The following is a 57,671-nucleotide window of genomic DNA, read 5'->3' as shown; positions in this document are numbered from 1 at the left end:
AAAGAAAACTTACCGTAGCTAAAGCGAGAAAAGTGTTAACTCAAGAAGAAGCTCAAAAGTTAGTAGATATGGATGAGGTAGGCCAAGAAGCGGTAGAAAAGGTAGAGCAGTCGGGAATGATCTTTATTGATGAAATTGATAAAGTGGCTGCAAAGGGAGAAAACCAGGCAAATGTTTCCAGGGAGGGCGTACAGCGAGATATCCTTCCAATTATTGAAGGGTCAACGATTGTCACTAAATATGGACCAGTCTCAACCGATCATATTTTGTTCATCGCAGCCGGAGCCTTTCATATGGCAAAACCTTCAGATTTGATTCCGGAACTTCAAGGCCGCTTCCCGATCCGGGTGGAATTGCAGAAGTTAACAGTAGAAGATTTCCGAAATATTTTAGTAGAGCCTTCCAATGCGTTATTAAAACAATATAAGGCACTTCTTGAAACAGAAGGTATAAAGGTTGAATTTTCTGACGATGCTATAACTAGACTGGCTGAAATAGCTTACGAGGTAAACCAGGAGACAGATAACATTGGAGCTCGCCGTCTGCATACAATCTTAGAAAAATTACTGGAAGACTTATCCTTTGAAGCACCTGATGTCACTCTTGAAATGATTGAAATAACCCCTCAATATGTAGAGAGCAAACTATCTACAATTGTTAAAAATAAAGACTTAAGCAGATTTATACTTTAAGATTTGTAAGGAGGAAGAACAATGGAATTATTAAACCGTGCAAGAAGAATTAACGCAATGCTGCAGAAAACAACAGGGAAATCGGTGGACTTTAATGATATGTCTGCTACTTTAAGAGATGTCATTGGGGCTAATACATTTGTATTAAGCCGTAGAGGTAAGTTGCTGGGTTTTGCAATTAAGCAGGAAATTGAAAACGAAAGAATGAAGGCTATGCTTTCAGAGAGACGTTTCCCCCAGGAATACACTCAAAATTTATTTAATATTCAAGAGACAACTCCGAATCTTGATATCGATAGTGAGTACACGGCTTTTCCTGTAGAGAACAGAGAGCTGTTTGAAGAGGGTTTAACAACCATTGTCCCTATAATCGGCGGAGGCCAGCGATTAGGCACATTAATCCTCAGCCGTTTAAATGAAAGCTTTAACGAAGATGATCTTCTTTTAGCTGAGTACGGTGCGACAGTTGTAGGTATGGAAATACTACATGAAAAAACAGAAGAAATTGAGCAGGAAGCTCGTAATAAAGCAGTAGTTCAAATGGCGATTAGTTCATTGTCTTATAGTGAATTAGAAGCGATTGAACATATATTTGAAGAGCTGGAAGGAAACGAAGGACTTCTTGTTGCCAGTAAGATTGCAGATAGAGTAGGTATCACGCGTTCTGTAATTGTAAATGCTCTTCGTAAATTAGAAAGTGCAGGAGTTATAGAATCACGTTCTCTGGGAATGAAAGGTACGTATATTAAAGTATTAAACAGTAATTTTCTTGTAGAATTGCAAAAGTTACGCGCCAATTAATAATAGACTGTGACAACTGGATAAAGCAAAAAAATAATCCGAACTGATTCTCTTAGAGAATCAGTTCGGATTATTTAGGTTTTAAAAAACTATTAAACATTTGGCTATACCTCTGGCAATGTTTCATATTCCTCCCAAAGCAAAGGGAGCTTTTCTGAAGGATATTCAGCGCACTGTCCGACAGGCAGCTTCAAAATTAGGCTATTCTAATGGTCTGTGTTTATACGTATAAAGGTTTATTAATGTACTTATATCCTGTTTTTTTATTTTTGTTAGGTAAGTCCTAAAAAAGTGGGATTAAATGTAAAAATACAGAGAAAAAAGGCTACAATAATCATTCTTTTGTAGCTTTTTTAATATGTTTAAAAATCTAATTTATTTTACTGCATAATTGTGTAATAATGTTCTTTATAGTAGTTTTTTCGACAAATAGAAATAATTACCGACAAAACTAAACTTTGTACCCAGGTCTAAACTATCCTTTATTTTTAAAAAAGACAAATCAACAAACTGAGAATAGATAGGTTGTACAATTTTTATTTAACTAATGTTTCTTCGTTTGTCAAAAGAATTTAGAAGTTACGGAGGGAATGAATTGAATCTATTTAGTGATACATTTACCACGTTGGAGAACTCTTTAAACTTCTCTACCAAAAAAAATGCAGCCATTTCCGATAACATAGCAAACGTGGACACTCCTGGCTATAAATCTAAAGATGTTGTTTTTAAGGAAATATTAGCTGGGGAAATGAACGGATTGCAAGCGAATCGAACCAATGAAAAACATCTACCGTTTAGTACTGCTGATAACAGTCAAGTTAAAATGATTCGTAAGGAAGGTACTACATACAATCACAACGGAAACAATGTCGACATCGATAAAGAGATGAACGACCTCGCAAAAAATCAAATTCAATACCAAGCTCTCGTGGATCGATTAAGCGGCAAATTCAACAGTCTGGAAAGTGTAATTAAGGGAGGGAACTAAGCATGAGTATTTTTAATTCCATGAATGCCAGTGCCAGTGGATTAACAGCACAACGCCTTCGCATGGACACGGCTTCATCAAATATGGCAAATGCAGACTCTACTCGCGCTACAGTTAATGAAAATGGGGAGTGGGAACCTTACCGAAGAAAAATGGTTGAATTTCAACCAAAAGACCAGTCCTTTAGCTCGTTCTTAGAAAAAGCCCAGGCTGGCTCTTCTTCTACTGGTGAAAATGGGGTAAAAGCTACTGAAATACTCGATGATGAGGAGCCATTTAAGCAAGCTTATAATCCAAATCATCCAGATGCTAATGAGGAAGGCTATGTACAAATGCCGAATGTAGATCCGTTGAAAGAAACCGTAGATATGATGAGTGCCACCAGATCTTATGAAGCAAATGTAACGTCTATGAATGCTTCAAAAGGCATGCTGATGAAGGCACTCGAAATTGGTAAATAATTAGGAGGCAGACAGATGATAAATACCACTCCAATATCCAATAAGCAAATGCAGACTTTGGAGCAGACTTTGGATCAGACGGCAACAAAGTTAAACAGTCCTGCAGAGGCGCATTCTCAATTTGCAGATCATTTAAAAACAGCAGTAGAAAATGTAAACAACGCTAACAAAGCCTCTGATAATATGACTAAGGCTTTAGCGAATGGTGAAGTTGAAGATTTACATGAGGTAATGATTGCATCTGAAAAAGCCAGCATTACCACTCAAACTTCCATTGAAATACGAAATAAGGTAGTCGATGCTTACAAGGAAATTATGAGAATGCAAGTATAACGTCACTATTGATTTAGTTGCTATACATGTTCTCGAATATTGTGCTTTTTGTGGGGGCAATTATGAAAGAAAAATTTAAAATTTATAAAAGTAAAGCAACTTCGTTTTGGGATGAACGAAGTAATAAACAAAAAGGTCTGATCATAGGGACTGTTTCAGCGTTTATATTATTAGTTTCAATCGCGAGCATTTTCGCCACCAATTCCAATATGGTTCCTTTGTATCGTGATTTATCTCTGCAGGAGGTCGGACAGGTAAAGGAAGAATTGGATGCTAGAGGGATCGCTTATGAGTTGGATTCCGGTGGTACTACTGTTCATGTTCCTGAAGCCCAGGCTGAGTCGTTAATCGTTGATTTAGCGGCTGCTGGTATTCCAGACAGTGGGAATATTGATTATGGTTTTTTTAGTGATAATGTTTCCTGGGGTATGACAGATAATGAATTTGACGTTATTAAGGTAGATGCCATGCAATCGGAACTTGCTAGTTTAATGACAGGGATTTCTGGCATTGAAGGGGCAGACGTAATGATTAACGTTCCTGAAGAAGAAGTATTTGTTTCAGACACAAATCAAGCAGCTTCTGCTTCCATTGTTTTGAATGTAGAGCCTGGCCATGATATTCAAAACGATCAAGTTGAAACCCTATATAACTTAGCTTCAAAGTCCGTTCCTAACCTTTCTAAAGATGATATCGTCATTATGGATCAAAATTTCAACTATTTTGACATAAATAATTCAGAAAATGCAAATAGTTCAGACGCTTATACATATCAGCAAGGCGTAAAAGAAGATATAGAGAGAGATATTCAGCAGCGTTTACAAAAAATGCTCGGCACGATGGTCGGCCAGGACAAGGTCGTAGCTTCTGTAACTGCTGACATTGATTTTACACAAGAAAACCGCACGGAAGATTTGGTGGAGCCTGTCGATGAGGAAACTATGGAAGGTCTTCCTGTAAGTGTTGAGCGAATTGAAGAAGCTTACGAGGGAGGGACTCCTGTAGGGGGTACCTCTGGTACAGGTGAAGAAGATGTACCTGGGTATGAAGCTGAAGACGGGGAAGGCAGTGGAGACTATGAAATGTCTAAAGAAACCGTCAACAATGAGTTTAACCGAATGCAGCGCAACATTCAGGAAAGCCCTTTTAAAGTCAGAGATCTTGGGATACAAGTAGCAATAGATTCTACAAAAGGGGAAAACGAACAAGGTGAAATTGAAATGCTGTCCCAGCAAGAACAAAACACTGTTGAAGAAAGTATACAGTCGATGGTTGATTCAATGATTACAACATCTATTGATGGAAGCTATGAGCAAGAAATTGATACAGCGGATAAAGCTTCTATCGTATTTCAAGAGTTTGAAGGAAAGACTCAAAGGACTCCTTCATCTGAAGGAATCCCTCTATGGGTTTATCTAACAGGCGGGATATTACTACTTTTGATCGTCTTTTTAGGATGGAGACTGTTGAAACGCAGAAAAGTAGAGGAAGAAGAGACGATTTTTGAAGAAATCATTGAAGAAAAACCTAAAGCTGTACCCGAGATTGAGGAAAAAGAGGATGATTCAACGGTTAGAAGAAAACAGCTTGAACGCATGGCGAAAGAGAAACCAGAAGACTTCGCGAAATTACTGCGTTCATGGATCGCTGAAGATTAAGGAGGGACCTAAATGGCCTATCAACAAGCAAGGTTATCAGGAAAGCAGAAGGCAGCCCTTCTGCTCATCTCTCTCGGCCCTGATGTAGCCGCTCAAGTTTATAAACATTTAACAGAAGAAGAAATGGAACAATTAACATTAGAGATATCGTCGGTCCAGAAAGTAGAAGCTAAGCAAAAGGAAGAAATTCTTGAACAATTTCATCAAATAGCGCTTGCGCAGGACTATATTTCTCAAGGCGGAATAGGGTATGCCAAAACAGTACTGGAGAAGGCATTAGGAGAGGAAGAAGCTTCCAATATTATCGGAAGACTAACTTCTTCATTACAAGTGAAGCCGTTTGATTTTGCCCGTAAAGCGGACCCTAATCAAATCTTAAATTTCATACAAAACGAACATCCTCAGACTATCGCACTTGTCCTTTCTTATCTGGATGCAGCTCAGTCTGGACAGATTCTCTCAGAGCTGCCCCAAGAGTTACAGGCGGATATTGCAAGACGTATTGCTACAATGGATTCGACTTCACCAGAGATCATTAGTCAGGTGGAAAGAATTCTAGAGAAAAAGCTTTCTACAACAGTCACGCAAGATTATACAGATACGGGTGGCATTCAGGCAGTTGTTGAGGTTTTAAACGGAGTGGACAGGAGTACAGAGCGTACGATTTTAGATGCATTAGAGATTCAAGACCCAGAATTGGCAGAGGAAATTAAGAAACGAATGTTTGTATTTGAAGACATCGTTACGTTGGATAACCGAGCCATACAAAGGGTGATAAGAGAAGTGGATAATGATGATCTTCGTCTGTCACTGAAAGTCTCCAGTGATGAAGTGAAAGACTTAGTATTTAATAATATGTCCGAGAGAATGTCTGAAACGTTTAAAGAAGAAATGGAAATTATGGGGCCTGTACGCCTGCGTGATGTAGAAGAAGCGCAGACAAGAGTTGTCGGCAGTATTAGAAGATTAGAGGACGTAGGAGAAATTGTAATTGCCAGGGGTGGAGGTGAGGACATTATTGTTTAAGAAGAACCTTCACGAAAAACGACTCATTCAAATTAAGCCTCTACACGTGCAAAAAGAAAAAGACGAGGTTTTAAAAAAGCATCAAGAATATAGTGCCAATGAGCTGCTGCTAGAAGCTGAAGCTACATTAAAAGCTGCTGAAGAAAAATCAAATGATATCTTACAACAAGCCAGAAAAGAGATTGAACAGGAAAAAGAATCATGGAATAAGGAAAAAGAAAGACTAATCAAAGAAGCAGAAGAAAATGGGTTTCAAGCTGGATATAAAAGCGGCGAAGAACTAGGCGCCCATACATACAGTCAAAAAATTGATGAAGTGAACGAACTGATCAAATTAGCCAACGATAATTATTTACAAAAAGTAAGTTCGAGTGAAGAAGCAATTGTAGAGATTGCAGCGGCCTGTGCTGAAAAAATACTTGGTAAGGAATTACAAATGAATGAAGCCAGCTTTATCCATGTAGTGAAAAAGGCGGTTGAGGATGTTAAGAACCAACCGGAGATTAAAGTATATGTCCACCCGGATGATTATCCAACCATTCATGCTCAAAAAGCAGAATTAGAAGCGATCATGGAGTTCCAATCGTCGCTTCATATCATTATAAAGGAAACGGTAGAGAAGCATGGCTGTATCATTGAATCTTCTTTTGGTCAAATAGATGCCGGACTCGGATCTCAGCTCACAGAGTTAAGACGGAAGCTGGACCAAATCGTTCAAGAGGAGAAAGCAGATGAATAAAGAGCTTTTATTACAAGCCATTCAAAAGGCTGATCCATATAAAAGATTTGGGAAAATTTCAAGGGTCATTGGTCTGATGGTGGAGTCGAAAGGACCGGAAGCAAGCATAGGAGACGTTTGTTATATCCACACGCCTTCTTCCCCGCGTGCCAAGAAAATAGCGGCAGAAGTTATCGGCTTTCAAGAAGAGAAGCTCTTGCTTATGCCATATTCCGAGTTAACGGATATTGGACCAGGCAGTTTAGTAGAAGCGACCAAAGAACCGCTTCAAATAAAAGCCGGTATGGGATTAATTGGGCAGGTGATTAACCCAATGGGGCAATTATTGAGCGAGGATGACCTCCCAAAAGGATTGAAAACGTATCCGACAGAGCAGTCCCCGCCTAACCCCTTAACGCGGCCTCCCATTTCAAAACCTATACAAGTAGGTGTTAGAGCAATTGATACGCTGTTAACTATAGGAGAGGGACAACGAATAGGTATATTTGCCGGAAGCGGTGTGGGAAAGAGTACGCTGTTAGGAATGATGTCACGCAATAGTTCAGCGGATATTAATGTTATTGCACTCATTGGTGAGCGCGGACGTGAAGTCAGAGAATTTATTGAAAACGATCTCGGGAAAGAGGGGTTGAAACGTTCGATTGTCGTCGTTGCTACCTCGGATCAGCCTGCTCTTATGAGAGTAAAAGGAGCCTATACAGCTACAGCTATTAGTGAGTATTTTAGAGAACGCGGCTATAACGTGAACTTATTAATGGATTCTATTACAAGATTTGCGATGGCACAGCGTGAGATTGGCTTAGCTGCTGGTGAGCCTCCAACGACAAAAGGCTATACACCCTCTGTATTTGCTGCACTGCCTAAGCTTTTGGAGCGAACAGGTAAGAGTCATCTTGGTTCTATAACTGCCTATTACACAGTACTTGTAGATGGTGATGATTTAAATGAACCAATATCCGATACCGTACGAGGCATATTAGACGGTCATATTGTGTTAGATCGTAAATTAGCTGAACAGGGGCAGTTTCCTGCTATTAATATTTTAAAGTCCATTAGCCGGGTTATGAACCAGGTAGTAGATGATAAGCACAAAAAGTCTGCTGACCGATTGAGACAGTTACTAGCTACATATGAAGATAATAGCGAACTTATTCAAATCGGAGCTTACAAGCGAGGCAGCAGCAGAGAGGTTGATGAGGCAATTCACTATCATCCCGCAATTATTAAGTTTTTAAAACAAGACGTCAATGAAAAGTCTACTTTTCAAGAGTCCGTTATAACGTTATCCCAGTTATTAGCTTAGGAGGTTAACTAGTGACAACCCTACAAACCTTTTATAAGATCAAAGATTTACAAGAACGTGAAAAAAAAGAAAAGCAGAAAAACTACCAAGAGCAAGTGGATCATTTTCAAACAGTAGCCACTGATTTATATGATCTATTAAAAAGAAAAGAAACAGCAGAAGATCAATTCAATGAGCAGTTAAAATTGCAAACCGTAAAGGCTCAGACTTTCATTCAACACGAGCATTTTATAGATCAGCTGGACAAGCAGATAAATAAGCTTCAACCCTTGGTACAGCAAGCTAGAAATGATATGGAAAATGCTCATGATCATCTCTCTTCCGCGCATATTGAAGTAAAGAAATTCGACAGTTTAATAGATAGGCGTCTCCAGAGACACAAAGATTGGTTGAAAGGTGAAGAGAACAAATCTATGGATGAATTATCTACAAGACAGTTTCTAAACTATAAAAACAGGTGATCGTATGGCGAAGAAAAAAGAAAACAATCATAACCCCGTGCAATGGTTTTTTCTTGTTATCGTTGTTCCGACGGTTTTTGCGTTAACCCTGCTCCTCGTAGTTCTTATATTTATGGGGGTGAATGTATTTCAGAAAGCAGAAGATGTGGCTAGTAAAACCCCCCTATTGTCTCAATGGGTTTCAACGACAGAAGAGAAAGATGCCCGGCGGGAGACTGATCGATTAGAAGCTGTCATCTCTGAAAACGATTCGGAAATTGAGCAGTTAGAGTCTGAAAATAATGATAAAAAGGCTACGATTGAGGAATTAAATCAAACCATTGAGAAGCTGGAAGCTAGATTAGATTCGGCGGCGGAAGACGCGAGTGAAGAAAATACTGACCGAGTTGCAGAAATGGCCAGGTCTTTTCAAGAAATGGATGAAGAGGAAGCCGCTCCTATCATAGAAAACATGGACGAGACGTTAGCGATAGAATTACTTGAAAAGATCAAAAGCGATCAGCGTGGAGCTATTCTAGGTGTGATGGATGCTGAAACGGCTGCTGAGCTGACAGGCTTAATCACGGGCTCCCGTTAATGACTTTTGTTTGTAAAGATTGAAAGGAGGTGAAATGAACGTGGAAATGATGGCACAGTTGTTTTCATCCATGCCTAAAGAAATGCCGGATTTCTCAACGAATGGAAAAACAAAGCAAAAGGACGACCACCGTGCGTTTATGGAGACACTGGAAGGCTTGTTAAAAGAGGAGACCACACAGCCGTTCAATTTAAGAACCTTATTATCTCAAATTAAAACGAAGCTGGAGCAGGCAGGTGTGACGATCGAAGGAAAAGAGATGGAAGTATCCTCGGAGGAAGTCGATAAGATCATTGAAGGAATAAGTGAAGCAAATTTAGCGACCTGGGTGGAAGCAGGAATGCCCGAAGAGGTTCAATCATTGTTTCAAATGGAAGAGAGTGAGTTTCTAGAATTAAATCAAACCAGTCAAACAAATTTTATAAGTGCTCTTCAACACGTAACTGAGCAGCTGGATAAAAAATCACCCAATAAGAAAGATAGCTTTATTTTTAATATGAGGGTCTCTTCAATAAATATGAGTCAACAAGCTGGGCAAACGGTAAATTCGCAAGCAGCGCTCGAAGACCAGGCTGAAATTCTATGGAATAATTTTGATCGCCTGTCCACTCAGCTTTTAAATGCATCGTCTGACAAGAACGCTGCCAAGCCGGATGTTGTGGATCAAAGAGCAATGATGCAATTAACTCAGCTGTTAGAGCAAGTGACTAAGCTGAACAAACAAGTGAAGGATCAAAGCTCTTTTCAAGAAACCTTGACGAAATTTAGCAAACAAGGGACTAGTGAACAACAACAGCTTTTTGCACACTTAGTGAAAAACTTTTCCGATCGTAATTCTATGCCTTACCAGCAGCATTCGACTGTACGAAGTAAAGATGTTGCGAAGTGGGCAGCACAATTTCTTTCGAACACAGCGGTGAGTGAAACTGTAAATTATTCCAATGGAGCAGGGATACATACATCGATGAGTAAATTAGAACAATATGCGATTCATGTCAACCAAACTAATTCTCAGTCCGCTATGCAGCAGCAGTTTATGGAGCAGTTTGAGCAATTGATCAAGTCCAGCCGCTTGTTCCAAAACGGAAGCGGGCAATCGGAAATGAACATTCGTTTAAAACCTCATCAATTAGGTGAGATGAATGTAAAGGTCTTGCACATGAATGGTGAGATGGCCGTGAAAATAACGGTTTCTACCTCTGCCGCTAAAGACATGTTAGAGAGTAACATGAATCAACTTCGTCATTTGTTTTCTCCTCAACAAGTTGTTATCGAGAAATCTGACTTAAATACAGGTGAACAGATGCTGTCTCAGGAAGAAAAAAGTGCTGACGGTTTCAAAGAACAGTCATCTTCCCAAAATCAAAATGATGAGGAATCTGAGGGAACAGATGATGAAAGAGAAGAATTGTCTTTTAAAGAACTGTTAGTAAACGAGAAAGTGTAGGTGATGAGCATGACAAGTATTGATCCTTCTTACTACTTGAATAATCAGCCTTCTAAGAAAGCGGGAAGTGATGAATTAGGTAAAGATGACTTTCTGAAAATATTGATGGCCCAGCTGCAAAACCAGGACCCCTTAGATCCTATGGAAGATAAAGAGTTTGTTTCACAAATGGCTCAGTTCTCAAGTTTAGAACAAATGACAAATATGTCTTCAACAATGGAGAAATTTATGGAAAGTCAAAGTTCCATCCCTGTCATCCAATATAGCGGGTTGATCGGTAAAGAAGTAACTTATCCAATATACGATGAGAAGACAGAAACAGTAGACGGTTATAAAGATGGAAAAGTAAACTCTGTCAGTCAAGAAGATGGAGCTGCTTTCTTACTATTAGAAGACGGAGAGAAAGTATCTGTCAATGAAATTACGAAAGTGACCGAAGCAAAAGAATAGAAAGTAGGAATGGTTATGGATCCACGGATACACCAGCTTCATCAACCGTTACCTGTTACCCAGACGAAGAAGGCTTCAAAACAACCTAACGTCTCATTTAAGCAAGCATTAGATGAAGCAAGCGGTCTGCAGATAAGCAAGCATGCAAAAAACGGATGAATGAACGCGACATAACAATTAACGACAGGCAATGGAGCCAGATTACCAACAAAATTAATGAAGCGAAATCCAAAGGTGTAACGGATTCTTTAGTTGTATTAAAAGATTCAGCGCTCGTAGTAAGTAATAAGAATAACACGGTAATCACAGCGCTCAATAAAGATGAATCTAATGATCACATTTTCACGAATATTAATGGAACAATTATTTTAGACCAATAGGCCGGACCCATCGAAGGGAAGCCTTAACAGCTTACCGACCGACAGAGGTAAGTTTAAATAAAAATGGAGGAGAGATCGTGTAATGCTACGTTCAATGTATTCAGGAATTTCTGGAATGAAGGGTTTCCAAACTTCACTCGATACTATCGGTAACAATATTGCCAATGTCAACACAAGTGGATTTAAAAAAGGAAGAGTTTCGTTTCAGGATATGATGAGTCAATCTGTAGCGGGTGCTCAAGGGGCGGTTGAAGGCGCGGGAGGAAATGTACGCGGGGGGATTAACCCTTCACAAGTTGGTTTGGGTTCTCAGATGGGATCAATCGACAGTATTCATACACAAGGAAACAGGCAGACGACCGATCGTCCACTGGATTTAGCGATAGAAGGTGATGGGATGTTTGTACTTGCGGAGGGTCGTGATGGAGAGACGATAAATACAGATGAGACATTTGGTGCAGAAGGGTTAGCTAACTTAAACACAAGCTTTACTAGGGCGGGTAACTTTTATTTAGATGAAGAAGGAGCCATTGTTAATGCCGACGGGAAATATCTTGTTGGAGAATCCTATAATACCGAGGCAGATCCTGCTACGGCTTCAGGAGAAGCAGGAGTCATAACCATCCCGGAAAACGCCCAAAGTTTTAACATTCAATCAGATGGCACCGTTGGTTATGTTGATGAAGGAGGTAACCCTCAAACAGCTGGACAAATTCGGTTAGCAAACTTCTCTAACCCTGAAGGCTTAGAAAAAGTAGGGGGAAGCACGTATCGAAATACGGATAATGCAGGTTTGTTTGTTGGGCCAGGTGGTGAAGAAGGTGTGCTGACAAACTTAAACGATCTCCAGCCAGCCGGACAAAATGGTACAGGAGAAATGGTATCAGGTTCTCTGGAAATGTCGAACGTGGATTTAGCTGAAGCATTTACTGAAATGATTACTGCTCAGCGCGGCTTCCAGGCGAACACAAGAATTATTACAACCTCAGATGAAATTTTACAGGAACTTACGAACTTAAAACGATAATAAAGGAGGGAGGAGGGCTCTAATAACGAGCCCCTCCACACTCAAATGATTTCATTAACGAGGTTGAACGGTGATGCTTTTTGGTTTAATCCGATCTACATAGAAAAAATTCAATGTAACCCGGACACGACGATTACAACAACACAAGGGAAAAGCTTTGTCGTTAAAGAGTCTGAGGCTATAGTCATAAAGAACATGAAACGCTTCTACAGAGAAATTGGTTTAGTGAGAATCGTGCACAAGGCTGGTGAAGAGGAATGAAAAATAAAGTATTTAAAACGATGCTTATTGTACTCGGCTCCATTACCGTTATCGGCGTAGTTGCCCTCGTTTTTGTATTAAACTTATCTGAAACTGAAGCTGATGGAGAGCGAAGCATTGATGACATACGTGAAGCCTCATTAATTACAGAAGATATCACGACTGATATTCAAGGCGGAGATTTCGTGCGCATCAGCTTTCGAATCGTCACAGATGGGGAAGATGCGTTACATGAATTGGAAAAACGCGATTTTCAAATGCAGAATATACTCATTAAAGAACTGGCCACGATGGAAGAAGAAGACTTTACAGCTGACCTGACGGCCTTAGAAGAAGAGTTAAAGCTGAAGCTTAATGAACTCATGAATGACGGGCAAGTGACAGAAGTATATACCGTAGATAAAGTCCTTCAATAGAATTGTGGAAGGTTATGGACAGGTGGAGGTGAGTTTTTTGGCAGAGGAAGTACTTTCGCAATCAGAAATAGATTCATTGCTTTCCGCTCTATCGACAGGAGAAATGGACGCGGATGAGCTAAAAGCCGAGGATCATGAGAAGAAAGTAAGAGTCTACGATTTTAAAAGAGCTCTGCGGTTTTCAAAGGATCAAATTAGAAGTTTATCAAGAATTCATGAAAATTTTGCACGTTTATTAACCACTTATTTCTCAGGACACCTTAGAACGTATGTCAATATTAGTGTTGCTTCAGTTGATCAGCTTCCTTATGAAGAGTTTATCCGGTCAATACCGACTATGACGATCCTAAATATTTTCAGTGTTCCCCCGCTCGATGGTCGGATTCTTCTCGAAACCAACCCGAATATCGCTTACGCCATGCTTGATCGAGTATTAGGTGGAAAAGGAAGCAGCGTGAACAAGGTGGAGAACTTAACAGAGATTGAAACGACGATTATGACACAGCTTTTTGAGAATTCTTTAGAAAACTATCAAGAGGCTTGGGGTTCCATTATTGATATAGATCCTGTGTTAGAAGAGTTAGAGGTTAATCCGCAGTTTCTTCAAATGGTATCTCCGAATGAAACAGTCGTAGTTGTTTCATTAAATACATCTATTGGGGAAGCGAGCGGTATGATTAATATTTGTATTCCTCATGTGGTATTAGAACCAATTATTCCAAAGTTGTCTGTTCATTATTGGATGCAGAACCAGCAGCCTAAAGAGAGTAACCCGTTGGAACTCGAAGCCTTATCCAAAACAGTAAAGCAGGCTGAAGTAGATGTACGGGCCATATTAGGGGAGTCGGATCTCTCAATCGAAGAATTTTTGAAGTTAGATCAGAATGATGTCATTCGTCTCGATCAGTCGATTGATCATCCTATGAAACTAAGAATTGATGAGGAAGAAAAATTTTATGTTCAGCCAGGTAAATTAAAAAATAAGCTGGCCGTTCAAGTATTAAACGAGTACCAGGGGGGTGCCGAGTATGATGAGTGATGACATGCTGTCACAAGATGAAATTGATGCATTACTAAATGGCAGTACAGATGAGAGTGAGGGAGACGGCAGGTCCTCTCAACGAAAGAATGTAGAAGAATACATTTCGGGTTTGGAAGAAGATGCGCTGGGCGAAATTGGGAATATTTCGTTTGGCAGTTCAGCTACTGCCCTGTCGTCTTTACTTAATCAGAAGGTTGAGATTACAACGCCAGCGATTTCAACAATAAGGCGATCTGAGTTAAGCGATGAGTTTCCTAAGCCCCATGTAGCTATAAACGTGAACTATACCGATGGATTTTCTGGAGAGAATATGCTGGTCATTAAAAACCCGGATGCTGCGATTATTGCTGATTTAATGTTAGGCGGCGACGGAACAGCACCTTCTGAAGAGTTGAATGAAATACATTTAAGTGCTGTCCAGGAAGCGATGAATCAAATGATGGGATCAGCAGCTACAAGCATGTCAACCGTATTTAAGAAAAAAGTAGATATTTCACCACCTGCTATTACGGTATTGGATTTAGAAGAGAACAAAGGTACAGAGAAAATACCTAATGATGAAGTTCTTATCAAAGTATCTTTTGCATTGAAAGTCGGAACCTTGATTGATTCAAACATTATGCAGCTTCTGCCGGTCGAATTTGCTAAAGGTTTAGTAGACGAACTTCTTGATCCTCCTGAGGAAGAAGCTGGCCAGGAACCAGTTAAAGAAGCGGCAGAGCATAAGCCTGAGGCTGCACCGCAACAGCAGCAGGCAACAGAAGAAAAGCCTCCCGTCGAATCAAAAGACCCGCAATTACTGGGTGGAACCGGCGGACAGCATTTAAATAATTCTACAGTGCAGTCTGCACAGTTTTCTAATTTCGAGCATGTGCAGTTAAATGATACCGAGCAGAGAAACCTGGACATGTTAATGGACATTCCATTAAAAGTAACCGTCGAGCTGGGACGGACGAAACGAACGATTAAAGAGATATTAGAGCTTTCTTCAGGTTCTGTTGTTGAACTGGATAAACTAGCGGGAGAGCCGGTAGACATTCACGTTAATGACAAACTAATGGCTAAAGGTGAAGTCGTCGTTATCGATGAAAACTTTGGTGTAAGGGTGACAGATATACTAAGCCCTAAAGATCGATTAAAAAAATTAAAATAATATATGTAGGAGGAAATGACAATGTCAGAAAGTATATTAATTGTAGATGATGCAGCATTTATGAGAATGATGGTGAAAGATATTTTAACTAAAAATGGGTATGAGATTGCAGGAGAAGCTGAAGATGGCCAGAAAGCGGTAGAACTTTATAAAGAGCATCAGCCTGATCTAGTGACGATGGATATTACAATGCCCGAAATGGATGGCATTACGGCTTTAAAAGAAATTAAAGCGCAGTACCCAGAAGCGAAAATTATTATGTGTTCGGCCATGGGGCAGCAGGCAATGGTCGTCGACGCCATTCAAGCAGGTGCAAAGGACTTTATTGTTAAGCCTTTTCAAGCTGATCGAGTGATCGAAGCGATTCAAAAAGCGCTCAATTAATCTGTAAGGATAGGATGAACCTCATGAAACGTACGTTTGTTGCGGTAATCACTGCACTACTTTTAAGTATATTTGTAGTTTCCTTTAGTTCACCATCTTTAGCAGCTCCGTCCGTTTCAGAATGTACTGAGAATCCAGACATGGAAGGGTGTGGATCTATTAGCAGCCCGGGAGAAGGTGAAGGAACTTCGGATGAGTCTACTGCTGATTCAGAGGAGTCACCTTCCCTCTTATGGAATATCCTGAAGTTAATTTTCGCTTTGTTTGTTGTATTAGCCCTAATATATGGATTGCTTAAGTTTTTTAATAAACGAAGTAGAGTATTTCAAAAGAATCGGACGATGGAAACATTAGGTGGAATTACATTAGCTCCTAATCGTTCATTACAAGCTGTTAGAATAGGTGAAAAATATTTCGTCGTAGGTGTCGGGGACTCTATAGATCTTATAACAGAAATTACAGATGAAAAGACGATTGACAGCCTGAGCAGCCAAGAAGAAGTTGATTTCATGAATAAAGGTGTCAACCAATTAAAACAGCTTAGCAGGAAAAGAAACTCTGAGTCTACATACAATCAATCTTCGACGGTTCAATTTCAAAAATTGTTCCAGACTCAACTAGAGGAAATGAAAAAGAAAAGGCGCTCCTTTTCGAAAAGAGAGGATGATTCGTCTTGAGTGAATTCGTGGACATCTTCTCCGGATCAGACCCGGAAAATGTGGCAACTTCTGTGAGGCTGCTTCTGCTGCTCACTGTGTTATCTCTTGCGCCGGGGATTTTAATTTTGATGACCAGCTTTACGAGAATACTCATTGTATTATCATTCGTTCGAACATCTTTAGCCACTCAGCAAATGCCTCCGAATCAAGTGTTGGTCGGCATTGCGCTGTTTCTAACCTTCTTTATTATGGCACCCACGTTTCAAGAGGTGAATGACCAGGCACTAACGCCGTTATTTAATGAAGAAATTACATTAGATGAAGCGTATGAAGAAGCTAGTGTTCCCATGAAGGAGTTTATGGCAAAGCATACGAGACAAAAAGATTTAGAGTTATTTATGGGGTACTCCCAAATGGAAGAACCCGAAACAATACAGGATATTCCTTTAACTACGCTCGTTCCTGCTTTTGCCATAAGTGAATTGAAAACAGCGTTTCAAATGGGTTTTATGATATTTGTACCTTTTCTTGTAATTGATATGGCTGTAGCAAGTGTACTTATGTCGATGGGAATGATGATGCTTCCACCAGTCATGATTTCTTTACCATTCAAAATCTTGCTTTTTGTTCTTGTAGACGGGTGGTACCTGATTTCCAAATCATTATTAGAAGGATTTTAAAATTAATGGAGGGTAGTAAATATGACAAGTGAAATGGTCCTTTCGTTCGCAAAGGAAGGCATATATACAGTATTACTCGTGTCTGGCCCTTTATTAATTTTAGCCCTGGCAGTCGGCTTATTGGTAAGTATTTTTCAGGCAACGACACAAATTCAAGAACAGACGCTTGCCTTTATTCCGAAAATAGTAGCCGTATTAGTAGGAATGGTTTTTTTTGGATCGTGGATGCTGACGACTATGGTGGACTTCACCGTACGCGTATTTGAAAACTTGAATATGCTGGTGGGATAACATGCTTGAGTATATAAGTGCGATAAACCTGCCAGCTTTCTTATTAATATTTGTAAGAATTACATCATTTTTTGTTACGCTGCCTATATTTTCTTATCGAAATTTACCAGCTCAGCATAAAGTCGGGTTTAGTTTATTTTTAGCCGCTCTAATGTATTTCACAATTGATGTACCTGACTTAACGATAGACGCTTCTTACTTTATCTTACTTTTTAAAGAAGCGGCCATAGGATTATCCGTAGGTTTACTTGCTTATATCATATTAGCCGCTATTCAAATAGCAGGTGGATTTATTGATTTCCAAATGGGTTTTGCGATAGCAAATGTGATAGATCCGCAGACAGGAGTACAAAGTCCTTTGATTGGTCAATACATGTATACGATTACGCTATTGTTTATCTTAGCCGTGAATGGCCATCATTTAATGATTGATGGTGTATTTTACAGCTATGAATTAATTGCTATAGATCAATTGATTCCCCTGCAAAATGAGAATTGGATATTATACATAATCGAAGCATTTAACCAGATGTTTGTCATAGCTTTCTTAATGGCTGTTCCAATTGTAGGATGTTTATTTCTAGTTGATGTAGCACTTGGGATTATTGCGAGAACAGTACCGCAGCTTAATGTATTTGTCGTTGGGCTTCCTTTAAAGATTTTCGTAGCCTTACTTGTCCTCGTGATTGCGATGACTTTCTATATTATGTTAATTCAAAACCTATTTGGAACGATGCTTGAGACAATGCAAGGGCTGATGCAGCTGTATGGGGGAGAGTAAGCCGTGCGTTTAATAAGACTAAACCTGCAATATTTTGCGGCAGATGAGAAAACGGAAAAAGCGACACCGAAAAAAAGAGATGATACTAGAAAAAAAGGTCAGGTTGCCAAAAGTCAAGATGTCAATACAGGCTTCCTTTTGCTTTTAGTGTTTGGCGGATTGTTCTTGCTGGGCGATTATATGAAAAATACAATGACAGGGATGTATGAGCAGACTTTTCAAGAATATATGAATTGGGATTTAACAATCGATACGGCAGCCACTATCTTTCGTGAAATCACTATAGAGATGGCAAAAGTGATTGCTCCTATTATGGGTATCGCTATTCTTGCGGGAATCACGTCAAATCTTGTGCAAGTGGGCATCCTGTTTACGGCTGAACCGTTAAAATTTGATTTAAAGAAAGTTGATCCAATCAAAGGCGCTAAACGTATTTTTTCTGCCCGTGCTCTCGTAGAACTTGTCAAATCTTTACTTAAAATCTCACTTATTGGAGTGATTACATTCACGATCATTTGGTTGAATAAAGACCAAATGATGCTCATGTCGCAAAAATCTGTAGAAGACGCACTTCTGTTCTTTGGAGAGATCACGATTATTATGGGGCTTGCTTCCGGCCTGGCGTTACTTTTACTTTCAATAATGGATTATACCTATCAACGGTATGATCACGAAAAGAATATACGTATGTCTAAAAAAGATGTAAAAGATGAACATAAAAATATTGAGGGTGACCCGCTCATAAAATCGAAAATCAAGGAAAAACAGCGGCAGATGTCTGCTGCTCGTATGATGAGTGAGGTACCTGAGGCGGACGTCATTATTACGAATCCAACTCACTATGCTATAGCCATTAAGTATAATGAAGAAATATCTGATGCACCGATTGTTGTAGCTAAAGGCGTAGACTTTGTAGCACAAAAAATAAAAGAAATTGCTAAAGCTCATGAGGTGGTTGCGGTAGAAAATCGGCCACTGGCTAGAGCCATGTACCAGGAAGCGGAAATTGATCAACCCATCGATGAACAATTTTTTAAAGCAGTTGCAGAAATATTAGCTTACGTTTATCGATTAGAGAAAAAAGTGTAGTACTAAGGAGTGACCCCGATGTCAGCAAGAGATTTATCAGTATTAATTGGTGTAATTCTAATCATAATCATGCTCGTTATACCACTGCCAGGGTGGCTTCTTAGTTTTTTAATTTTAATCAATATTACGCTCGCTCTGATCGTTATTTTAGTGTCGATGAATATGGAAGAAGCTTTGCAATTTGCTGTTTTTCCTACTTTGCTTTTGTTACTCACTCTCTTTCGACTCGGATTAAATGTTTCTACGACTCGTTCAATTTTATCCGAAGCAGATGCAGGTGGAGTAGTTGAAACATTTGGAACCTTCGTTATTGGAGGCAACCCTTTAGTCGGTTTTGTTGTTTTTATTATATTAGTAATTATCCAATTTTTAGTGATTACTAAAGGGGCTGAGAGAGTATCCGAAGTAGCAGCTCGTTTTACACTTGATGCAATGCCAGGAAAGCAAATGAGTATTGACGCTGACTTAAATGCAGGAATGATTAATGAACATCAAGCAAAAGAGCGAAGAGAAAAAATTGAAAATGAAGCTGACTTCTACGGAGCGATGGATGGGGCAAGTAAATTTGTAAAAGGTGATGCGATTGCAGGCATCATCATCGTGATTATGAACATTATTTTTGGACTGATCATTGGGATGGCTCAGATGGGCATGTCATTTAATGAAGCGATTGATACATATATGAGGCTTACGGTTGGAGATGGTTTAGTGAGTCAAATTCCTGCGCTGTTAATTTCTACAGCCACAGGGATAGTAGTAACAAGAGTAGCTTCTCAAGGAAACCTGGGATCTGATGTTACGAGTCAGCTTTTGAAGTTTCCCAAATTATTATACATTGCCGGGGCAACGATTTTCCTTCTCGGGTTAACACCAATTCCTTTTTTTCTAACGACATTAATTGCTTCAATTCTAATATTCGGTGGGTATTGGCTCTCGAGGGTAGATGAAGAATTAGAACTCGAAGAACCGGAAGAAGCAGATGAGACGGAAAGTGATCAAATGAAAGCACCGGAAAATGTCGTTAACTTAATCAGCATGGATCCTGTTGAATTTGAATTCGGCTATGCTCTTATTCCTATCGCAGATACAAATCAAGGTGGAGATTTACTGGATCGTATTGTTATGATTCGCAGACAGCTTGCGATTGAATTAGGAATCGTCATCCCCGTCGTTAGAATCAGAGACAATATACAACTGGGGCCAAATGATTATCGATTAAAAATTAAAGGCAATGAAGCAGCTAAAGGAGAACTTCTTCTAGACCATTACCTTTCGATGAGTCCCGGAATGGATGACGATGAGATCGAGGGCATCGAAACGACTGAGCCAGCTTTTGGGCTGCCTGCTAAATGGATTACGGAAGACTTAAAAGACGAAGCCGAACTGTCCGGATATACTGTAGTTGATCCTCCTTCTGTAGTCTCCACACATATTACTGAAGTCATTAAGAAACATGCTCACCAATTGCTGGGGCGTCAGGAAACACAACAATTGATAGAGCACTTAAAAGAATCCTATCCAATTCTTGTGGATGAAGTAACGCCTGAACCTTTATCTGTAGGCGACGTTCAAAAGGTGTTGGCCAAATTACTAAAAGAAAACGTGTCGGTTAAAAACTTGCCGGTTATATTCGAAACACTAGCTGATTTTGGCTCAATGACAAATGATACCGATTTACTGGCTGAGTATGCAAGACAAGCATTGGCGACTCAAATAACGAATCAGTATCAAAAAGAGAATCAAAATCTGAAAGTTATTACGGTTTCAGGAAAAGTAGAAAAAATATTGGCTGATCACATTCAACAAACTGAACACGGAAATTTTCTTGCTCTTGACCCGGATATTCAACAAACAGTAATTAAAGCAGTAACTGAGCAGGTGGATCAAGTTTTGCTGCAAGAGGAACATGCTATTATCCTCTGCTCACCAGCTATTCGAATGTACATGAAGCAGCTGCTGGAACGCTATTTCCCTCAAGTAGTAGTTCTTTCTTATAACGAGCTTGATCCTAATGCAGAAGTAGAAAGTGTAGGGGTGGTGAACGTGGCATGAAGGTAAAAAAGTTTCAAGCTCCATCGATGCCGGAAGTAATGAACAAAGTAAAAAAGAATCTGGGAACAGATGCTGTTATTCTTAATTCTAAAGAAATTAAAGTCGGCGGCTTTTTAGGAATGTTTAAAAAGCCGCAGGTCGAAGTGATTGCTGCGATAGATCCCTCCGACGAAAGTGAAAATAGGAGTACAAGGCAAACACAGAAGTCAGCTCCCGCTGTGCACCGTTCAGCTGATCCCTCTTTAGATAATAACGAAGTAATGAAAGAGTTAAAGCAGTTAAAAACTTTAGTCCAGCAGCAGGCCTCTCATGGGGAAAAGCAAACCTCGCTACAGAAGATCGCCGATTACTTAAAGGAACAAGAGCTTGAGCAATCATTTGTCAATGAACGTATTCAATCGATAGTTCTTAGTAGTTATGAGGAAGAGCTCAACGAAAACCAATTAAAAGATCTGGTGAAAAATGATATCTGTCAGGCTTTGCCTCCTGCAGCTTTAGGAAAGCAGGGTTTTACGAAAAAATATATTCACCTCGTCGGCCCCACAGGTGTTGGGAAAACGACGACAATAGCTAAATTAGCATCAGATGCCGTATTAAACCGCAACGAAAGTGTAGCTTTTATTACAACCGATACGTATCGAATGGCTGCAGTGGATCAATTAAAAACATATGCCAAACTATTAGATGTTCCGCTTGAAGTCGCATATACGATTGAAGATTACAGAAAAGCGAGGGAAAGATTAAAAGCCTATGACCTTGTATTTATCGATACAGCAGGTCGTAACTTTAAAGATCCTTTCTATGTAAGTGAATTGACTAAAATGATCGAGTTTAATGAGGATACAGAAACTTATCTGGTTCTCTCACTTACTTCAAAATATGCTGATATGAAAGAAATTTTCGATAGTCTAAACCAAGTACCCATTAACAAACTGATTTTTACAAAGAAAGATGAAACATCGAAAATCGGGGGAGCTCTGAGCCTCTCTATCCTTCATCAAATAGGTATTGCTTATATCACATTCGGCCAGGATGTACCAGATGATATTGAGCATACGAATCCTACTAAACTAGTCGACACGATTATGGGAGACTATTCAAATGAGTGATCAGGCCGAAAATCTTAGAAACCGCTTAAAAAACCTTTCGCAACACGAAGCAGAAGCAAAAACGATAGCTGTTGCAAGCGGTAAAGGCGGGGTTGGGAAATCCAACTTTACGATTAATTTTGCTTTAAAATTAATTCAGAATGGAAAGAAAGTGCTTGTTATAGACTTTGATATCGGCATGGGGAACATTGATATTCTGTTAGGTGTTTCTCCTGCAAAGTCCTTCATCGATTTATTCAATGATTCGACCAGCACGATAGAAGATATTGTTGAGTTAGGACCAAGCGGGCTTTCTTATATATCAGGCGGGTCTGGATTGCGAGAGATTTTTACGTTAAATCATTATGAAATGGATTATTTCTTCCAGCAATTTAACGAGTTGGCAGGTTCCTATGATTTTATCCTGTTTGATATGGGTGCAGGAGTGACGCGGGACAGCTTACATTTTATGGCTTCAGCTGATGAAGTTTTTGTCGTTACAACCCCGGAACCGACCTCTATAACCGATGCTTACGCTGTAATTAAACATTTAAAAAATTGTGCACCTGATCTTCCAATCAGCGTATTAACGAACAGAACTTTCAATCAAGCGTCTGCTGATGAAGCATTTAAGAGACTGAAAAATGCAGCGATGAAGTTTATGGACAAAACAATTACTCACTTAGGCAGCATGCCCGATGACCGTAAAGTAATGAGTAGTGTTCTTGAGCAGGTGCCTTTTGTCATAAAGGAACCAAGGTGCTCAGCTAGTAAAGCGGTACATGAGATTACAGCAGACTATTTAAGTGTTCCATCACATAATCGTAAAATTTCCTTTTTATCTAAGCTTAAAAGCTTTGTAAAAGAAAGGTAGGCTGGAATGGAACCTATTAAAATTTTAATCGTTGATGATTCAGCATTTATGAGAAAGATGCTGAGCGATATTTTAAACCGTGATCGAAGAATCCAGGTGATCGGTACAGCCAGGAATGGTGAAGACGGTTTGCAAAAAGCTTCCAACCTTGAGCCTGATGTCATTACGCTGGATGTTGAAATGCCTAAAATGGATGGATTAACCGCTTTAGTAAACCTTATGAAAATAAAGCCGATCCCTGTAGTAATGGTTTCCAGCCTGACGAGTGAAGGTGCTGACAGCACGATAAAAGCAATGACTCTAGGAGCAGTGGACTTTATTTCTAAGCCCTCTGGATCGATATCTTTAGATATTCATAAAATAGGGCCTTCCATTGTGCGAAAAGTTTTAACAGCAAGTAAAGCAAAACTCCCCAAGGAAAGGCATATGGTTCACAAGCAAATGAGTGTTGAAGCTAAGTTTACAACTACCAAGGCATTTAACACTCCCAACAAAATTGTCGCTATTGGTACATCTACAGGAGGTCCACGTGCTTTGCAGACGGTGCTTGCTTCTCTTCCTGAAGGATTAAATTGGCCTATTGTCGTTGTTCAGCATATGCCTAAAGGGTTTACCAAGTCACTTGCCAGGAGGCTGCACGCGCTTTCAAGGATTACTGTTAAAGAAGCAGAAGATGGAGAAGTATTGCAGAACGGGACCGCTTATATTGCTCCAGGGGATGAACACATAGGGATCGAGCTGAGAAATAATGAACTGGTAGTTGATTTAAAGCGAAGCGAACCTATCATGGGTCATCGTCCATCGGTAAATTATTTATTTCAATCCTTATCTCAACTAAAGATAAGTACGTTAGCCATTATCATGACGGGAATGGGAGCGGACGGGACCGAAGGGCTCATTCAATTGAAGAAAAGGAACACAGATACCTATGTGATTGCTGAAGCTGAAGAAACTTCCATTGTATTTGGGATGCCAAAAGCCGTTATAAAATCAAAGCTTGCCGACGAGGTAATCCCGGTCGATAAAATAAGTGAGCGCATAAGGGATTTATAAGTAGGAGGAAGGTCGATGGAAACAAACCAATATTTAGAACTATTCATTGATGAGAGTAACGAACATTTGCAATCTATTAATGATCGATTGTTAGATTTAGAAAAGAAACCACAAGAGTTATCTATTGTAGGGGAAATTTTCCGTTCCGCTCATACCCTTAAAGGGATGGCTGCGACTATGGGCTATCAAGATTTAGCAAACTTAACGCATAAAATGGAGAATGTACTAGACAGCGTGCGCAATGAAAAAATTTATGTAGATGCTGAAATGCTGGACGTCGTTTTTGATTCAGTAGATGACTTAGAAGCTATGGTATTAGACATTTCTCAAGGAGGAACAGGTGAAAGGGATGTTACTAAAGTGGTTGATCTTCTTCAAGCCATTGAACTCGGAGAAGTGTTGGATAATCAAAAGAAACAACAATCGGTCACGCCAGCAGAAACATCTTTAAAACTTCAAGTGGACGAGTTTACTCGGACCGTCTTAGAACAATCTCAAGAGCAAGGGCTATCAAATTACAAAATCAAAGTTTCACTTCGTAGCGATTGTATGTTGAAGGCTGCTAGAGTTTATATGGTGTTTGAGGCCTTAGAACAAATGGGAGAAGTGGTGCTATCTACACCTGCAGTAGAAGCGTTAGAAAATGAAGAGTTTGATACAGACTTTCTAGTTCTTTATGTAACAGAGGCCCGCCAAAGTGAAATCGAAGCGAAAATCATGAATGTTTCTGAAATAGAAGCTGTACAAATTTCAGAATACCGGGAGGCTGAGGAAATTAACAAAGAAGTAAAAATTATGACTGAAGAACAAGAAAATAACGATGAAAAGAGTGAAAAAGAAACAGCTTCCCCGGCGAAACACGCCAATAAAACAATTCGAGTAAATATTGACCGTTTAGATATTTTAATGAACTTGTTTGAAGAATTAGTGATTGACCGTGGACGTTTAGAGCAAATTTCCAATGAACTCCATCATTCTCAGCTACAAGAGACTGTAGAGAGAATGTCGCGCGTTTCAGGAGACTTGCAGAATATTATTTTAAATATGCGCATGGTGCCAATCGAACAAGTGTTTAACCGCTTTCCGAGAATGGTGCGCCAACTATCCAGAGACTTACATAAAGATATTGATTTACAAATAGTAGGAGAGGATACAGAACTTGATCGAACCGTTATTGATGAAATCGGGGACCCACTTGTTCATTTAATTCGAAATGCTATTGATCATGGGATCGAGGATCCAAAAGAACGTGAAGCAAATGGAAAGCCAGCTGGGGGATGCATTGAATTAAAAGCTTACCATAGTGGTAATCACGTATTTATCGACATCTCTGACGACGGCGCTGGAATTAACCGTGAAAAAGTATTACAAAAAGCATTGAGTCAAAAAGTCGTGACTCATGAACAAGCTGTAAAGCTATCTGACCAAGAAGTCTTTGAGTTAATTATGGCGAGTGGCTTTTCTACTGCAGATACTATATCTGACGTTTCAGGCCGGGGGGTCGGTTTAGACGTAGTGAAAAATACGATTGAATCTCTAGGCGGAAATATTACGATAAATTCACATTTAGGCAGTGGAAGCATTTTCTCTATACAGCTGCCTTTAACTCTCTCCATCATTTCCGTTATGTTAGTTGAAGTTCAAGAAGAAAAATATGCAGTGCCGCTATCTTCCATCATAGAAACCGCCATTGTAAAAAAAGAAAATATCCTCCGCGCTCATAATAAAGAAGTGATTGATTTCAGGGGGAGCATTGTGCCGCTGGTATCCCTAAAGGATGTATTAGATGTACCGGAAGTATTAGAAGAGGGAGATAATTACTCTGTTGTTATTGTAAGGAAAGGGAACAAGCTGGCAGGCCTCGTCGTTGACTCATTTATTGGACAGCAGGAAGTCGTCCTTAAATCGTTAGGAGATTATTTATCAGGAGTGTTTGCAATTTCGGGAGCTACCATTTTAGGGGATGGTCAAGTGGCTTTAATATTAGATTCTAATGCATTAATTAAATAAAAGGAGGGTGTTATAGATGAATAGTCAAACGAGAAAAGTCATTGTTTTTCAGCTGGGGGAAGAGGAATATGCGATTCCTGTTCACCAAGTTGGCTCTATTGAAAGGGTCATGCATATTACTAGAGTTCCGCGTACTGCTCCATTTGTAGAAGGGGTAATTAATCTGCGTGGAGTTGTTACGCCAATTATTGACTTAAGAAAAAGATTCGACTTAGGGACAGCAGAATTCAACGACAGTACGAGGATCATAATTGCTGCCATTGATGACATGGACGTAGGCTTAATCGTAGATGCAGCAAACGACGTGTTGGATTATAATGTCGAAGCGATTGAACCTCCGCCGGAAGTTATTGATACCTTAGATGTTGATTACGTAAGCGGCGTAGTAAAAGTTGAGCAACGATTATTCATTCTTCTCAATCTGAGTAAAGTTCTATCTACGGATGAAATGAAAGAGCTTGAAGAAATTGAAAGCTGAGGAAGTAGGTTTCCATGGGGAACTTTCACATAACCAATTAGATGCCCTTAAGGAAATTGGGAACATTGGGGCAGGACATGCAGCTTCATCACTTTCTGCATTACTAAGTAGAAAAATTAATATGAGGGTGCCTTCTGTTCAAGTTTTGGAGTTTAATGAAGTCATGACTCTGGCAGGAGGAGCAGAAACTGAAGCTGTTGGAATTGGTATAAGGATTGAAGGGGATGTAACGGGCAGCATGTTTTTTATCCTGCACCCGGAGCCAGCCCATATATTTGTTGCACAGCTCTTAGGAAGTAACTACCAGCGTTGTTCAAGTGAATTGCGTGAGTCTGCGCTGCAGGAGCTGGGGAATATTATCACAGGATCCTATTTATCTAGCTTAGCTGATTTTACTAATTTAAACCTTATTCCATCTGTGCCCATTGTCGTCAAGGATATGGTGGGGGCTATCGTAAGTGCAGGCTTAATTGAGCGATCAAAATATAAAGACAATGCGATTGTCATTGAAACGTTACTCGAAGCAAGAGGCCGTCTCAACGAGCAGATAAATGGACATTTCTTTCTATTTCCTGATCCTGATTTTCATGAGAAATTGTTCCCTTCATTGGGAGGTTATCATGATAAGTAAAGCAGGTACGTTAGTGAAAGTAGGGATAGCAGACATGAAATTGGCATCAGGGACGGATCTTCTTAAAACTTCTGGATTAGGATCCTGTATTGGTATTGTATTATTTGATTCCCTGCATTCTATGGCAGGCATGGTTCACATTATGCTTCCTAGTTCAAAGTCAGCCAAAAATCAATATGAAAACCCTGCAAAATTTGCTGATACTGGCATTGAACTAGTGTACAAAGCACTAATAAAGAAAGGTGCCTTTCCTGATAGAATAAAGGCTAAAATCGCAGGCGGTGCACAAATGTTTCAGTTCAACTCCACGAGTGAATTCATGAGGATTGGTCCACGGAACATTCTAGCTGTAAAAGAAAAGCTAAATGACTTAAACATTTGGATTGATGCAGAGGATGTTGGTGGTAAAAGCGGAAGAACGATAGAGTTTGATACGTCTACATGTTTGTTAAAGATCCGGACGGTTCATAAAGGTGAGAAGACAATATGATTGGCTACGGAGGCATTTCTGTTACTGCTGAATTATTTTAGGGAACTACCATAGAAAAAATGATATAGACTCAAGGAACTACACAGACAATATTCTTCGAATGTGAAGACTAAAGAACATTCGCCTGATTAGTCGAAATTTATAACCTATTCCAGTTGCTAATAGTCATTGTCAGATTAAGTCCAGGATGAGGAGGGGTACGATGAGGAGCTCTGTGTCAGCAGAAAAAGAATTGTGGGATCAATGGGTTCATGAAGGAAGCAGTGAGGCAGCTAATGAGTTAGTCCAAGCTTACGACTACTTAGTAAGCTTTCATGTTCAAAGAATTTCAGCTCATTTGCCTAAAAGTGTAAGTAAAGAAGATGTAAGGAGCCTGGGCTTGCTTGGCTTATATGATGCGCTTAGGAAATTTGACATTAGTCGTGATTTGAAATTTGATACTTACGCTTCGTTTCGTATACGGGGCTCCATTATTGATGGGTTACGTAAAGAAGACTGGCTGCCTCGGTCAGTAAGAGACAAATCAAAGAAAATCGAGAGTGCCGCTGAAGAACTAGAGCAGTTTTATAAGAGACCCCCTACTTCAGAAGAAATTTCTCAGAAAACTGGAATGAGCCGATTAGAAGTGGAAGAAGTAACGAAGGATTCTTTATTTGCTAACGTACTTTCTATGGAAGATAAACCTAAAGAAGGGAAAGAGGAGCATAAAGAGGGTATCGGGTACACCATTCCAGATCAAGCTGCTTTGTCTCCGACAGAACAAATCGTCCAAAAGGAGAATTACCAAGAGCTGGCCAAACAAATTGAACAATTAAATGAAAAAGAGCAACTGGTTGTTAGTTTATTTTATACAAAAGAACTTACTCTTACTGAAATTGGGGAAATTTTAGAATTGACAACTTCTAGGATTTCACAAATTCACGCAAAAGCCATTTTCAAACTTCGTCAATCTTTAGAGAATATAGTTAGTTAAGGTAGATGCTAACTAATACATAAAAGGGATGAGCTTTCTTAAAAAGTAAGGTTGATCCTTCCCATTGCTTCAAGGATAAGGGCAAGATGGAGCTGAGGTTCTGACAGTTGAATTTCTATTTAGGAAAGTAAGCAGATTTTAGTAGGTGATAAAAGATATGGTGTATTTTTTATTAGTGATTAGTTTTATAATAAATGGAATTATTATTTTCGCTCTTTTCACTCTATTTACAAGGGTGAAGCGTACAGAAGAAATAGAATTGCGTCAAAAGGAAGTAGCTCGTGAAATTGAAGATCTTTTCTCTTCCTATCTATTAGAAATTAAAGAAGAGAATAAACGGTTAGAAACAAATCTTAGAAGGCCTGACCATACTGCTTTTAAAAGAGAAAACCGGGAGCTGAAGAAAGAATCTTATCTCCCTCCAGAACCTAATCTAGAGACCAATCAATACGAACCATCTTCCCATTCAAGAGTAATTAATCTTTATAAAGAAGGAGAAAGCCCTGGTAATATAGCAAAGCTGCTTAATATAGGTAAAACAGAGACAGAGTTAATAATTAAATTCCATCAAAAAAAATAGTCGTCCTCTCTTGATTGCACTGGGCGTTTATGGTATATTTACTGACGGTGTCAATACACACACCTTTTAATTTCTTTCTCAGGTTGCTCTATTGAATAGAGTTGAGATCGAAAAATGATGAAGGTGGAGGATACTAAAAAACCAATAGGAGGATTTACAAATGTCTGTTATTTCTATGAAACAGCTTTTAGAAGCTGGTGTTCATTTTGGACACCAAACCCGTCGCTGGAACCCGAAGATGAAAAAGTATATCTTCACTGAGCGTAACGGAATTTACATCATCGACCTGCAAAAAACGGTTAAAAAGGTAGATGAAGCATTCAACTACGTACGTCAAGTTGCCGCTGATGGCGGAAATATTCTTTTCGTAGGTACGAAAAAACAAGCACAAGATACTGTTCGTGACGAAGCGGTTCGTTGTGGCATGTACTACATCAACCAACGCTGGTTAGGTGGTACGCTTACGAACTTCCAAACAATCCGTAAGCGTATTAACCGCTTAAAAGATATCGAGCGTATGGAAGAAGATGGTACTTTTGATGTGCTTCCTAAAAAAGAAGTTGTAGACTTATTAAAAGAAAAAGACCGTCTAGTTAAGTTCTTAGGCGGAATTAAAGAGATGACTTCTATTCCAGATGCAATGTTTGTCATTGACCCTCGTAAAGAGCGCATTGCTATTGCAGAAGCTCACAAACTTAATATTCCGGTAGTTGGAATTGTTGATACAAACTGTGACCCAGATGAAATCGACTATGTGATCCCAGCTAACGATGATGCAATTCGTGCGGTTAAATTGCTTACAGCTAAAATGGCAGATGCTGTTCTTGAAGCTAAACAAGGTGAAGAAACTGAAGTAGCTGAAGAAGTAGAAGCTGAAGCAGTAGAATCTGTAGAAGAGTAATTGATGTTCAAGAGGTGATAAGGGGGTATACCTTTTATCACCTTTTTTAAAGCAAGAATATTTAAGGAGGCTATAACAATGGCTATTAACGCTAAAATGGTAAAAGAACTTCGTGAAAAAACTGGCGCAGGCATGATGGACTGCAAAAAAGCATTAACTGAGACTGATGGAGATATGGATAAAGCACTTGAATGGTTACGTGAAAAAGGGATTTCTAAAGCTCAGAAGAAAGCAGACCGCATCGCTGCTGAAGGTGCTGCGTATATCACTGTAGAAGGTAATACAGCTGCATTGCTAGAAGTAAACTGTGAAACAGACTTCGTAACGAAGAACGACCAGTTTCAGACACTTCTTAAAGAATTAGGCAAACATCTTGTAGAACAAAAACCAGCTACAGTTGAAGAAGCTCTAGAACAAAACCTTCACGGGGAAGGAAACAAGGTTAACGATTACATTACAGACATCGTTGCGAAAATTGGGGAAAAAATTTCTCTTCGTCGTTTCGTCATTAAAGAGAAAACAGATAATGATGCATTTGGTGCTTACACTCACATGGGTGGACGTATTGGTGTTCTAACAGTACTTGAAGGATCTACGGACGAAGCTGTAGCGAAAGACGTAGCTATGCACGTAGCAGCAGTTAACCCTCGTTATGTATCTCGAGAAGAGATTCCTGAAGAAGAAGTAAACGCTGAGCGTGAAACGCTTAAGACACAGGCTCTAAACGAAGGAAAGCCTGAAAACATCGTAGAGAAAATGGTAGAAGGACGTTTGAACAAATTCTTCCAAGAAATCTGCTTGCTGGAACAAGACTTTGTTAAAGATCCTGACCAAAAAGTGAAGAAATACGTTTCAGCTGCCGGCGGGGAACTAAACGGATTTGTACGCTTTGAAGTAGGAGAAGGCATGCAGAAACGTGAAGAAAATTTTGCTGATGAAGTAATGAGTCAAGTTAAAAAATAATAGATTTACCAATAGGGGACACGGTGTGTTCCCTATTTTAAAAAAGTGATTCACGCAGCTACATATAAATATAAACGTAGCAAACGATTAAACAGGAATAAATGGAGGTTTCTATGACTACAGCGCGCTATCGACGTATTGTATTAAAACTGAGTGGAGAAGCTCTCAGCGGGGAAAATGGGTTCGGAATAGAGCCTCGTGTTATTAAGTCGATCACTAAACAAGTTAAAGAGGTAGCTGAATTAGGTGTTGAAGTGGCAGTGGTTGTCGGAGGCGGCAATATTTGGCGCGGTAAAGTCGGCAGTGAGATGGGAATGGATCGTGCCAACGCTGATTATATGGGAATGCTTGCAACTGTTATGAACTCACTGGCTTTACAGGATAGCTTGGAGAATATCGGTATACCAACAAGAGTGCAGACCTCTATTGAAATGAGACAAGTGGCTGAACCTTATATTAGAAGAAAAGCGATCCGCCATTTAGAAAAGAAACGTGTCGTCATCTTTGCTGCCGGTACAGGTAACCCTTACTTCTCTACAGATACAACAGCTGCTTTAAGAGCAGCTGAAATTGAAGCGGACGTTATTTTAATGGCAAAAAATAATGTGGACGGCGTTTATTCGGATGACCCTAAATTAAATGAAGATGCGAAAAAGTATGATAAAGTATCTTATTTAGAAGTTCTTAACGAAGGTCTTGGGGTTATGGATTCAACTGCATCTTCATTATGTATGGACAACGACATCGATTTACTGGTATTCTCTATTACAGAAGAAGGTAACATTAAGAAAGCCGTAATGGGCGAAAATATTGGAACGATTGTAAGGGGGAAATAGTCATGTCAGACTCTGTAATTAATGAAACGAAACAACAAATGGAGCAAGCCGTTCAGGCGTTTTCTAGACAATTAGCTACTGTAAGAGCGGGAAGAGCCAACCCATCTTTATTAGATACTGTATACGTCGATTATTATGGTGCAGCAACACCGTTGAACCAGCTGGCTCAAGTATCAGCACCAGAACCACGCTTACTCGTGATTACTCCATATGACAAAACGGCAATTTCTGAAATCGAAAAAGCAATTCAAAAGGCAGATCTCGGATTAGCACCTTCAAGCGACGGAAATGTCGTAAGAATTAATATTCCGGCACTAACGGAAGAGCGCCGTAAAGATTTAGTGAAAGTTGTAGGAAAATATTCTGAAGAAGCAAAAGTGCAAGTACGTAACATTCGTCGTGATGCGAATGATCAACTGAAAAAACTTCAAAAAGACGGAGAGCTGACGGAAGATGATCTTCGTGCATCACAAGATGATGTTCAGAAAGTAACAGACCAAAATATCGCTGAAATCGATAAATTAGCAAAAGCTAAAGAAGCAGAAATGATGGAAGTTTAAGGTCAAATATTTTGGCTGTATGCCTCCTCTACTCTGGCATCGGTCTGATGCGCAATATTTCGTAAGTTTATAAAGCCGCACTGTTGCTGGATGGCAGTGCGGCTTTTGTTTTGCCAAGCAATAGTAAAGCTATAATTTTTATCTTCATAGAATCCTTTTCGCTTTTCTTAAATCCTCTTTAAGAGAATGAGAGCATGTTGTAGGATAATAGTATATAATAATATAATGGAGCCACCGAACTGGAGGATTATTCATGCCAATCAAGTTTCCATTTTCAAAAAATAAAAAAGAAACGATAAATAGAACCCTTGGTTTAGATTATGATCATATTCCAAAACATGTAGCGATCATAATGGATGGAAATGGTCGATGGGCAAAAAATAGAGGAATGCCTCGCATAGCCGGTCACAAAGAGGGAATGGGGGTCGTTAAGAAAATCGTACGTCATGCCTCTGATCTTGGTGTGCAAATCTTAACATTATATGCGTTTTCTACAGAGAACTGGAAACGACCAAAAAACGAAGTGGACTTTCTAATGAAGCTTCCTGTTGATTTTCTAGGTACATACTTACCTGAATTAATCGAAAGAAACGTTCAAGTCCAAACGATAGGTGATGTAAGCCTCCTGCCTGCTCATACGCAAAAAGCAATAAAGGATGCAATTGAGAAAACCTCGGACAATGATGGCCTCATATTAAACTTCGCATTAAATTACGGAAGTCGCTACGAGATGGTACATGCCGTTAAAGAAATTGCGGAAAATGTGGAAAAAGGTCTCGTTTCGGCCTCGGATGTAACCGAAGAAATGTTTACCTCTCACTTGTATACGTCAAAATTGTTAGAACCGGATTTGCTGATTAGAACGAGCGGAGAGCAAAGGCTGAGTAATTTCTTACTATGGCAGCTCGCATACTCAGAGTTTTGGTTCACAGAAGTATTCTGGCCTGACTTTGACGAAAGCCATTTTGAAAAAGCTCTGTATGATTACCAAAATAGGAAGCGTCGTTACGGCGGAATATAAGGTGTGAATATATAATGAAACAAAGAACAATTACAGCAGTCGTTGCAGTACTCATTTTTTTACCTATCGTCATTTTAGGTGGTCTGCCGTTTCAGCTGTTTGTCTATTTAATCGCAAGTATTGCTATTTTTGAGTTAATGCGGATGAAGAAAATAGCCAGATATTCAATTGCCTCTGGGATCACGTTATTGCTCATGTGGTCTTTAATGTATAAAGAAGATATGTTTGGAGGATATAGCCTCCCGATAACGAAAGCAGAGATCACTCTACTAGCTGTTTTAGCCCTGTTAAGCTATACAGTCCTTGTTAAAAATCGCTTTACATTTGATGATGCAGGCTTTTTAATTATTTCTGCTTTTTATGTGGGAATGGGTTTTTATTACTTGATCGAAACGAGAGCTGCTGACTTGGAATATATTTTTTACGCTTTATTTGTGGTTTGGGCTACTGATACAGGAGCTTATTTATTTGGACGTGCTTTTGGAAAAAGGAAGCTATGGCCGCAAATTAGTCCGAAGAAAACGATTGAAGGATCTGTAGGCGGTATTCTGCTAGCGTGCATCGTAGCCTTTATTTATCAGCTTGTCGAACCTGTGCACTCTTCAATGATTGTCGTATTACTCGTTACAGTACTAATCTCAGTAGCTGGTCAAGTAGGAGACTTAGTAGAATCAGCGTTTAAACGCCATTACGCAGTTAAGGATTCCGGTAAGATTTTACCTGGACACGGAGGAGTGCTCGACCGATTCGACAGCTTAATTTTCATGCTGCCGATCTTGCACTTAATTGGATTTATCGCGAGCTGATGAAAAATAAATGTAGAAAGAAGTTGTTATGAGGGGGAATGAGGATGAAGCAAATTGCATTATTAGGGGCAACAGGCTCCATTGGACTTCAGACACTCGATGTACTAAGAACACATAAAGAAGAATTTTCTTTACACGCGATGGCTTTTGGAAGAAATATTAAAGAAGCTGTACCCCTCATTCAGGAGTTTAACCCGGCGATTATAGTTGTTCAAGATGAGAACGCTAAACGCAAACTAGAGCGCGAAATTGACCACTCTACTATTTTAAGTGGGAGTGGAGGTTTAATTGAGGCAAGTGTTGCCGATTCTGTTGATGTAGTAGTCAACGCCGTGATGGGCAGTATTGGTCTTCCAGCAACTCTTAAAGCCATTGAGGCAAAAAAATCCATTGCCATTGCAAACAAGGAAACGCTTGTAACTGCAGGTCATCTAGTTATGGAAGCTGCTCATAAGCATGGCGTGGAGTTACTACCCGTGGACAGTGAGCATTCCGCGATCTATCAGGCTTTAAATGGAGAGAATGCGAAGGACATTCATAAATTAATCATTACAGCTTCAGGCGGAAGTTTTCGAGATAAAAAGCGCGAGGAATTAATCGGGGTCACAGTAAAAGATGCTTTAAACCATCCCAACTGGAGCATGGGCGCTAAAATTACGATTGATTCCGCTTCTATGATGAACAAAGGGTTGGAAGTTATTGAAGCCCACTGGCTGTTTAATGTGCCTTATGATAAAATCCATGTTATTCTTCATAGAGAAAGTGTCATTCATTCGATGGTAGAATTTGTAGATCGCAGTGTGATGGCCCAACTTGGTACCGCAGATATGAAAGTACCTATCCAATACGCACTCACTTACCCGGATCGTTTAGACTTGCCGTTGACTAAACAACTCGACCTGGAGGAAATAGCCACACTACACTTTGAGAAAATGGACATGGATAGGTTTCCATGTTTACGAATGGCATACGAAGCAGGGCGTACAGCTGGTTCGATGACGACAGTTTTAAATGCGGCAAATGAAGAAGCCGTCCAACTGTTTTTAAATAATGACATTTTATTTCTTGAAATTGAGCAGCTAATTGAAAAAGAACTCACGAACCACCAAGTTATTCATACCCCTGACTTATCAACCATACTATCTATAGACAAGACTACTAGGGAAAGTGTCCGTAGCCATTTAAAATAAAAGGAAGGTGCTTCATTTGACTACAGTGATTGCGTTTATACTCATGTTCGGCTTACTCGTGTTTGTGCATGAGTGGGGGCATCTCATTTTTGCCAAAAGGGCAGGGATGCTTGCAAGAGAATTTGCAATCGGTTTTGGGCCGAAAATCTTTGCTTTTACGAGAAACGAAACGCTTTATACCATTCGTTTGCTTCCCATTGGGGGGTATGTAAGAGTAGCCGGTGAAGATCCAGAAATTATTGAATTAAAAGCCGGACATCATATTGGCTTAGAATTTAATGAGACAGGAAAAGTTAGCAAAATTATAGTAAATAATAAGTCTAAGCATCCTCATGCTCGGGTAATAGAAGTGGAGAAAGCTGATTTAGACCATCGACTTGTCATTGAGGGTTACGAAATTGACGAAGAAGAAAAGCTATTCTTTGAAGTAGACCCTAAAGCAATGTTTGTAGTGGATGAGAAAGAAACACAAATTGCTCCATATAATCGGCAATTTGCTTCCAAATCGGTTCCGCAGCGAGCGATGCAGCTTTTTGCCGGCCCGCTGATGAATTTTGTGCTGGCGATTATCCTTTTCATGATCCTGGGTTTTATCCAAGGGGTTCCTGCTGAAAAAGCCTTAATCGGAGAAGTGCAGCAAAATTCACCCGCCGAACAAGCTGGATTGCAATCAGGCGATGAGGTTGTTGCAGTTAATAACGAGAGTGTAAGCACTTGGGAAGAATTCACATCAATTGTTAGAGAATATCCAGAAGAAGAAGTAACGCTTACAGTGGCGAGAAATGGCCAGACAAATGAAATTGCAGTGACGCCGAACAAACTGGAAGAAGGCGATGTAGAAATTGGTCAAGTCGGCGTAGCTCGAGCATTTGAGGATTCATTTGCTAAAAAGCTGACCTTTGGCTTTACTCAAACTTATGAGTGGGGAACGCTTATACTAACAAATCTCGGCATGCTTGTGACGGGTCAATTCTCTCTAGACATGCTTTCAGGACCTGTAGGGATATATGATGCCACAGACCAGGTCGTTCAAACAGGATTAACGAACTTTGTCATGTGGACAGCCATATTGAGTGTAAATTTAGGGATTATTAACTTACTCCCATTACCAGCATTAGACGGTGGACGCTTACTATTTGTTGGATTAGAAGGTGTTCGTGGTAAGCCGATTGATCCACAAAAAGAAGGAATCGTTCATTTTATCGGCTTTGCACTACTGATGTTATTAATGCTGGTGGTAACATGGAACGACATTCAAAGGTTATTCCTTTAAATTAAGGGCTGGGAGCAATGGGAGAGACAGCTCTCAACTTGCTTCCAGCTTCTTTTTTATTTCTATAAAAAAACTGAGGTGGATAAAATGAAACAAAGCCAAATGTTAATACCAACCTTAAAAGAAAACCCTGCAGATGCTGAAATAAAAAGTCATCAGTTGCTTGTCAGAGCAGGATACATAAGGCAGATTGCCTCAGGGGTATACAGCTTTTTACCTCTTGGCAGACGCGTTCTAAGAAAAGTAGAAGAGATTGTGCGTGAAGAGATGGATCGAGCTGGAGCTCATGAATTAATGATGTCTGCATTGCAGCCGGCCGAGCTTTGGAAAGAGAGCGGCAGATGGAATACGTATGGATCTGAACTCATGAGGCTGCACGATCGTCACGAACGTGAATTTGCATTAGGAGCTACGCATGAAGAAGTAATCACCAGCCTTGTACGTGATTCAATTAAAAGCTATAAGCGTTTACCTTTGATGGTTTATCAAATTCAAAATAAGTTCAGAGACGAGAAACGTCCTCGATTTGGCCTGCTTCGTGGAAGAGAATTTCTCATGAAGGATGCTTACTCATTTAACGAATCTTTTGAAAGCCTGGACGAAAGCTACGACCAAATGTTTCATGCCTATTCAAACGTATTCTCCAGATGTGGATTAGACTTCCGCGCAGTTATTGCAGATTCAGGGCAAATGGGAGGTAAAGACACCCATGAATTTATGGTCCTTTCTGAAGTAGGTGAAGATGTTATTGCCTATTCAGATACTTCTGATTACGCAGCGAATATTGAGATGGCTCCGGTCGTAACGACTTATAAAACATCTGATGAAGCGGAAAAAGAGCTTGGAAAGACACAGACTCCTGATCAACGAACGATGCAGGAAGTCGCCGATTACCTGGGGCATGAACTGGCTGAAGGATTAAAATCTATTATGTTTAAGGTAGACGCACAATTTGTTATGGTTGTGACACGCGGGGATCACGAAGTAAATGATATTAAACTAAAAAACTTCTATGATGCTGATATTGTAGAATTAGCCTCAGAAGAAGATACGCGCCAATTATTGGGGACAGGATTTGGCTCACTAGGTCCTGTTAATGTTCCAGAAGACGTAGAGGTTGTAGCCGATTATGCAGTTGAAAAACTGGTCAACGTTACGTGTGGAGCAAATGAAGATGGTTATCATTATGTTAATGTTAAACCCGATCGTGATTTTAAAGTGAAAGCTTATGCAGATTTACGTTTCATTGAAGAAGGAGATCCTTCGCCGGATGGACAAGGCGTCATTAAGTTTGCACGAGGAATTGAGGTAGGGCACGTATTTAAATTAGGTACGTTCTATGCAGAAAATATGAACGCTGCTTATTTGGATGATCAAGGTAAGTCTCAAACCATGGTGATGGGATCTTATGGCATCGGGGTCTCTCGTACATTAGCCGCTATTGTAGAACAATATCATGATGAGCGTGGAATTACTTGGCCTTCTCATATTGCGCCATACCAAGTGCATTTGCTGTCATTAAATCCTAAGAAGGATGAGCAAAAAGAATTGGCTGACGAATTATATGAACAAATGCACTCCAAAGGGATCGAAGTTTTATATGATGATCGTAAAGAAAGAGCAGGGGTAAAGTTTGCGGACAGTGATCTCTTCGGAATCCCGTTGCGTATTACAGTGGGAAAACGTGCAGGAGAAGGGATCGTCGAAGTTAAAGAGCGTCAATCCGGCAAGCAGGATGAACTTGAGCAAACAGCTGTTATTGATTTTATTCGTCAATGGTTTGCCTAAGAATAAATAGGTTATTAAATACCCTTGCTTATGTGAACAGGCAAGGGTATATTTGTACGGGAATGATAATTCCTTAATAAAGATAAATGAAAATTTACTATGAGGATCACTGAATCCGGAGAGGAAGGAACAACATTGGATGTGAGTAATCAAGACAAGATGCACTATTTGCTGGAACAAATCCAATTTCCTCATGATTTAATGCAACCGCACTTTGAAAATAGTAAGCTTGAAAAACTTACGGTCTATAAATCTGAAAAAAAGTGGCACTTTTTATTTCGTTTACAGAAACCACTGCCGCCGTCTGTCTATCAACTTTTCACAAGTAAACTTCGAAGCACATTTCATTCACTCGCTTCAATTGACTGGACCATTGAAGCGGCTGAAAACACAATGACTACAGAAGATGTTTGCGAGTATTGGCAGAACTTTATACAATCATTAACTGATCTGTCTCCTGGCTATAAAGACATGCTACTGGAACAAGTTCCAGAAGTAAACGGAAATAAAATTATGTTAACTTGCAGAAATTTAGCTGAAAGTCATGCGGTTAAGAAAAAACTGGAGACGCCGTTACAAAGTTTCTGCGTTCAATCCGGCCTTCCTTCTTTAATGCTTAACACACGTGTGAAAGAAGAACAGGAAGAACTGAAGAAGTTTCAAGAGGAACGTCAAAAAGAAGATAAACTCCTCGTTCAGAAAGCTGTAAAAGATCAAGAGGAACGAGCAAAAGAGAAAGAAGATCAGAAACCGAGGGGCCCTCTTGAAATTGGTTATAAGATTCAAGATGAGGCAGAGCCGATGGAAACACTTCTTGAGGAAGAACGTCGTAAAACGGTCCAGGGCTATGTATTTGATGTTGAGATTAAGGAACTGCGTTCTGGTCGTCACTTACTTCTTCTAAAAGCAACCGATTATACAGATTCATTTTCCATTAAAATGTTTTCTCGCGGCGACGATCACCCCGAACTGTTTAAGCTAGTTAAAGAGGGCATGTGGATTAAAGCACGCGGAAGTATTCAAACGGATAACTTTACGAGTGAATTAACGATGATGGCCAATGACATTAATGAAGTAAAACCTGAATTAAGAAGAGATGAGGCCCCTGAAGGTCAAAAAAGGATTGAACTTCATGCTCACACCACGATGAGTCAAATGGATGCCCCGGTATCTGCGTCTCGCTTAATTTCCCACGCAGCGAATTGGGGACATGAAGCGATTGCCATTACGGATCATGCAGTAGCACAGGCTTATCCTGAAGCCCATGCAGCAGGCGAGAAAAATGGAGTCAAGATTATTTATGGAATGGAAGCCAATTTGGTGGATGACGGCGTTCCTATCGCTTATGAGGAACAGGATCGCGATTTAGCAAGTGATGTGTATGTGGTTTTCGACGTTGAAACAACTGGTTTATCTGCTGTTTACGATAAAATCATTGAACTTGCCGCTGTTAAAATTAAAGACGGTGAAATTATAGATCGATTTGAATCGTTTGCAAACCCGCACCAGCCTTTATCACAAACGACAACAGATCTTACTGGAATTACAGATGACCATGTAAAAGATGCCCCTGAAATTGAAGAGGTGTTAAAAGACTTTTATCAGTGGATGGATAACGATATTCTGGTAGCTCATAATGCAAGCTTTGATATGGGATTTTTAAATGCCGGATTCCAGCGTATTGATATAGGAAAAGCAGTAAACCCTGTGATTGACACGTTAGAATTAGCCAGGTTTTTAGTTCCAGAATTAAAAAATCACCGTTTAAATACGCTTTGTAAACATTTCGATATAGAGCTCACTCAGCACCACAGAGCAATCTATGACGCGGAAGCGACTGGTTATTTACTATGGAAGCTAGTAAAAAAAGCACTTGAAAGAGGCATAAGCAACCATAAAAATTTAAATGATTACATGGGTGAAGGTAAAGCTTATCAACGCTCACGCCCGTCGCATGTTACCTTGTTAGCTGCAAATACAACGGGTTTAAAGAATATTTACCGGCTCGTATCTGAAGCTCATGTCAATTACTTTTACCGCATCCCTCGAATCCCGCGTTCCCGGCTATCAAAGCTTAGGGAAGGAATTCTAATTGGGTCAGGCTGTGATAAAGGAGAAGTATTTGAAGCAGCTATGCAGAAGTCTGAGGAAGAAGCAGAGAAAGTTGCAGAATTTTACGACTTTATTGAAGTCCAGCCACCAGGTAACTACTATCACTTGCTAGAAAAAGATTTAGTTCAGAATCAAGCTCAAATCTATGATATTTTAAGAAAAGTTGTAAAGATTGGTGAACGGTTAAACAAAACAGTTGTAGCTACTGGCAATGTGCACTATTTAGAGCCTCATGATAAGCAATACAGACAAATACTCATTTCTTCACAAAATGGTAATCCGTTAAATCGACAGACACTGCCTGATGTACATTTTAAAACAACCAATGAAATGATCGAGGAATTTTCCTTTATAGGTGACGAAAAAGCAAAAGAGATCGTGGTCTCTAATACTCACGTTATTAATGATCAAATAGATATTATTACACCTGTTAAAGATGATCTCTATACGCCTAACATTGAAGGGGCAGATCAGGAAATTAGAGAAATGTCCTACAACAAAGCGAAGAGCTTATATGGCGACGAACTTCCTGAACTTGTAGAGAAACGATTAGAGAAAGAACTGGATAGTATCATTGGTCATGGATTTGCTGTTATCTATCTCATCTCACAAAAGCTTGTTACGAAATCACTTGAAGATGGCTATCTGGTCGGTTCTCGTGGTTCAGTAGGGTCTTCATTTGTAGCCACAATGACAGATATTACGGAAGTTAACCCGCTTCCGCCGCATTATGTATGTCCTAACTGCCGTCATCATGAATTTTTTACCGACGGTTCGGTAGGGAGTGGTTTTGACTTACCTGAAAAAGACTGTTCTGAGTGCGGCACCGCTTATAAAAAGGATGGTCAGGATATTCCATTTGAAACTTTCCTTGGTTTTAAAGGAGACAAAGTTCCCGATATTGACTTGAACTTCTCTGGAGAATATCAACCTAAGGCCCATAACTATACAAAAGTATTGTTTGGAGAGGAAAACGTGTATCGTGCGGGGACAATAGGGACCATTGCAGAGAAAACGGCATACGGCTATGTCAAAGGGTATGCAGGCGATCATCAACTGCAGTACAAAAACGCTGAAATTGATCGTCTTGTTCAAGGATGTACAGGGGTTAAACGAACAACAGGACAGCACCCTGGGGGTATAATCGTAGTTCCTGATGATATGGATATTTTTGATTTTTCACCTATCCAGTTCCCTGCAGATGATACGAAATCAGAATGGAAAACGACACACTTTGATTTCCACTCCATTCATGATAACCTGCTGAAACTTGATATACTGGGACACGATGATCCCACAGTGATTCGGATGCTGCAGGACTTAAGCGGAATTGATCAAAAGGAAATACCAGTGGACGATGCAGAAGTAATGAAAATCTTCAGCGGACCTGAAGCTTTAGGAGTAACAGCTGAACAAATTATGTGTAAAACAGGTACACTTGGAGTTCCGGAGTTTGGAACCCGCTTCGTTCGTCAAATGCTTGAAGATACAAAACCTAAAACGTTTGCCGAGCTCGTCATTATCTCAGGTCTTTCTCACGGGACAGATGTATGGCTTGGGAACGCAGAGCAGTTGATTAATGATGGAATCTGTACCTTGCCTGAAGTAATCGGCTGTCGTGATGATATTATGGTTTATCTCATGCACAAAGGTTTAGATCCTTCACTCGCATTTAAAATTATGGAATTTGTAAGAAAAGGGAGAGGCCTTCAAGACGAGTGGATCGAAGAAATGAAGAAACATGGAGTTCCTGATTGGTATATTGATTCTTGTAAGAAGATCAAGTACATGTTCCCGAAAGCTCACGCCGCCGCATACGTTCTTATGGCCGTGCGGATTGCTTACTTTAAAGTGCATTATCCTATTTATTTTTATGCTGCTTACTTTACTGTTCGAGCCAGTGACTTTGAGCTTGAAACGATGATTAAAGGATCCGATGCGATCCGCAAGCGGTTAGAGGAGATTCAAGCTAAAGGGTTAGATGCTACTCCTAAGGAGAAAAACTTAATGACCGTGCTAGAAATCTCATTGGAAATGTGTGAACGAGGTTATGGATTTAAACCCGTAGACCTTTATCAATCAAGTGCGACTGACTTTTTAGTTGATGGCAATCAATTAGTCCCTCCGTTCAATGCTGTAGATGGATTAGGTACAAACGCCGCCATTAACATCGTAAATGCAAGAAAAGAAGGAGAGTTTCTTTCTAAGCAGGACCTTCGCGAGAGAAGTCGTATTTCTAAGACAGTCCTTGAATATTTAGATTCTCAAGGGTGTTTGGAAGGGATGCCAGAAGAGAACCAGCTTTCTCTGTTTTAGGTCGTATTGCATTATAACGGAAACTGTGGTATATTTTTTATGGTGACAAGAGCGATAAGAACGGCCGAAAGAGTGGGGAAACCCACTCTTTCGTATATTTTAGGAGCATGTTCATCAACATTTTCTTGGAAGCCGCTATGATAATTCATAGCGGTTTCATTACGACATATTCAAATCTATGACGGAATGAAGCAAAATATATAGGATATTAGCTCAAGGAGGGATTCCAGTTGAGTCAAAACGTTACAACAGTAACACAAGAATTAGTCGAACCTATATTAGAGCAAATGAATCTTGAATTAGTTGATGTAGAGTATAAAAAAGAGGGAAAGAATTGGTTTTTGCGTGTATTCATCGACAAGCCCGGCGGGGTGGACATTGAGGAATGTGGCCAAGTTTCAGAACATCTTAGTGAAAAGTTAGATGAAACGGATCCCATTGAAGGCGCTTATTTCCTTGAGGTTTCCTCTCCTGGAGCTGAAAGACCTCTTAAAACCCAGGCGGATTTTAATAGGTATGTTGGTGAGCACATCTATGTTAAATTATACGAACCTATGGAGGGCGAGAAAGAATTCGAAGGAACGCTGGTAAGTTTCGAAGATGAGACAGCCGCCATTGAGATTCGCATTAAAGCACGCAAGAAACAATTACAAGTACCGTTCAACAAAATTGCAAAAGCCAACTTGGCGGTAACTTTTAATTAAGGGGGATAAACTGTTGAGTAGTGAACTATTTGATGCCATGAATTATTTAGAAAAGGAAAAAGGCATTGACAAGGACTTGCTGTTAGAGGCTCTAGAAGCAGCTCTTATTTCAGCTTATAAGAAAAATTTCAATTCAGCCACAAATGTTCGAGTAGATATTAATGAAGAAGAAGGCAGCATGAAAGTATTTGCCAGAAAAATCATTGTGGAAGAAGTTATGGATTCGCAGCAAGAGATCTCTTTAGAGGAAGCGAAAGAAAAAGATCCAAACTATGAAGAGGAAGATGTCATAGAGGTGGAAGTTACACCGATGGACTTCGGAAGGATTGCTGCTCAGGCTGCGAAGCAGGTCGTAACGCAGCGCGTGCGCGAAGCTGAACGCGGAATTATTTACGGTGAGTACGTCGATCGTGAAGAAGATGTTATGACGGGCATCATCCAGCGAAAAGACCCTCGTTTTGTTTATGTGAACTTAGGGAAAATTGAAGCCAGGCTTCCTGAAGGCGAACAAATGCCGACAGAAGTATATGAGGTTCATGACCGACTTAAAGTTTTCGTTACTAAAGTCGAAAATAGTAATAAAGGACCGCATATTTATGTTTCCCGGACCCATCCAGGTTTACTGAAACGATTGTTTGAAATGGAAGTTCCTGAAATTTATGATGGTACTGTAGAAGTTCGTTCTGTAGCACGTGAGGCTGGAGATCGTTCAAAAATCTCTGTATTTGCTGAAGATCCTGAAGTGGATCCGGTAGGTTCTTGTGTAGGACAACGCGGTCAGCGTGTACAAGCAATTGTCAACGAGCTGAAAGGGGAAAAGATTGATATTGTTCAATGGTCAGAAGACCCTGTAGAGTATGTATCTAACGCTTTAAGTCCCTCTAAAGTAGTTGAAGTCCTCGTAGATGAAGATGAAAAAGCCACTACTGTTGTCGTTCCTGATTATCAACTTTCACTAGCTATAGGAAAAAGAGGGCAAAATGCTCGCCTGGCTGCAAAACTTACAGGGTGGAAGATTGATATTAAGAGCGAAAGTGAAGCTTTAGAAGAAGGTATTATTACTGAAGAATCTGCTGATAATGATACAGATGTAGAAGATATTACGGAAGATTAAGGAGGGGGAGCGATGGCCCGTTCCAAGAAACAACCGCTACGTAAATGTGTGGTAACTCAAGAGATGAAGCCGAAGAAAGAGTTGATCCGTGTGGTTCGAAACAAAGAAGGAGAAGTTTTTGTTGATCACACAGGAAAACAAAATGGACGAGGTGCTTATGTTTCAAACAGTCTTGATGTCATCGATCAGGCCGAACAAAAGCAGTCCTTGAATCGTCATCTTAACACCCAGGTTGATGCTTCGATCTACCAGGATTTAAGAAAAGCAGCAGAGGAGTCTTCTTCATGAGTTCATACCTTAATCTCTTAGGTATTGCTCTTCGTGCAGGGAAACTGACGCTGGGAGAAGAACATATCGTTAAAGATATACAAAACAAACGAGCCAAGCTTGTATTAATTGCAAACGATACAGGTAAACAAACGAAAAAGAAGCTAACAGATAAATGTAGCTTTTATCATATACCCTGCTATATGGTGGATGATCGTGAAACTCTTTCACATGCCATAGGAAAGTCAGGGAGAGTCGCGATCGCAGTTCTTGACCAAGGATTTGCGAAAAAGTTGCAATCGCTGCTCGATGAATCTATTCGGGGGTGAACGTATGAGTAAAATGCGCGTATATGAATATGCCAAAAAGAACGAACTTTCTAGTAAACAGGTAATTGATAAATTAAAAGAGTTAAATGTTGAGGTTTCCAACCACATGTCAACAGTGGAGAATGACGTGAAAGGTAAATTGGACCAGGCCTTTAGTAAAGGGCAGGCACAATCGAAGCCGGCAAATGATAAACCTGCTGCAAACAAACAGAAAAGCCAGCAGCCTAAAGGGAAGAATAATCAAAAAGGCAACAAGCCAAATAAGAAAAACCAACGTCCTCAACAAAAGCAGCAAGGAGGGCCTAAAAACGATAAGCCTAAACAAAAACAAACACCAGAAAAGATTACGTATACTGGTTCTCTTACAGTAAGTGAACTGGCTCAAAAGTTGAACAAAGATGCGACAGAAATCATCAAGAATCTGATGATGCTTGGTGTAATGGCCACTAAAAATCAGGATCTAGATCCTGATTCAATTGAGTTAATCTGTGCAGAATATAACGTCGAAGCCAAAGAAGAAGTAGTTATAGATGAAACAGACATTGAGAATTTAACGGAAGAAGATGCACCAGAAGATCTACAAGAACGTCCGGCTGTTGTTACAATAATGGGCCACGTAGACCATGGTAAAACTACACTTCTTGATTCCATTCGCCATACAAAGGTAACAGAAGGCGAAGCGGGCGGAATTACACAGCACATCGGTGCCTATCAGGTAGAGGAAAACAATAAAAGGATTACTTTCTTGGATACGCCCGGGCACGCAGCCTTTACGAGCATGCGTTCACGAGGCGCACAAGTTACGGATATCGCTATTCTTGTAGTTGCAGCGGATGACGGGGTTATGCCGCAAACGCGTGAAGCAATTAACCATGCGAAAGCAGCTGAGGTTCCAATTATCGTAGCTGTTAATAAAATGGATAAAGAAGGTGCTAACCCTGACCGTATTATGCAGGAGTTAATGGAATATGAATTGATTTCTGAAGAATACGGTGGAGAGACTATTTTTGTTCAAATGTCTGCTGTGAAGGGCGAAGGAATTGATGATTTACTGGAAATGATTGTATTAGTCTCTGAAATTGAAGAGTTTAAAGCTAATCCAGATCGTCCAGCGTTTGGTACGGTGATTGAAGCAGAGCTTGATAAAGGGCGCGGTCCTGTAGCTACCTTGCTTGTTCAAAACGGTACCCTTAATGTCGGAGATGCCATCGTAGTGGGTAACACGTTCGGCCGTGTTCGTGCTATGGTAAACGATTTAGGCCGCCGCGTTAAAACGGCTGCGCCCTCAACTCCTGTAGAAATTACCGGTTTAAATAATGTTCCTCAAGCCGGGGATCGCTTCCTCGTGTTTGAAGACGAGAAGAAAGCGCGTTCCATTGGAGAAGCACGGGCTCAGAAACAACTTGAGGCAGACCGCAGCTCCACAGCAAGAGTCAGCCTTGATGATTTATTTAGTCAAATTAAAGAAGGTGAAATTAAGGATATTAATCTAATCCTTAAAGGTGATGTTCAAGGATCTGTTGAAGCATTAGCCGGCTCACTCGAAAAGATTGAAGTAGAAGGCGTAAAAGTAAAAATTATACACACAGGTGTCGGTGCGATTACTGAATCTGATATTTCCTTAGCTTCCGCTTCAAATGCGATCGTAATTGGTTTTAATGTCCGGCCAGACGGGAATGCTAGAAAAGCGGCAGAGTCTGAAGACGTTGAAATTCGTCTGCATAACATCATTTACAAAGTGATGGAGGAGATTGAGGCAGCGATGAAGGGAATGCTTGACCCTGAATATGAAGAAAAAATCATTGGTCAAGTTGAAGTACGTGAGATCTTCAAAGTTTCTAAAATCGGTACAATTGCTGGTTCGTACGTAACAGAAGGTAAGATTACGCGTAACTCCGGAATTCGTGTGATTCGTGATGGCGTCGTCATTTACGAGGGTGAAGTGGATGCGCTCAAACGATACAAAGATGATGCAAAAGAAGTAATGCAAGGATATGAATGTGGTATAACTGTGAAGAACTTTAATGATTTAAAAGTAGGCGACATTATCGAGCCATATATTATGGAAGAGATTGAACGCACATGATTTTGAGCGCTGAGGTGGAATGTTTTGTATATGAAGCCCAGTCCTTAAAGCAGAAGCGATCCGTTATTAAAAGAATTCAAACTAGGTTAAGCAACGAGTATAACGTGGCGGTAAGCGAATTAGATTTTCAAGATTTGTGGCAGCGTACGTGTATAGGAATTGTGACGATATCCAGTAGTAAAGTCATTGCTGAACAAACGATGCAGCAAGCTTTAGCCTTGATTGATTCTTTTCCAGAAATAGAACGGACGAACACTTTTACTGAATGGTTGTAATGTTGTGGTTGAAGAGGTGAAAAGATATGAATGATTTACGCGCAAACCGTGTCGGTGAGCAGATGAAGAAAGAATTAACCGATATTATCAGCAAAAAAATTAAAGACCCAAGGGTCGGATTTGTCACGGTTACTGAAGTTAAAGTAACGGGTGACCTGCAGCAGGCTAAAGTTTTCATTTCTGTACTTGGAGACGAAAAGCAAAAGCATGACACCCTTGTTGGGCTTGCGAAGGCAAAAGGTTTTATTCGTTCGGAAATTGGTCAGCGAATTCGATTGAGAAAAACACCGGAAATCACATTTGAATTTGATGAAGCCATTGAACGCGGTAATAGAATTGAAACCATTCTTAAAGATTTAAACGATACTGAAAACTAATTAAGCCTTTAGCTAGACATTAACCATTAAAAATCCGTGCTGTTCTAGCACGGATTTTTTAATGAATGATCTTTCATTGAAGGGGTGGAAACGAATGAACGGAATTTTACCATTGTGGAAAGAAAAAGGGTTTACCTCCCATGATTGTGTCAGTAAAGCTAGAGGGATGCTAAAAACAAAGAAAATCGGTCATACGGGCACTTTAGACCCTGACGTTGAGGGTGTCCTGCCTCTTTGTATTGGCAAAGCAACTAAAATTGTTCCTTTCTTAACGGACACGGAAAAAGTGTACGAAGCTGAAGTCACAGTAGGCAGTGCGACAGAAACAGAAGATGCTTCGGGAAATGTAGTCGATTGTCAACCTGTCACTTCACCACCATCAAAACAAGAAATTGCCAACGTTCTTCAGAAGTTTGAGGGGATGATTACGCAAATCCCGCCTATGTATTCGGCTGTTAAAGTAAAAGGAAAGCGTTTATACGAATACGCTCGCGCTGGGGAACAGGTGGAGCGTCCTGTTCGATCGGTTATCATTCATAAGATCCTGCTTCATGAAAACTCCATTGCTTCCTTAGGTGAAGTATTTACTTTCAAAATTACAGTGACTTGCTCAAAAGGTACGTACATAAGAACGCTTTGCGCAGATATAGGTAAAGTCTTGGGATATCCAGCTCATATGTCTTCTCTTGTTCGTTCAAGAACTGGAGACATAACCAAAGCAGAGTGTTATACACTTGACCAAGTCCAGCAGTTCGTGGACGCTGGCAACCCCGAACAAATTATACTGCCATTGGGCAGAGGACTCACTCATTTAAATGAGATGCAGATCAGTAATGAGCAGCGTTTTGCATTTGAGCATGGCCAAGTTCTTGAAAACCCCAGCGGTGACTTAAAGGAGCCATTTGTTGTAAAATATAAAGACGAGGTTCTGGCTGTTTATCAGCAGCATCCTACTAAACCTGATAAAATAAAACCGATAAGAGTATTTTGATTTAAAGCAGGTGACAATCAATGAAAATAATCCATTTGAGCGAAAAAGATATATCTCAATCTAAACAGGTTTCTCCTTGCGTGCTAGCTGTTGGTTTTTTTGATGGAATTCATAAAGGGCATCAGCGTGTTATCTTTACAGCCAAACGTAAAGCTGAAGAGCTGGGTGTAAAAAGTGCAGTTATGACGTTCGACCCGCACCCTTCTGTGGTATTAAATCATAGTGTGAAACATGCCAAATATATAACGCCGCTGCCCGAAAAAGAGAGGATCTTAAATAACGCCGGCATTGATACATTATTTATCGTACATTTTGATAAATCGCTGGCTTCTCTGTCTCCAGAGCAGTTTGTAGAGAATTTCTTTGTTTCTCAAAATGTTCAGCATGTAGTGGCAGGATTTGACTTCACATTCGGGTTTAAAGGCAAAGGCACAATGAAGCTGCTACCCGAATATGCCAAGTCCCGTTTTACAACGACAACCATTCAGCAGGTTTCTGAAGATGGTGAAAAGGTAAGTTCAACTAGAATTCGAGACCTTCTTGATGAAGGGGAACTTGCACTGGTAAATCGTTTACTGGACCGTCCTTACAGAATAACTGGAGAAGTGGTTACAGGGGACCGCCGCGGCCGGACTATTGGCTATCCTACTGCAAATTTAAGTTTGAACAGTGAATATTACATGCCTAAAGTAGGTGTGTACGCAGTTAAAGTAATCTTAGGCAATCAAGAGTATAAAGGGATGGCTAACTTAGGGTTTAAACCTACATTTAATGATGAAAAAGTTAAGAACCTTGAAGTTCATATCTTCGACTTTAATCATGATGTATATGGACAGGAAATAGCCATCGATTTCTACAACCATATTCGCAGTGAAGTGAAATTCAATGGAATAGAGGAGCTTATTAGACAGCTTAAGGATGATGAAGTAAAGTCTCGTGAATTATTAGCTTCTCTATAAAAAAAGAATGAGGATAGAATAAATGAAGTTTTACTTTACCCTTGCATTTTTGTCATAAAAATTGTACTCTTGAATATGGAACCTTCGCTTGGCGGAACGTATCTCCGACGTCCGCTCGGGGTAAGGGAATTGTAAATATTTATAGGAGGTGTAGCTATAATGGCTATCACACAAGAACGTAAACAAGAACTAATTAATGAGTACAAAACTCACGAGAATGACACAGGATCTGCAGAAGTTCAGATTGCTGTTCTAACGGAACAGATCACGAACTTAAACGATCACTTGCGTACACACAAGCAAGATCACCATTCTCGCCGTGGCTTGCTTAAAATGGTAGGTAGACGCCGTAACTTGCTTAATTACCTACGTAATAAAGACATTACACGTTACCGTGAGTTAATTAAGAGCCTTGGCCTACGTCGCTAATGTAACTAGAAAAAGCGGGAGTTGATCCCGCTTTTTCTGTATGTTTACATAAAATTAAGTGTAAACTGTGAAATAGAAACGACTTTATTAACAGTGAGTGAGAGGAGTTAAATACTTTATGGCAGAAGAGAATCAAGTGTTTTCTATAGAAGTATCAGGACGAACCTTCTCTGTAGAAGTTGGTGAGCTGGCTAAACAAGCCAGCGGCGCAGCCATGATTAAATATGGCGATACGTCCGTTCTTTCTGCAGCTACAGGTTCAAGAGAGCCTAAAGACCTGCCGTTCTTCCCGTTGACGGTCAACTATGAAGAAAGACTATATGCAGTAGGGAAGATACCTGGAGGGTTTATTAAGCGAGAGGGACGCCCAAGTGATAAAGCTGTACTGGCTTCACGTTTGATTGACCGCCCTATTCGTCCATTATTCCCAGATGGGTTTAGAAACGATGTACAAGTGATTAGTACTGTTATGAGTGTGGATCAAGATTGTTCTACTGAAATGGCCGCTATGCTGGGCTCATCCATTGCTTTAGGGATTTCGGATATACCATTTGGAGGACCTATTGCTGGTGTAGTTGTGGGGCGAGTAAACGGAGAATTTATTATTAATCCTACGGTGAAACAGCAAGAAGAGAGTGACATTGATTTAACTGTAGCTGGTACAAAAGATGCCATCAATATGGTTGAAGCAGGAGCACTTGAAGTTTCTGAAGAAGACATGCTTGAAGCAATCATGTTAGGACACGAAGAAATTAAACGTCTTGTCGCTTTCCAAGAAGAAATTATTGAAGCTGTTGGAAAAGTAAAAATGGATGTTCAGCTATTTGACCTTGATCAAGAATTAAAAGACAAGGTTGAAGGAGAAGCTAGACAACCATTAGTTGCAGCGATCAAAACAGAAGAGAAAAAAGCTCGTGAAGAAGCTATTGACGAAGCGAAAAAAGCGATCGTTGAGTCTTACGAAGAGTTAGAAGCGGATGAAGATACGATTAAACAAGTAAAATCTATACTTGATAATATCGTAAAAGAAGAAGTACGCCGTTTAATTACGAAAGATAAAATTCGTCCAGATGGCCGTGGCGTAGATGAAATTCGTCACTTATCTTCAAGAGTCGGAATTTTACCAAGAACTCACGGCTCTGGTTTGTTTACACGTGGACAAACTCAAGCGCTTAGTATTTGTACATTAGGAGCACTTGGCGATGTTCAAATTTTAGATGGATTAGATTTAGAAGAATCTAAACGCTTTATGCACCATTACAATTTCCCTCATTATTCAGTTGGTGAAACTGGACCTATTCGTGGGCCTGGACGTCGCGAGATCGGACATGGTGCTTTAGGGGAACGTGCGCTAGAAGTCGTTATTCCATCTGAAAAGGAATTTCCATATACCATTCGACTTGTATCAGAAGTGTTAGAATCAAATGGTTCCACTTCTCAAGCTAGTATTTGTGCAAGTACATTAGCTATGATGGATGCTGGCGTACCTTTAAAAGCACCTGTAGCAGGAATTGCCATGGGACTTGTTAAGTCTGGAGACGATTACACGATTCTTACTGATATCCAGGGCATGGAAGACTTTTTAGGTGATATGGACTTTAAAGTAGCCGGAACTGAAAAAGGGATTACGGCTCTGCAAATGGATATTAAAATTGAAGGACTTTCACGCCAAATTCTAGAAGAAGCGCTTGAACAAGCGAAGAATGGCCGTATGGAGATATTAAATTCCATGATGGCGACGCTTCCAGAGTCCAGAAGCGAACTTTCTCAATATGCGCCTAAGATCATGACCATGAAGATTAATCCGGATAAAATTCGTGACGTTATCGGACCTAGCGGAAAACAGATTAATCAAATCATTGATGATACGGGTGTAAAGATTGATATCGAACAAGACGGAACAGTTTTCGTGTCTTCAACTGATGCTGAGATGAACAAAGTAGCTATGAAGATTATAGAAGATATCGTTCGTGAGGTAGAAGCAGGAGAAGTTTACGAAGGAACAGTTAAACGCGTAGAGAAATTCGGAGCGTTTGTAGAACTGTTTAAAGGAAAAGAAGGGCTTGTCCATATTTCTGAACTTGCAGAAGAACGTATTGGAAAAGTAGAAGATGTTGTTTCCGTTGGCGATTCAATTAAAGTTAAAGTTAAAGAAATTGATAAGCAAGGAAGAATAAACTTATCAAGAAAAGCAATACTCGTTGATGAGAAAAAAGCAAAAGAAACTAGTGAGTAATAAAAACAGAGACTGGGCAGCCAGTTTCTTTTTTATGCTTTTTAGATAGTAATGGATTTAACGCCCCTAGTATAAGGTCGTCCTTTTATGCATACATTTTACTAAAGGGGTGGGTCAATATGCGTGGATTCATACAATTACTGTCTGCTGTACTGCTTTTATCGATCATACTTACAGTTATAAATTATTCCTCAATTCCAACTTCAACTACATCCTCTTTATATAACACGATTAAAGAAAAGCAAAACGACTATTACATCCCGCCTGAAGATGCTCGAATCGATAAAGTGTGGAAAAAAACACCCGGATTAAATGGAAAAAAAGTAAACGTTGATGAATCCTATCAGAACATGAAAAAGGACGGAAAATTTATAGAGAATAAACTTATATATGAGCCTGTATCCCCAAAGACTTCAATTGATGATTTGCCGCCTTCTCCCATATACCGCGGACATGATCAAAAAGATATGGTCAGTTTTCTTATTAATGTTTCATGGGGAGAGGAATATATTCCCGATATACTTAAAATCCTTAGCGACCATGACGTTAAAGCCAATTTTTTTATTGATGGAGCATTTGCACAACGTCATAAACAGCTTGTAACGATGATAGCGGAGGACGACCATATAATAGGAAGTCACGGGTATAATCATCCTGATTTTTCTAAAATGGATGCCGCCTCTACAGAAGAGAACCTTCAGCGGACGAATAATATTTTAAAAGCCTTTACAGATAATGAAATAGAATGGTTTGCTCCTCCGTCCGGCAGTTTCTCTAACATTACTGTAACTACCGCGGATAAATTAAACCTTGAAACAATCCTGTGGTCCGTCGATACAATTGATTGGAGAAAGCCTACAAAAGAGGTTCTAATTCATAGAGTAACGACAAAAGTTCACAATGGAGCAACCATCTTAATGCACCCAACTGAAGTAACCTTATTAAGTTTAGAGGATCTTATTACACAATTAAAAGAAGATTATAAGATTGTTGATTTCCCTCAATTAATTAGCGAGAAGCGGTAAAGGGGTGGCAAATGGTGAGGTTAAAACAACTGTCTGCAAAGGAAGTCATTGATGTGAAAGAAGGCCGAAAACTAGGGGTGTTAGGCCAAGCAGATTTAAAAATTGATCCAGATAGCGGTGAAATTATATCACTAATAATCTTAAACAAAGGATTGTTTCATTCCAGAGGAGAAACAGTGATTGATTGGAACCATGTAGAGATTATTGGAGAAGATACCATATTAATAAACAATGAGCTGTGACGATGTGTCACAGCTTTTTTTATGCCTTCATAGACTGCTTAAAGTGAGGAGTTTAGAACACACTTACGAAAGTAAATGTGCATACGATACAAGGAGATGAAACCTAATACAAAGGAGACATTGCGGCATGTTAACAGGATTCCATGTTGCCGTTATAGGCGGCGATGCCCGTCAAATTGAGATTATACGAAGATTACATGAGTGGGATGCCCAAGTTTATTTAGCCGGGTTTGATCAATTAAACGGCAGTTTCACTGAGTGCATTGACCTGGACTTTGAGGGTCCTCATGTAGAAATGCTTGATGCTATCATTCTTCCTATCTCAGGTACAGATGAAAACGGCTGTATAGATGGTATTTTTACTAACCGTTCATTATGTTTAGAGGTTGATTGGTTAAATAAAACACCAGCCCATTGTCAAATTTACTCTGGCATAGCAAATGACACGCTTCAAAAAATTGCAGAGGATGCCAAAAGAAAGCTGATTCCCTTAATGAATCGTGACGATGTTGCCATCTATAATTCCATACCTACTGTAGAAGGAACAATCATGATGGCCATTCAACATACCGATTTCACCATTCATGGCTCTAATGTTTCCATCTTAGGTTTAGGGAGAGTGGGGATGAGTTTGGCCAGAGCATTTGATCAGTTAGGCGCTAAGGTTACGGTAGGCGTACGTTCAACAGCAGGAGCTGCACGGGTTCATGAAATGGGCTTAGAATATATGGATATGAAAGACCTTGATAAGTACCAAATGGATTTTGATTATCTCATTAATACAGTACCTGCTCCTGTTGTAGACGCTTCGATTATAAAAAAGCTGCCTTCCCACGCTTTAATCTTAGATCTTGCTTCAAAACCTGGAGGAACGGATTTTCGTTATGCAGAAAAAAGAGGAATTAAAGCTATTTTGTTACCGGGTTTACCGGGACTTGTAGCACCCAAAACAGCAGGAAGAATTGTAGCCAGTGTGATTTGTAAAGAGTTACAGGAAATTGACCGAAAGGTGGAGAAATAATGGCGAGTTTAAAAGGAAAAACGATTGGTTTTGGTTTGACAGGATCCCATTGCACATATCACGAAGTGTTTCCTGTATTAGAGAAAATAAAAGAATTAGGAGCAACGATTGTACCTGTTTTATCTTATACTGTGCAAAAAACGGATACAAGATTCGGTGAAGCAGCCGAACATATTAAAACGATTGAAAAGATTACAGGTGAACCCATCATTATGACTATCCCTGACGCAGAGCCGCTCGGTCCGAAGCGGCCATTAGATTGCATGGTCATTGCACCGATGACCGGTAATTCAACAAGTAAATTTGCGAATGCGCTAACCGATTCTCCTGTCCTTATGGCAGCTAAAGCAACGCTTAGAAACGAAAAACCAGTCGTACTTGCGATCTCTACAAATGATGCGTTAGGATTAAACGGAGTAAATGTTATGAAATTAATGACAGCTAAAAATATTTATTTTGTGCCCTTTGGTCAAGACCACCCTTACAATAAACCAAATTCGTTAGTTGCAGATATGACGCTTATTCCAGAGACGGTAGAAGCTGCTTTAGACGGAAAACAGAAACAACCCGTTTTGATCGAACGCTATCAAGAGTAAATCTACTTTTTCATAACAGTTTCTTGAGCAAGTATGATAGAATAACAAATAGTGACTCTTAACGACAGTTGAAACATTATTTACACGAAAGGGGATATCATTATGACACAATCTAGCCAATATAACATAGCCGTAGTAGGTGCTACAGGAGCGGTGGGACAAAAGATGCTTGAAACTCTTGAGGATCGTAATTTTCCAATTAAAGAGCTTAAGCTTTTATCTTCAAGCCGTTCGGCAGGAAAGAATGTAACTTTTAAAGGTGAAGAATACACAATAGAAGAAGCGACTCCAGAAAGCTTTGAGAATATTGATATTGCTCTTTTTTCAGCAGGTGGATCTGTTTCTAAGAAGCTTGCTCCAGAAGCTGTAAAACGTGGTGCATTAGTGATTGACAACACAAGTGCTTATCGTATGGATGAAAATGTTCCACTCGTTGTGCCTGAAGTGAACGAGGAAGATATTAAAGAACATAAAGGTATTATTGCAAACCCGAATTGCTCTACGATTCAAATGGTAGCAGCCCTTGAACCAATTAAACAAAATTTAGGGCTTAATCGTGTTATTGTTTCTACTTATCAAGCCGTTTCCGGCGCGGGAAATGAAGCAGCAGATGAGCTAAGAGAACAATCCCAAGCCTTTCTAAATGGTGAAGAATTAGAAGCAAATATTCTACCAGTAGGTGGAGATAAGAAACATTATCCAATCGCATTTAATGCGCTTCCGCAAATCGATATGTTCCAAGAAAACGGATATACATTTGAAGAAATGAAGATGATTAATGAGACGAAAAAAATCATGCATGCCCCTGCACTTCCAGTTGCTGCTACTTGTGTACGTCTTCCTTTCTTTACTTCTCACGCAGAAAGTGTGTATGTCGAAGTAAATCAAGAGAATGTTTCTGTTGAGCAGATTAAATCTTTAATGAATGAGGCTGAAGGAATTATCTTAGAAGATGACCCATCTACTCAGTCTTATCCTACACCATTGAGTTCTGCAGGTAAGCGTGATGTTTTTGTAGGGCGTATTCGTAAAGATCTTGATCAAAAAAATGGGTTCCACCTTTGGGTAGTCTCTGATAATTTACTTAAAGGAGCTGCTTGGAATTCTGTGCAAATCGCTGAGCGTGTCATCGCTCGCCAGTGGTTGTAAAAGAGAATATGAGGTGTGAACATGAAAATATTAGTTCAAAAATTTGGCGGGACATCTGTTCGTGATGAAGAAGGTAGATCACGTGCGATTTCCCATATACAAAATGCATTAGAAGAAGGGTATAAGGTAGTTGTTACGGTCTCAGCAATGGGCCGTAAAGGCGATCCTTATGCCACTGATACATTATTAGGTCTTGTGGAGCTTCCTGCATCAAAAATATCTAACCGAGAGCAGGATATGTTAATGTCATGCGGTGAGACAATATCTTCTATTGTTTTTACTCATGAATTACTGTCTGAGGGCATTTCAGCAACTGGCATGACTGGAGCCGCCGCAGGCTTTTTAACAAATGATGATTTTACAAAGGCAAAGATTCTTCGAATGGATACAAGTCGTTTATTAGCTGAACTGGAAACTCATGATGTAGTCGTCGTCGCTGGATTCCAGGGGAAGACGGAATCCGGGGATACAACGACGATCGGACGGGGAGGCAGTGATACAAGTGCTGCTGCTTTAGGAGCTGCATTAAAAGCAGAGTATATTGACATTTTTACTGATGTAGAAGGTATTATGACGGCAGATCCACGTATCGTTGAGTCAGCTAGAGCGTTGCATGCGGTCACTTACAATGAAATTTGTAACTTGGCTTATCAGGGAGCGAAAGTGATTCATCCTCGTGCTGTTGAAATTGCTATGCATGCAAAAGTTCCTATGCGTGTAAGGTCAACTTATTCAGATCAACCAGGTACACTAGTTGCTGCCTCAAGAGAAGGAGAA

The 57,671-nt window shown here is 39.9% G+C and carries 63 protein-coding genes (2 of these 63 cut by a window edge); all 63 read left to right on the top strand.

The window, feature by feature from the left end:
• Positions 1-692, top strand: the 3' end of a protein-coding gene (gene hslU / locus ACGTNH_RS11325; protein ID WP_394586919.1) for an ATP-dependent protease ATPase subunit HslU. The gene continues 709 nt to the left of window position 1, outside the view; only the last 692 of its 1,401 coding nucleotides appear in the window; the start codon falls outside the window, past its left edge; its stop codon occupies positions 690-692.
• Positions 693-713: 21 nt separating this feature from the next.
• Positions 714-1,493, top strand: a complete 780-nt coding sequence (gene codY / locus ACGTNH_RS11320; protein ID WP_394586918.1) for a GTP-sensing pleiotropic transcriptional regulator CodY — start codon at positions 714-716, stop codon at positions 1,491-1,493.
• Positions 1,494-2,088: 595 nt separating this feature from the next.
• Positions 2,089-2,481 carry a flagellar basal body rod protein FlgB gene (flgB, locus tag ACGTNH_RS11315; protein ID WP_394586917.1) on the top strand — a complete coding sequence of 131 codons (393 nt, stop codon included), beginning with the start codon at positions 2,089-2,091 and terminating at the stop codon, positions 2,479-2,481.
• A 2-nt stretch (positions 2,482-2,483) separates the two neighbouring features.
• The gene (flgC, locus tag ACGTNH_RS11310; RefSeq protein ID WP_394586915.1) at positions 2,484-2,942 is read left to right on the top strand and encodes a flagellar basal body rod protein FlgC; all 459 of its coding nucleotides are present in this window, start codon (positions 2,484-2,486) and stop codon (positions 2,940-2,942) included.
• Between the two features lie 48 nt (positions 2,943-2,990).
• Positions 2,991-3,275, top strand: coding sequence for a flagellar hook-basal body complex protein FliE (gene fliE, locus ACGTNH_RS11305; RefSeq protein WP_507161314.1), 285 nt, complete (start codon positions 2,991-2,993; stop codon positions 3,273-3,275).
• A 62-nt stretch (positions 3,276-3,337) separates the two neighbouring features.
• Positions 3,338-4,933, top strand: a complete 1,596-nt coding sequence (gene fliF, locus ACGTNH_RS11300; protein WP_394586913.1) for a flagellar basal-body MS-ring/collar protein FliF — start codon at positions 3,338-3,340, stop codon at positions 4,931-4,933.
• A gap of 12 nt (positions 4,934-4,945) precedes the next feature.
• On the top strand, positions 4,946-5,959 hold the full coding sequence (gene fliG, locus ACGTNH_RS11295) for a flagellar motor switch protein FliG (RefSeq protein ID WP_394586911.1): 1,014 nt from the start codon (positions 4,946-4,948) through the stop codon (positions 5,957-5,959).
• On the top strand, positions 5,952-6,698 hold the full coding sequence (gene fliH, locus ACGTNH_RS11290) for a flagellar assembly protein FliH (RefSeq protein WP_394586909.1): 747 nt from the start codon (positions 5,952-5,954) through the stop codon (positions 6,696-6,698). The genes fliG and fliH overlap by 8 nt, the downstream gene beginning before the upstream one ends.
• Positions 6,691-8,001 carry a flagellar protein export ATPase FliI gene (gene fliI, locus ACGTNH_RS11285; protein WP_394586908.1) on the top strand — a complete coding sequence of 437 codons (1,311 nt, stop codon included), beginning with the start codon at positions 6,691-6,693 and terminating at the stop codon, positions 7,999-8,001. The genes fliH and fliI overlap by 8 nt, the downstream gene beginning before the upstream one ends.
• A gap of 11 nt (positions 8,002-8,012) precedes the next feature.
• Positions 8,013-8,462, top strand: coding sequence for a flagellar export protein FliJ (gene fliJ, locus ACGTNH_RS11280; RefSeq protein WP_394586906.1), 450 nt, complete (start codon positions 8,013-8,015; stop codon positions 8,460-8,462).
• 4 nt (positions 8,463-8,466) lie between these two features.
• A complete protein-coding gene (locus tag ACGTNH_RS11275; protein WP_394586904.1) occupies positions 8,467-9,039 on the top strand; it encodes a MotE family protein in 573 nt (190 codons plus the stop codon).
• Between the two features lie 46 nt (positions 9,040-9,085).
• Entirely contained in the window at positions 9,086-10,486 is a 1,401-nt protein-coding gene (locus tag ACGTNH_RS11270; RefSeq protein ID WP_394587693.1) for a flagellar hook-length control protein FliK, read from the top strand.
• A 9-nt stretch (positions 10,487-10,495) separates the two neighbouring features.
• On the top strand, positions 10,496-10,936 hold the full coding sequence (gene flgD / locus ACGTNH_RS11265) for a flagellar hook assembly protein FlgD (RefSeq protein ID WP_394586903.1): 441 nt from the start codon (positions 10,496-10,498) through the stop codon (positions 10,934-10,936).
• A gap of 15 nt (positions 10,937-10,951) precedes the next feature.
• Positions 10,952-11,095 (top strand): hypothetical protein, encoded by a 144-nt coding sequence (locus ACGTNH_RS11260; RefSeq protein ID WP_394586902.1) that lies wholly within the window; start codon positions 10,952-10,954, stop codon positions 11,093-11,095.
• Positions 11,092-11,316 carry a TIGR02530 family flagellar biosynthesis protein gene (locus ACGTNH_RS11255; RefSeq protein WP_394586901.1) on the top strand — a complete coding sequence of 75 codons (225 nt, stop codon included), beginning with the start codon at positions 11,092-11,094 and terminating at the stop codon, positions 11,314-11,316. Before ACGTNH_RS11260 ends, ACGTNH_RS11255 begins: the two co-directional genes overlap by 4 nt.
• A gap of 82 nt (positions 11,317-11,398) precedes the next feature.
• Positions 11,399-12,343, top strand: a complete 945-nt coding sequence (flgG, locus tag ACGTNH_RS11250; protein WP_394586900.1) for a flagellar basal body rod protein FlgG — start codon at positions 11,399-11,401, stop codon at positions 12,341-12,343.
• Positions 12,344-12,388: 45 nt separating this feature from the next.
• Positions 12,389-12,604 carry a flagellar FlbD family protein gene (locus tag ACGTNH_RS11245; RefSeq protein WP_394586898.1) on the top strand — a complete coding sequence of 72 codons (216 nt, stop codon included), beginning with the start codon at positions 12,389-12,391 and terminating at the stop codon, positions 12,602-12,604.
• Positions 12,601-13,020, top strand: a complete 420-nt coding sequence (fliL, locus tag ACGTNH_RS11240; protein WP_394586896.1) for a flagellar basal body-associated protein FliL — start codon at positions 12,601-12,603, stop codon at positions 13,018-13,020. The genes ACGTNH_RS11245 and fliL overlap by 4 nt, the downstream gene beginning before the upstream one ends.
• Before the next feature lie 37 nt (positions 13,021-13,057).
• Entirely contained in the window at positions 13,058-14,059 is a 1,002-nt protein-coding gene (fliM, locus tag ACGTNH_RS11235; protein ID WP_394586894.1) for a flagellar motor switch protein FliM, read from the top strand.
• Complete coding sequence (gene fliY / locus ACGTNH_RS11230) at positions 14,049-15,215, top strand: flagellar motor switch phosphatase FliY (RefSeq protein ID WP_394586893.1); 1,167 nt, start codon at positions 14,049-14,051, stop codon at positions 15,213-15,215. Before fliM ends, fliY begins: the two co-directional genes overlap by 11 nt.
• A 21-nt stretch (positions 15,216-15,236) precedes the next feature.
• Positions 15,237-15,599: a response regulator gene (locus tag ACGTNH_RS11225; protein WP_394586891.1), complete on the top strand. Its 363-nt coding sequence runs from the start codon at positions 15,237-15,239 to the stop codon at positions 15,597-15,599.
• A 23-nt stretch (positions 15,600-15,622) separates the two neighbouring features.
• Positions 15,623-16,276 carry a flagellar biosynthetic protein FliO gene (locus ACGTNH_RS11220; protein WP_394586890.1) on the top strand — a complete coding sequence of 218 codons (654 nt, stop codon included), beginning with the start codon at positions 15,623-15,625 and terminating at the stop codon, positions 16,274-16,276.
• On the top strand, positions 16,273-16,938 hold the full coding sequence (gene fliP, locus ACGTNH_RS11215) for a flagellar type III secretion system pore protein FliP (RefSeq protein WP_394586889.1): 666 nt from the start codon (positions 16,273-16,275) through the stop codon (positions 16,936-16,938). The genes ACGTNH_RS11220 and fliP overlap by 4 nt, the downstream gene beginning before the upstream one ends.
• Before the next feature lie 21 nt (positions 16,939-16,959).
• A complete protein-coding gene (fliQ, locus tag ACGTNH_RS11210) occupies positions 16,960-17,229 on the top strand; it encodes a flagellar biosynthesis protein FliQ (RefSeq protein ID WP_394586887.1) in 270 nt (89 codons plus the stop codon).
• A gap of 1 nt (position 17,230) precedes the next feature.
• Positions 17,231-18,010: a flagellar biosynthetic protein FliR gene (gene fliR, locus ACGTNH_RS11205; protein WP_394586886.1), complete on the top strand. Its 780-nt coding sequence runs from the start codon at positions 17,231-17,233 to the stop codon at positions 18,008-18,010.
• Positions 18,011-18,013: 3 nt separating this feature from the next.
• The gene (gene flhB / locus ACGTNH_RS11200; protein WP_394586884.1) at positions 18,014-19,099 is read left to right on the top strand and encodes a flagellar biosynthesis protein FlhB; all 1,086 of its coding nucleotides are present in this window, start codon (positions 18,014-18,016) and stop codon (positions 19,097-19,099) included.
• An 18-nt stretch (positions 19,100-19,117) separates the two neighbouring features.
• On the top strand, positions 19,118-21,151 hold the full coding sequence (flhA, locus tag ACGTNH_RS11195) for a flagellar biosynthesis protein FlhA (protein ID WP_394586883.1): 2,034 nt from the start codon (positions 19,118-19,120) through the stop codon (positions 21,149-21,151).
• Positions 21,148-22,260 carry a flagellar biosynthesis GTPase FlhF gene (gene flhF, locus ACGTNH_RS11190; RefSeq protein WP_394586881.1) on the top strand — a complete coding sequence of 371 codons (1,113 nt, stop codon included), beginning with the start codon at positions 21,148-21,150 and terminating at the stop codon, positions 22,258-22,260. Before flhA ends, flhF begins: the two co-directional genes overlap by 4 nt.
• The gene (locus tag ACGTNH_RS11185; RefSeq protein WP_394586879.1) at positions 22,253-23,113 is read left to right on the top strand and encodes a MinD/ParA family protein; all 861 of its coding nucleotides are present in this window, start codon (positions 22,253-22,255) and stop codon (positions 23,111-23,113) included. Before flhF ends, ACGTNH_RS11185 begins: the two co-directional genes overlap by 8 nt.
• A gap of 6 nt (positions 23,114-23,119) precedes the next feature.
• Complete coding sequence (locus tag ACGTNH_RS11180) at positions 23,120-24,166, top strand: protein-glutamate methylesterase/protein-glutamine glutaminase (protein ID WP_394586878.1); 1,047 nt, start codon at positions 23,120-23,122, stop codon at positions 24,164-24,166.
• A gap of 15 nt (positions 24,167-24,181) precedes the next feature.
• On the top strand, positions 24,182-26,176 hold the full coding sequence (locus ACGTNH_RS11175) for a chemotaxis protein CheW (protein ID WP_394586877.1): 1,995 nt from the start codon (positions 24,182-24,184) through the stop codon (positions 26,174-26,176).
• A gap of 16 nt (positions 26,177-26,192) precedes the next feature.
• Entirely contained in the window at positions 26,193-26,654 is a 462-nt protein-coding gene (locus tag ACGTNH_RS11170; protein ID WP_394586875.1) for a chemotaxis protein CheW, read from the top strand.
• Entirely contained in the window at positions 26,644-27,285 is a 642-nt protein-coding gene (locus ACGTNH_RS11165; protein ID WP_394586874.1) for a chemotaxis protein CheC, read from the top strand. The genes ACGTNH_RS11170 and ACGTNH_RS11165 overlap by 11 nt, the downstream gene beginning before the upstream one ends.
• Positions 27,275-27,775, top strand: coding sequence for a chemotaxis protein CheD (locus ACGTNH_RS11160; protein WP_394586872.1), 501 nt, complete (start codon positions 27,275-27,277; stop codon positions 27,773-27,775). The genes ACGTNH_RS11165 and ACGTNH_RS11160 overlap by 11 nt, the downstream gene beginning before the upstream one ends.
• Before the next feature lie 202 nt (positions 27,776-27,977).
• Positions 27,978-28,748 (top strand): FliA/WhiG family RNA polymerase sigma factor, encoded by a 771-nt coding sequence (locus ACGTNH_RS11155; protein WP_394586870.1) that lies wholly within the window; start codon positions 27,978-27,980, stop codon positions 28,746-28,748.
• A 157-nt stretch (positions 28,749-28,905) separates the two neighbouring features.
• A complete protein-coding gene (locus ACGTNH_RS11150; protein WP_394586869.1) occupies positions 28,906-29,328 on the top strand; it encodes a DUF6115 domain-containing protein in 423 nt (140 codons plus the stop codon).
• A 160-nt stretch (positions 29,329-29,488) separates the two neighbouring features.
• On the top strand, positions 29,489-30,229 hold the full coding sequence (gene rpsB, locus ACGTNH_RS11145; protein ID WP_394586868.1) for a 30S ribosomal protein S2: 741 nt from the start codon (positions 29,489-29,491) through the stop codon (positions 30,227-30,229).
• Between the two features lie 78 nt (positions 30,230-30,307).
• The gene (gene tsf, locus ACGTNH_RS11140) at positions 30,308-31,192 is read left to right on the top strand and encodes a translation elongation factor Ts (protein WP_394586866.1); all 885 of its coding nucleotides are present in this window, start codon (positions 30,308-30,310) and stop codon (positions 31,190-31,192) included.
• A gap of 113 nt (positions 31,193-31,305) precedes the next feature.
• The gene (gene pyrH / locus ACGTNH_RS11135; RefSeq protein WP_394586865.1) at positions 31,306-32,028 is read left to right on the top strand and encodes a UMP kinase; all 723 of its coding nucleotides are present in this window, start codon (positions 31,306-31,308) and stop codon (positions 32,026-32,028) included.
• Between the two features lie 2 nt (positions 32,029-32,030).
• Positions 32,031-32,588 (top strand): ribosome recycling factor, encoded by a 558-nt coding sequence (gene frr / locus ACGTNH_RS11130; RefSeq protein ID WP_394586863.1) that lies wholly within the window; start codon positions 32,031-32,033, stop codon positions 32,586-32,588.
• A gap of 253 nt (positions 32,589-32,841) precedes the next feature.
• A complete protein-coding gene (uppS, locus tag ACGTNH_RS11125) occupies positions 32,842-33,609 on the top strand; it encodes an undecaprenyl pyrophosphate synthase (protein WP_394586861.1) in 768 nt (255 codons plus the stop codon).
• 14 nt (positions 33,610-33,623) lie between these two features.
• A complete protein-coding gene (locus ACGTNH_RS11120; RefSeq protein WP_394586860.1) occupies positions 33,624-34,415 on the top strand; it encodes a phosphatidate cytidylyltransferase in 792 nt (263 codons plus the stop codon).
• A 44-nt stretch (positions 34,416-34,459) separates the two neighbouring features.
• Positions 34,460-35,605 (top strand): 1-deoxy-D-xylulose-5-phosphate reductoisomerase, encoded by a 1,146-nt coding sequence (gene dxr, locus ACGTNH_RS11115; protein ID WP_394586858.1) that lies wholly within the window; start codon positions 34,460-34,462, stop codon positions 35,603-35,605.
• Positions 35,606-35,621: 16 nt separating this feature from the next.
• Entirely contained in the window at positions 35,622-36,878 is a 1,257-nt protein-coding gene (gene rseP / locus ACGTNH_RS11110; protein WP_394586856.1) for an RIP metalloprotease RseP, read from the top strand.
• Between the two features lie 87 nt (positions 36,879-36,965).
• Positions 36,966-38,666, top strand: coding sequence for a proline--tRNA ligase (locus tag ACGTNH_RS11105; protein WP_394586855.1), 1,701 nt, complete (start codon positions 36,966-36,968; stop codon positions 38,664-38,666).
• A 135-nt stretch (positions 38,667-38,801) separates the two neighbouring features.
• A complete protein-coding gene (locus ACGTNH_RS11100) occupies positions 38,802-43,094 on the top strand; it encodes a PolC-type DNA polymerase III (RefSeq protein WP_394586854.1) in 4,293 nt (1,430 codons plus the stop codon).
• A gap of 230 nt (positions 43,095-43,324) precedes the next feature.
• Positions 43,325-43,798, top strand: coding sequence for a ribosome maturation factor RimP (gene rimP / locus ACGTNH_RS11095; protein WP_394586852.1), 474 nt, complete (start codon positions 43,325-43,327; stop codon positions 43,796-43,798).
• Between the two features lie 13 nt (positions 43,799-43,811).
• Positions 43,812-44,912 carry a transcription termination factor NusA gene (gene nusA / locus ACGTNH_RS11090; protein ID WP_394586850.1) on the top strand — a complete coding sequence of 367 codons (1,101 nt, stop codon included), beginning with the start codon at positions 43,812-43,814 and terminating at the stop codon, positions 44,910-44,912.
• Between the two features lie 12 nt (positions 44,913-44,924).
• On the top strand, positions 44,925-45,200 hold the full coding sequence (gene rnpM / locus ACGTNH_RS11085; protein ID WP_394586848.1) for an RNase P modulator RnpM: 276 nt from the start codon (positions 44,925-44,927) through the stop codon (positions 45,198-45,200).
• Positions 45,197-45,508 (top strand): YlxQ family RNA-binding protein, encoded by a 312-nt coding sequence (locus tag ACGTNH_RS11080; protein ID WP_394586846.1) that lies wholly within the window; start codon positions 45,197-45,199, stop codon positions 45,506-45,508. Before rnpM ends, ACGTNH_RS11080 begins: the two co-directional genes overlap by 4 nt.
• 4 nt (positions 45,509-45,512) lie before the next feature.
• Positions 45,513-47,594: a translation initiation factor IF-2 gene (gene infB, locus ACGTNH_RS11075; RefSeq protein WP_394586844.1), complete on the top strand. Its 2,082-nt coding sequence runs from the start codon at positions 45,513-45,515 to the stop codon at positions 47,592-47,594.
• Positions 47,591-47,869 (top strand): DUF503 domain-containing protein, encoded by a 279-nt coding sequence (locus tag ACGTNH_RS11070; RefSeq protein WP_394586843.1) that lies wholly within the window; start codon positions 47,591-47,593, stop codon positions 47,867-47,869. Before infB ends, ACGTNH_RS11070 begins: the two co-directional genes overlap by 4 nt.
• A 26-nt stretch (positions 47,870-47,895) precedes the next feature.
• Complete coding sequence (gene rbfA, locus ACGTNH_RS11065) at positions 47,896-48,246, top strand: 30S ribosome-binding factor RbfA (RefSeq protein WP_188376033.1); 351 nt, start codon at positions 47,896-47,898, stop codon at positions 48,244-48,246.
• A gap of 94 nt (positions 48,247-48,340) precedes the next feature.
• A complete protein-coding gene (gene truB, locus ACGTNH_RS11060) occupies positions 48,341-49,237 on the top strand; it encodes a tRNA pseudouridine(55) synthase TruB (RefSeq protein WP_394586842.1) in 897 nt (298 codons plus the stop codon).
• Positions 49,238-49,257: 20 nt separating this feature from the next.
• Entirely contained in the window at positions 49,258-50,196 is a 939-nt protein-coding gene (locus ACGTNH_RS11055; RefSeq protein WP_394586840.1) for a bifunctional riboflavin kinase/FAD synthetase, read from the top strand.
• A 159-nt stretch (positions 50,197-50,355) separates the two neighbouring features.
• Positions 50,356-50,625, top strand: coding sequence for a 30S ribosomal protein S15 (gene rpsO / locus ACGTNH_RS11050; RefSeq protein WP_188376030.1), 270 nt, complete (start codon positions 50,356-50,358; stop codon positions 50,623-50,625).
• A 118-nt stretch (positions 50,626-50,743) separates the two neighbouring features.
• Positions 50,744-52,861, top strand: a complete 2,118-nt coding sequence (gene pnp / locus ACGTNH_RS11045) for a polyribonucleotide nucleotidyltransferase (protein ID WP_394586839.1) — start codon at positions 50,744-50,746, stop codon at positions 52,859-52,861.
• Positions 52,862-52,980: 119 nt separating this feature from the next.
• The gene (locus tag ACGTNH_RS11040; RefSeq protein ID WP_394586837.1) at positions 52,981-53,886 is read left to right on the top strand and encodes a polysaccharide deacetylase family protein; all 906 of its coding nucleotides are present in this window, start codon (positions 52,981-52,983) and stop codon (positions 53,884-53,886) included.
• Between the two features lie 14 nt (positions 53,887-53,900).
• On the top strand, positions 53,901-54,128 hold the full coding sequence (locus ACGTNH_RS11035; RefSeq protein WP_394586836.1) for a YlmC/YmxH family sporulation protein: 228 nt from the start codon (positions 53,901-53,903) through the stop codon (positions 54,126-54,128).
• Between the two features lie 127 nt (positions 54,129-54,255).
• The gene (gene dpaA / locus ACGTNH_RS11030) at positions 54,256-55,149 is read left to right on the top strand and encodes a dipicolinic acid synthetase subunit A (RefSeq protein ID WP_394586835.1); all 894 of its coding nucleotides are present in this window, start codon (positions 54,256-54,258) and stop codon (positions 55,147-55,149) included.
• A complete protein-coding gene (locus tag ACGTNH_RS11025) occupies positions 55,149-55,745 on the top strand; it encodes a dipicolinate synthase subunit B (protein WP_394586833.1) in 597 nt (198 codons plus the stop codon). The genes dpaA and ACGTNH_RS11025 overlap by 1 nt, the downstream gene beginning before the upstream one ends.
• A gap of 102 nt (positions 55,746-55,847) precedes the next feature.
• Complete coding sequence (gene asd / locus ACGTNH_RS11020) at positions 55,848-56,894, top strand: aspartate-semialdehyde dehydrogenase (protein WP_394586832.1); 1,047 nt, start codon at positions 55,848-55,850, stop codon at positions 56,892-56,894.
• A 21-nt stretch (positions 56,895-56,915) separates the two neighbouring features.
• On the top strand, positions 56,916-57,671 hold the 5' portion of the coding sequence (gene dapG / locus ACGTNH_RS11015) for an aspartate kinase (RefSeq protein WP_394586831.1). 465 nt of this gene lie beyond the right edge of the window; only the first 756 of its 1,221 coding nucleotides appear in the window; it begins with the start codon at positions 56,916-56,918; its stop codon lies off the right edge, out of view.

It is taken from the genome of Halobacillus sp. B23F22_1 (assembly GCF_043497005.1).
Classification (GTDB): Bacteria; Bacillota; Bacilli; order Bacillales; family Halobacillaceae; genus Halobacillus_A.
This window is presented reverse-complemented; position numbering and strand designations above follow the sequence as displayed.

Coding starts and splice junctions, on each gene's coding strand:
- pnp (WP_394586839.1), top strand. CDS start 50,744: ATGGCAGAAGAGAATCAAGTGTTTTCTATAGAAGTATCAGGACGAACC.
- rbfA (WP_188376033.1), top strand. CDS start 47,896: ATGAATGATTTACGCGCAAACCGTGTCGGTGAGCAGATGAAGAAAGAA.
- ACGTNH_RS11080 (WP_394586846.1), top strand. CDS start 45,197: ATGAGTTCATACCTTAATCTCTTAGGTATTGCTCTTCGTGCAGGGAAA.
- pyrH (WP_394586865.1), top strand. CDS start 31,306: ATGACTACAGCGCGCTATCGACGTATTGTATTAAAACTGAGTGGAGAA.
- flgG (WP_394586900.1), top strand. CDS start 11,399: ATGCTACGTTCAATGTATTCAGGAATTTCTGGAATGAAGGGTTTCCAA.
- infB (WP_394586844.1), top strand. CDS start 45,513: ATGAGTAAAATGCGCGTATATGAATATGCCAAAAAGAACGAACTTTCT.
- ACGTNH_RS11155 (WP_394586870.1), top strand. CDS start 27,978: ATGAGGAGCTCTGTGTCAGCAGAAAAAGAATTGTGGGATCAATGGGTT.
- ACGTNH_RS11025 (WP_394586833.1), top strand. CDS start 55,149: ATGGCGAGTTTAAAAGGAAAAACGATTGGTTTTGGTTTGACAGGATCC.
- flhF (WP_394586881.1), top strand. CDS start 21,148: ATGAAGGTAAAAAAGTTTCAAGCTCCATCGATGCCGGAAGTAATGAAC.
- ACGTNH_RS11225 (WP_394586891.1), top strand. CDS start 15,237: ATGTCAGAAAGTATATTAATTGTAGATGATGCAGCATTTATGAGAATG.
- ACGTNH_RS11120 (WP_394586860.1), top strand. CDS start 33,624: ATGAAACAAAGAACAATTACAGCAGTCGTTGCAGTACTCATTTTTTTA.
- truB (WP_394586842.1), top strand. CDS start 48,341: ATGAACGGAATTTTACCATTGTGGAAAGAAAAAGGGTTTACCTCCCAT.
- ACGTNH_RS11070 (WP_394586843.1), top strand. CDS start 47,591: ATGATTTTGAGCGCTGAGGTGGAATGTTTTGTATATGAAGCCCAGTCC.
- dxr (WP_394586858.1), top strand. CDS start 34,460: ATGAAGCAAATTGCATTATTAGGGGCAACAGGCTCCATTGGACTTCAG.
- ACGTNH_RS11220 (WP_394586890.1), top strand. CDS start 15,623: ATGAAACGTACGTTTGTTGCGGTAATCACTGCACTACTTTTAAGTATA.
- ACGTNH_RS11245 (WP_394586898.1), top strand. CDS start 12,389: ATGATTTCATTAACGAGGTTGAACGGTGATGCTTTTTGGTTTAATCCG.
- ACGTNH_RS11160 (WP_394586872.1), top strand. CDS start 27,275: ATGATAAGTAAAGCAGGTACGTTAGTGAAAGTAGGGATAGCAGACATG.
- fliG (WP_394586911.1), top strand. CDS start 4,946: ATGGCCTATCAACAAGCAAGGTTATCAGGAAAGCAGAAGGCAGCCCTT.
- frr (WP_394586863.1), top strand. CDS start 32,031: ATGTCAGACTCTGTAATTAATGAAACGAAACAACAAATGGAGCAAGCC.
- ACGTNH_RS11170 (WP_394586875.1), top strand. CDS start 26,193: ATGAATAGTCAAACGAGAAAAGTCATTGTTTTTCAGCTGGGGGAAGAG.
- rnpM (WP_394586848.1), top strand. CDS start 44,925: ATGGCCCGTTCCAAGAAACAACCGCTACGTAAATGTGTGGTAACTCAA.
- ACGTNH_RS11105 (WP_394586855.1), top strand. CDS start 36,966: ATGAAACAAAGCCAAATGTTAATACCAACCTTAAAAGAAAACCCTGCA.
- ACGTNH_RS11150 (WP_394586869.1), top strand. CDS start 28,906: ATGGTGTATTTTTTATTAGTGATTAGTTTTATAATAAATGGAATTATT.
- fliR (WP_394586886.1), top strand. CDS start 17,231: ATGCTTGAGTATATAAGTGCGATAAACCTGCCAGCTTTCTTATTAATA.
- ACGTNH_RS11260 (WP_394586902.1), top strand. CDS start 10,952: ATGGATCCACGGATACACCAGCTTCATCAACCGTTACCTGTTACCCAG.
- fliF (WP_394586913.1), top strand. CDS start 3,338: ATGAAAGAAAAATTTAAAATTTATAAAAGTAAAGCAACTTCGTTTTGG.
- fliE (WP_507161314.1), top strand. CDS start 2,991: ATGCAGACTTTGGAGCAGACTTTGGATCAGACGGCAACAAAGTTAAAC.
- tsf (WP_394586866.1), top strand. CDS start 30,308: ATGGCTATTAACGCTAAAATGGTAAAAGAACTTCGTGAAAAAACTGGC.
- rpsB (WP_394586868.1), top strand. CDS start 29,489: ATGTCTGTTATTTCTATGAAACAGCTTTTAGAAGCTGGTGTTCATTTT.
- ACGTNH_RS11180 (WP_394586878.1), top strand. CDS start 23,120: ATGGAACCTATTAAAATTTTAATCGTTGATGATTCAGCATTTATGAGA.
- flgD (WP_394586903.1), top strand. CDS start 10,496: ATGACAAGTATTGATCCTTCTTACTACTTGAATAATCAGCCTTCTAAG.
- ACGTNH_RS11175 (WP_394586877.1), top strand. CDS start 24,182: ATGGAAACAAACCAATATTTAGAACTATTCATTGATGAGAGTAACGAA.
- fliL (WP_394586896.1), top strand. CDS start 12,601: ATGAAAAATAAAGTATTTAAAACGATGCTTATTGTACTCGGCTCCATT.
- flgC (WP_394586915.1), top strand. CDS start 2,484: ATGAGTATTTTTAATTCCATGAATGCCAGTGCCAGTGGATTAACAGCA.
- ACGTNH_RS11270 (WP_394587693.1), top strand. CDS start 9,086: ATGATGGCACAGTTGTTTTCATCCATGCCTAAAGAAATGCCGGATTTC.
- ACGTNH_RS11040 (WP_394586837.1), top strand. CDS start 52,981: ATGCGTGGATTCATACAATTACTGTCTGCTGTACTGCTTTTATCGATC.
- uppS (WP_394586861.1), top strand. CDS start 32,842: ATGCCAATCAAGTTTCCATTTTCAAAAAATAAAAAAGAAACGATAAAT.
- fliY (WP_394586893.1), top strand. CDS start 14,049: ATGATGAGTGATGACATGCTGTCACAAGATGAAATTGATGCATTACTA.
- ACGTNH_RS11185 (WP_394586879.1), top strand. CDS start 22,253: ATGAGTGATCAGGCCGAAAATCTTAGAAACCGCTTAAAAAACCTTTCG.
- dpaA (WP_394586835.1), top strand. CDS start 54,256: ATGTTAACAGGATTCCATGTTGCCGTTATAGGCGGCGATGCCCGTCAA.
- codY (WP_394586918.1), top strand. CDS start 714: ATGGAATTATTAAACCGTGCAAGAAGAATTAACGCAATGCTGCAGAAA.
- rpsO (WP_188376030.1), top strand. CDS start 50,356: ATGGCTATCACACAAGAACGTAAACAAGAACTAATTAATGAGTACAAA.
- ACGTNH_RS11275 (WP_394586904.1), top strand. CDS start 8,467: ATGGCGAAGAAAAAAGAAAACAATCATAACCCCGTGCAATGGTTTTTT.
- flhA (WP_394586883.1), top strand. CDS start 19,118: ATGTCAGCAAGAGATTTATCAGTATTAATTGGTGTAATTCTAATCATA.
- asd (WP_394586832.1), top strand. CDS start 55,848: ATGACACAATCTAGCCAATATAACATAGCCGTAGTAGGTGCTACAGGA.
- fliQ (WP_394586887.1), top strand. CDS start 16,960: ATGACAAGTGAAATGGTCCTTTCGTTCGCAAAGGAAGGCATATATACA.
- ACGTNH_RS11055 (WP_394586840.1), top strand. CDS start 49,258: ATGAAAATAATCCATTTGAGCGAAAAAGATATATCTCAATCTAAACAG.
- fliI (WP_394586908.1), top strand. CDS start 6,691: ATGAATAAAGAGCTTTTATTACAAGCCATTCAAAAGGCTGATCCATAT.
- ACGTNH_RS11255 (WP_394586901.1), top strand. CDS start 11,092: ATGAATGAACGCGACATAACAATTAACGACAGGCAATGGAGCCAGATT.